The 54,312-nt window shown below is 64.7% G+C and carries 61 protein-coding genes and 1 pseudogene (2 of these 62 cut by a window edge); 45 read left to right on the top strand and 17 right to left on the bottom strand.

Annotated features, from left to right (window positions below):
• The 12 genes from E5675_RS16070 to E5675_RS16015 form a co-directional block, all read left to right on the top strand.
• Positions 1-1,269: the 3' portion of an FAD-dependent oxidoreductase gene (locus tag E5675_RS16070; protein WP_136175415.1), read on the top strand. It extends 126 nt beyond the left edge of the window; 1,269 of the gene's 1,395 nt are visible here — the last part of the coding sequence; the start codon falls outside the window, past its left edge; its stop codon occupies positions 1,267-1,269.
• 30 nt (positions 1,270-1,299) lie between these two features.
• Positions 1,300-2,766 (top strand): mannitol dehydrogenase family protein, encoded by a 1,467-nt coding sequence (locus E5675_RS16065; protein ID WP_136175414.1) that lies wholly within the window; start codon positions 1,300-1,302, stop codon positions 2,764-2,766.
• Positions 2,767-2,785: 19 nt separating this feature from the next.
• Positions 2,786-4,345, top strand: a complete 1,560-nt coding sequence (locus E5675_RS16060) for an alkaline phosphatase D family protein (protein WP_136175413.1) — start codon at positions 2,786-2,788, stop codon at positions 4,343-4,345.
• Positions 4,346-4,397: 52 nt separating this feature from the next.
• Positions 4,398-5,297 (top strand): ROK family protein, encoded by a 900-nt coding sequence (locus E5675_RS16055; RefSeq protein ID WP_136175412.1) that lies wholly within the window; start codon positions 4,398-4,400, stop codon positions 5,295-5,297.
• Positions 5,298-5,474: 177 nt separating this feature from the next.
• Complete coding sequence (locus tag E5675_RS16050) at positions 5,475-6,962, top strand: carboxylesterase family protein (RefSeq protein WP_136175411.1); 1,488 nt, start codon at positions 5,475-5,477, stop codon at positions 6,960-6,962.
• A 4-nt stretch (positions 6,963-6,966) separates the two neighbouring features.
• Positions 6,967-7,740, top strand: coding sequence for an SDR family oxidoreductase (locus tag E5675_RS16045; protein ID WP_136175410.1), 774 nt, complete (start codon positions 6,967-6,969; stop codon positions 7,738-7,740).
• Between the two features lie 163 nt (positions 7,741-7,903).
• On the top strand, positions 7,904-10,039 hold the full coding sequence (locus E5675_RS16040; RefSeq protein WP_136175409.1) for a TonB-dependent receptor: 2,136 nt from the start codon (positions 7,904-7,906) through the stop codon (positions 10,037-10,039).
• 2 nt (positions 10,040-10,041) lie between these two features.
• Positions 10,042-11,445 carry an FAD-linked oxidase C-terminal domain-containing protein gene (locus E5675_RS16035; protein WP_136175408.1) on the top strand — a complete coding sequence of 468 codons (1,404 nt, stop codon included), beginning with the start codon at positions 10,042-10,044 and terminating at the stop codon, positions 11,443-11,445.
• A complete protein-coding gene (locus tag E5675_RS16030; protein ID WP_136175407.1) occupies positions 11,445-12,752 on the top strand; it encodes an MFS transporter in 1,308 nt (435 codons plus the stop codon). The genes E5675_RS16035 and E5675_RS16030 overlap by 1 nt, the downstream gene beginning before the upstream one ends.
• Before the next feature lie 50 nt (positions 12,753-12,802).
• Positions 12,803-13,552 (top strand): AraC family transcriptional regulator, encoded by a 750-nt coding sequence (locus E5675_RS16025; protein WP_136175406.1) that lies wholly within the window; start codon positions 12,803-12,805, stop codon positions 13,550-13,552.
• Positions 13,549-14,253, top strand: coding sequence for a FadR/GntR family transcriptional regulator (locus tag E5675_RS16020; RefSeq protein ID WP_136175405.1), 705 nt, complete (start codon positions 13,549-13,551; stop codon positions 14,251-14,253). The genes E5675_RS16025 and E5675_RS16020 overlap by 4 nt, the downstream gene beginning before the upstream one ends.
• A gap of 4 nt (positions 14,254-14,257) precedes the next feature.
• Positions 14,258-15,109, top strand: a complete 852-nt coding sequence (locus tag E5675_RS16015) for an ROK family protein (RefSeq protein ID WP_136175404.1) — start codon at positions 14,258-14,260, stop codon at positions 15,107-15,109.
• Between the two features lie 242 nt (positions 15,110-15,351).
• Here the strand turns inward: E5675_RS16015 and E5675_RS16010 are convergent, their stop codons facing one another.
• Genes E5675_RS16010 through E5675_RS16000 form a run of 3 tightly spaced genes read right to left on the bottom strand, consistent with a single transcriptional unit; the run spans position 15,352 to position 19,903 of the window.
• Positions 15,352-16,329, bottom strand: a complete 978-nt coding sequence (locus E5675_RS16010) for an alpha/beta hydrolase (RefSeq protein ID WP_168707898.1) — start codon at positions 16,327-16,329, stop codon at positions 15,352-15,354.
• Between the two features lie 56 nt (positions 16,330-16,385).
• Entirely contained in the window at positions 16,386-18,080 is a 1,695-nt protein-coding gene (locus E5675_RS16005) for a serine hydrolase domain-containing protein (RefSeq protein WP_136175402.1), read from the bottom strand.
• A complete protein-coding gene (locus tag E5675_RS16000) occupies positions 18,077-19,903 on the bottom strand; it encodes a M61 family metallopeptidase (protein WP_168707897.1) in 1,827 nt (608 codons plus the stop codon). Before E5675_RS16000 ends, E5675_RS16005 begins: the two co-directional genes overlap by 4 nt.
• 165 nt (positions 19,904-20,068) lie before the next feature.
• Here E5675_RS16000 and E5675_RS21795 point away from each other — a divergent pair, with 165 nt between their 5' ends.
• The 5 genes and pseudogenes from E5675_RS21795 to E5675_RS15975 all read left to right on the top strand — a co-directional run bounded on the left by E5675_RS21795 (position 20,069) and on the right by E5675_RS15975 (position 23,474).
• Positions 20,069-20,800 (top strand): AraC family transcriptional regulator, encoded by a 732-nt coding sequence (locus E5675_RS21795; RefSeq protein WP_168707896.1) that lies wholly within the window; start codon positions 20,069-20,071, stop codon positions 20,798-20,800.
• A 182-nt stretch (positions 20,801-20,982) separates the two neighbouring features.
• Positions 20,983-21,327: a metalloregulator ArsR/SmtB family transcription factor gene (locus E5675_RS15990; RefSeq protein WP_136175400.1), complete on the top strand. Its 345-nt coding sequence runs from the start codon at positions 20,983-20,985 to the stop codon at positions 21,325-21,327.
• Positions 21,324-21,779, top strand: a complete 456-nt coding sequence (locus tag E5675_RS15985) for an ArsI/CadI family heavy metal resistance metalloenzyme (RefSeq protein ID WP_136175399.1) — start codon at positions 21,324-21,326, stop codon at positions 21,777-21,779. Before E5675_RS15990 ends, E5675_RS15985 begins: the two co-directional genes overlap by 4 nt.
• A 311-nt stretch (positions 21,780-22,090) precedes the next feature.
• Positions 22,091-22,225, top strand: a pseudogene (locus tag E5675_RS15980) (IS110 family transposase); the annotation flags it as partial.
• A gap of 376 nt (positions 22,226-22,601) precedes the next feature.
• A complete protein-coding gene (locus E5675_RS15975; protein ID WP_136175398.1) occupies positions 22,602-23,474 on the top strand; it encodes an alpha/beta hydrolase in 873 nt (290 codons plus the stop codon).
• A 117-nt stretch (positions 23,475-23,591) separates the two neighbouring features.
• On the opposite strand, the gene E5675_RS15970 is transcribed toward E5675_RS15975, so the two are convergent.
• Positions 23,592-24,287: a type 1 glutamine amidotransferase domain-containing protein gene (locus E5675_RS15970; RefSeq protein WP_136175397.1), complete on the bottom strand. Its 696-nt coding sequence runs from the start codon at positions 24,285-24,287 to the stop codon at positions 23,592-23,594.
• Between the two features lie 267 nt (positions 24,288-24,554).
• Here E5675_RS15970 and E5675_RS15965 point away from each other — a divergent pair, with 267 nt between their 5' ends.
• A complete protein-coding gene (locus E5675_RS15965; protein WP_136175396.1) occupies positions 24,555-25,448 on the top strand; it encodes a LysR substrate-binding domain-containing protein in 894 nt (297 codons plus the stop codon).
• A gap of 110 nt (positions 25,449-25,558) precedes the next feature.
• Here E5675_RS15965 and groL read toward each other — a convergent pair whose 3' ends face one another.
• Positions 25,559-27,178: a chaperonin GroEL gene (groL, locus tag E5675_RS15960; RefSeq protein WP_136175395.1), complete on the bottom strand. Its 1,620-nt coding sequence runs from the start codon at positions 27,176-27,178 to the stop codon at positions 25,559-25,561.
• 45 nt (positions 27,179-27,223) lie between these two features.
• Complete coding sequence (gene groES, locus E5675_RS15955; RefSeq protein WP_136175394.1) at positions 27,224-27,538, bottom strand: co-chaperone GroES; 315 nt, start codon at positions 27,536-27,538, stop codon at positions 27,224-27,226.
• Between the two features lie 261 nt (positions 27,539-27,799).
• Here groES and E5675_RS15950 point away from each other — a divergent pair, with 261 nt between their 5' ends.
• A complete protein-coding gene (locus E5675_RS15950; RefSeq protein ID WP_136175393.1) occupies positions 27,800-28,027 on the top strand; it encodes a hypothetical protein in 228 nt (75 codons plus the stop codon).
• Positions 28,024-28,293 carry an usg protein gene (locus E5675_RS15945; RefSeq protein ID WP_136175392.1) on the top strand — a complete coding sequence of 90 codons (270 nt, stop codon included), beginning with the start codon at positions 28,024-28,026 and terminating at the stop codon, positions 28,291-28,293. The genes E5675_RS15950 and E5675_RS15945 overlap by 4 nt, the downstream gene beginning before the upstream one ends.
• Before the next feature lie 98 nt (positions 28,294-28,391).
• Here E5675_RS15945 and E5675_RS15940 read toward each other — a convergent pair whose 3' ends face one another.
• The 3 genes from E5675_RS15940 to E5675_RS15930 form a co-directional block, all read right to left on the bottom strand.
• Positions 28,392-28,871 (bottom strand): Hsp20 family protein, encoded by a 480-nt coding sequence (locus E5675_RS15940; RefSeq protein WP_136175391.1) that lies wholly within the window; start codon positions 28,869-28,871, stop codon positions 28,392-28,394.
• 224 nt (positions 28,872-29,095) lie between these two features.
• Positions 29,096-29,281, bottom strand: coding sequence for a YdcH family protein (locus E5675_RS15935; protein ID WP_136175390.1), 186 nt, complete (start codon positions 29,279-29,281; stop codon positions 29,096-29,098).
• 378 nt (positions 29,282-29,659) lie between these two features.
• Positions 29,660-30,106, bottom strand: a complete 447-nt coding sequence (locus E5675_RS15930; RefSeq protein ID WP_136175389.1) for a carboxymuconolactone decarboxylase family protein — start codon at positions 30,104-30,106, stop codon at positions 29,660-29,662.
• Between the two features lie 907 nt (positions 30,107-31,013).
• On the opposite strand from E5675_RS15930, the gene E5675_RS15925 reads away from it, so the two are divergent.
• The 13 genes from E5675_RS15925 (at position 31,014) to E5675_RS15865 (ending at position 42,954) form a co-directional block, all read left to right on the top strand.
• Positions 31,014-33,053 (top strand): conjugal transfer protein TraG, encoded by a 2,040-nt coding sequence (locus tag E5675_RS15925; RefSeq protein ID WP_136175388.1) that lies wholly within the window; start codon positions 31,014-31,016, stop codon positions 33,051-33,053.
• Positions 33,050-33,472: a CopG family transcriptional regulator gene (locus tag E5675_RS15920; protein ID WP_136175387.1), complete on the top strand. Its 423-nt coding sequence runs from the start codon at positions 33,050-33,052 to the stop codon at positions 33,470-33,472. The genes E5675_RS15925 and E5675_RS15920 overlap by 4 nt, the downstream gene beginning before the upstream one ends.
• Positions 33,469-34,458 carry a P-type conjugative transfer ATPase TrbB gene (gene trbB / locus E5675_RS15915; RefSeq protein WP_136175386.1) on the top strand — a complete coding sequence of 330 codons (990 nt, stop codon included), beginning with the start codon at positions 33,469-33,471 and terminating at the stop codon, positions 34,456-34,458. The genes E5675_RS15920 and trbB overlap by 4 nt, the downstream gene beginning before the upstream one ends.
• Positions 34,449-34,796 carry a TrbC/VirB2 family protein gene (locus tag E5675_RS15910; RefSeq protein ID WP_136175385.1) on the top strand — a complete coding sequence of 116 codons (348 nt, stop codon included), beginning with the start codon at positions 34,449-34,451 and terminating at the stop codon, positions 34,794-34,796. The genes trbB and E5675_RS15910 overlap by 10 nt, the downstream gene beginning before the upstream one ends.
• The gene (locus E5675_RS15905) at positions 34,793-35,053 is read left to right on the top strand and encodes a VirB3 family type IV secretion system protein (protein WP_210727548.1); all 261 of its coding nucleotides are present in this window, start codon (positions 34,793-34,795) and stop codon (positions 35,051-35,053) included. Before E5675_RS15910 ends, E5675_RS15905 begins: the two co-directional genes overlap by 4 nt.
• Entirely contained in the window at positions 35,047-37,503 is a 2,457-nt protein-coding gene (gene trbE / locus E5675_RS15900) for a conjugal transfer protein TrbE (protein ID WP_136175384.1), read from the top strand. The genes E5675_RS15905 and trbE overlap by 7 nt, the downstream gene beginning before the upstream one ends.
• A 2-nt stretch (positions 37,504-37,505) precedes the next feature.
• The gene (trbJ, locus tag E5675_RS15895; RefSeq protein ID WP_168707895.1) at positions 37,506-38,222 is read left to right on the top strand and encodes a P-type conjugative transfer protein TrbJ; all 717 of its coding nucleotides are present in this window, start codon (positions 37,506-37,508) and stop codon (positions 38,220-38,222) included.
• Positions 38,223-38,336: 114 nt separating this feature from the next.
• Positions 38,337-39,659: a P-type conjugative transfer protein TrbL gene (trbL, locus tag E5675_RS15890; RefSeq protein WP_136175382.1), complete on the top strand. Its 1,323-nt coding sequence runs from the start codon at positions 38,337-38,339 to the stop codon at positions 39,657-39,659.
• Between the two features lie 3 nt (positions 39,660-39,662).
• Entirely contained in the window at positions 39,663-40,451 is a 789-nt protein-coding gene (gene trbF, locus E5675_RS15885; RefSeq protein ID WP_136175381.1) for a conjugal transfer protein TrbF, read from the top strand.
• Positions 40,448-41,272 carry a P-type conjugative transfer protein TrbG gene (gene trbG / locus E5675_RS15880; RefSeq protein ID WP_136175380.1) on the top strand — a complete coding sequence of 275 codons (825 nt, stop codon included), beginning with the start codon at positions 40,448-40,450 and terminating at the stop codon, positions 41,270-41,272. Before trbF ends, trbG begins: the two co-directional genes overlap by 4 nt.
• Positions 41,269-42,516 carry a TrbI/VirB10 family protein gene (locus E5675_RS15875; protein ID WP_247594655.1) on the top strand — a complete coding sequence of 416 codons (1,248 nt, stop codon included), beginning with the start codon at positions 41,269-41,271 and terminating at the stop codon, positions 42,514-42,516. Before trbG ends, E5675_RS15875 begins: the two co-directional genes overlap by 4 nt.
• Positions 42,516-42,725 (top strand): DUF2274 domain-containing protein, encoded by a 210-nt coding sequence (locus E5675_RS15870; protein WP_136176526.1) that lies wholly within the window; start codon positions 42,516-42,518, stop codon positions 42,723-42,725. Before E5675_RS15875 ends, E5675_RS15870 begins: the two co-directional genes overlap by 1 nt.
• Before the next feature lie 4 nt (positions 42,726-42,729).
• Positions 42,730-42,954, top strand: a complete 225-nt coding sequence (locus tag E5675_RS15865) for a helix-turn-helix domain-containing protein (RefSeq protein ID WP_136175379.1) — start codon at positions 42,730-42,732, stop codon at positions 42,952-42,954.
• Between the two features lie 133 nt (positions 42,955-43,087).
• On the opposite strand, the gene E5675_RS15860 is transcribed toward E5675_RS15865, so the two are convergent.
• Complete coding sequence (locus E5675_RS15860; protein WP_136175378.1) at positions 43,088-43,465, bottom strand: hypothetical protein; 378 nt, start codon at positions 43,463-43,465, stop codon at positions 43,088-43,090.
• 386 nt (positions 43,466-43,851) lie between these two features.
• On the opposite strand from E5675_RS15860, the gene E5675_RS15855 reads away from it, so the two are divergent.
• Complete coding sequence (locus tag E5675_RS15855; protein ID WP_168707894.1) at positions 43,852-44,085, top strand: hypothetical protein; 234 nt, start codon at positions 43,852-43,854, stop codon at positions 44,083-44,085.
• Positions 44,086-44,240: 155 nt separating this feature from the next.
• Here the strand turns inward: E5675_RS15855 and E5675_RS15850 are convergent, their stop codons facing one another.
• Positions 44,241-44,513 (bottom strand): hypothetical protein, encoded by a 273-nt coding sequence (locus E5675_RS15850; protein ID WP_136175376.1) that lies wholly within the window; start codon positions 44,511-44,513, stop codon positions 44,241-44,243.
• Between the two features lie 200 nt (positions 44,514-44,713).
• Here E5675_RS15850 and E5675_RS15845 point away from each other — a divergent pair, with 200 nt between their 5' ends.
• Complete coding sequence (locus E5675_RS15845; RefSeq protein WP_247594654.1) at positions 44,714-45,268, top strand: dienelactone hydrolase family protein; 555 nt, start codon at positions 44,714-44,716, stop codon at positions 45,266-45,268.
• A 370-nt stretch (positions 45,269-45,638) separates the two neighbouring features.
• On the top strand, positions 45,639-46,196 hold the full coding sequence (locus E5675_RS15840) for a type 1 glutamine amidotransferase domain-containing protein (RefSeq protein ID WP_136175374.1): 558 nt from the start codon (positions 45,639-45,641) through the stop codon (positions 46,194-46,196).
• A gap of 434 nt (positions 46,197-46,630) precedes the next feature.
• Here E5675_RS15840 and E5675_RS15835 read toward each other — a convergent pair whose 3' ends face one another.
• The gene (locus E5675_RS15835; RefSeq protein ID WP_136175373.1) at positions 46,631-47,509 is read right to left on the bottom strand and encodes a GNAT family N-acetyltransferase; all 879 of its coding nucleotides are present in this window, start codon (positions 47,507-47,509) and stop codon (positions 46,631-46,633) included.
• Between the two features lie 112 nt (positions 47,510-47,621).
• Here E5675_RS15835 and E5675_RS15830 point away from each other — a divergent pair, with 112 nt between their 5' ends.
• The 3 genes from E5675_RS15830 (at position 47,622) to E5675_RS15820 (ending at position 49,062) form a co-directional block, all read left to right on the top strand.
• Positions 47,622-48,047 carry a hypothetical protein gene (locus E5675_RS15830; protein ID WP_168707893.1) on the top strand — a complete coding sequence of 142 codons (426 nt, stop codon included), beginning with the start codon at positions 47,622-47,624 and terminating at the stop codon, positions 48,045-48,047.
• Between the two features lie 327 nt (positions 48,048-48,374).
• Positions 48,375-48,617 carry a hypothetical protein gene (locus E5675_RS15825; RefSeq protein ID WP_136175371.1) on the top strand — a complete coding sequence of 81 codons (243 nt, stop codon included), beginning with the start codon at positions 48,375-48,377 and terminating at the stop codon, positions 48,615-48,617.
• A gap of 136 nt (positions 48,618-48,753) precedes the next feature.
• Positions 48,754-49,062, top strand: coding sequence for a hypothetical protein (locus E5675_RS15820; protein WP_136175370.1), 309 nt, complete (start codon positions 48,754-48,756; stop codon positions 49,060-49,062).
• A gap of 84 nt (positions 49,063-49,146) precedes the next feature.
• Here E5675_RS15820 and E5675_RS15815 read toward each other — a convergent pair whose 3' ends face one another.
• Positions 49,147-49,581, bottom strand: coding sequence for a GFA family protein (locus E5675_RS15815; RefSeq protein WP_136175369.1), 435 nt, complete (start codon positions 49,579-49,581; stop codon positions 49,147-49,149).
• A 132-nt stretch (positions 49,582-49,713) separates the two neighbouring features.
• Here E5675_RS15815 and E5675_RS15810 point away from each other — a divergent pair, with 132 nt between their 5' ends.
• The 3 genes from E5675_RS15810 to E5675_RS15800 all read left to right on the top strand — a co-directional run bounded on the left by E5675_RS15810 (position 49,714) and on the right by E5675_RS15800 (position 50,803).
• A complete protein-coding gene (locus tag E5675_RS15810; RefSeq protein WP_136175368.1) occupies positions 49,714-49,893 on the top strand; it encodes a DUF3606 domain-containing protein in 180 nt (59 codons plus the stop codon).
• 3 nt (positions 49,894-49,896) lie between these two features.
• Positions 49,897-50,151 carry a hypothetical protein gene (locus tag E5675_RS15805; protein WP_136175367.1) on the top strand — a complete coding sequence of 85 codons (255 nt, stop codon included), beginning with the start codon at positions 49,897-49,899 and terminating at the stop codon, positions 50,149-50,151.
• A 256-nt stretch (positions 50,152-50,407) separates the two neighbouring features.
• A complete protein-coding gene (locus E5675_RS15800; protein ID WP_247594653.1) occupies positions 50,408-50,803 on the top strand; it encodes a nuclear transport factor 2 family protein in 396 nt (131 codons plus the stop codon).
• Positions 50,804-50,816: 13 nt separating this feature from the next.
• Here the strand turns inward: E5675_RS15800 and E5675_RS15795 are convergent, their stop codons facing one another.
• Both E5675_RS15795 and E5675_RS15790 read right to left on the bottom strand, forming a co-directional pair.
• The gene (locus tag E5675_RS15795; RefSeq protein WP_136175366.1) at positions 50,817-51,413 is read right to left on the bottom strand and encodes an alpha-ketoglutarate-dependent dioxygenase AlkB; all 597 of its coding nucleotides are present in this window, start codon (positions 51,411-51,413) and stop codon (positions 50,817-50,819) included.
• A complete protein-coding gene (locus E5675_RS15790) occupies positions 51,410-51,826 on the bottom strand; it encodes an SOS response-associated peptidase family protein (protein WP_136176524.1) in 417 nt (138 codons plus the stop codon). The genes E5675_RS15795 and E5675_RS15790 overlap by 4 nt, the downstream gene beginning before the upstream one ends.
• A 194-nt stretch (positions 51,827-52,020) precedes the next feature.
• Between E5675_RS15790 and E5675_RS15785 the strand changes: the two genes are divergently transcribed.
• Together E5675_RS15785 and E5675_RS15780 are read left to right on the top strand one after the other, a co-directional pair.
• Positions 52,021-52,596, top strand: a complete 576-nt coding sequence (locus E5675_RS15785; protein WP_247594652.1) for an SOS response-associated peptidase family protein — start codon at positions 52,021-52,023, stop codon at positions 52,594-52,596.
• Positions 52,593-53,030 carry a DUF1810 domain-containing protein gene (locus tag E5675_RS15780; RefSeq protein ID WP_168707761.1) on the top strand — a complete coding sequence of 146 codons (438 nt, stop codon included), beginning with the start codon at positions 52,593-52,595 and terminating at the stop codon, positions 53,028-53,030. The genes E5675_RS15785 and E5675_RS15780 overlap by 4 nt, the downstream gene beginning before the upstream one ends.
• 51 nt (positions 53,031-53,081) lie before the next feature.
• On the opposite strand, the gene E5675_RS21540 is transcribed toward E5675_RS15780, so the two are convergent.
• Both E5675_RS21540 and E5675_RS15775 read right to left on the bottom strand, forming a co-directional pair.
• Positions 53,082-53,258 (bottom strand): hypothetical protein, encoded by a 177-nt coding sequence (locus tag E5675_RS21540; RefSeq protein ID WP_168707892.1) that lies wholly within the window; start codon positions 53,256-53,258, stop codon positions 53,082-53,084.
• Between the two features lie 279 nt (positions 53,259-53,537).
• Positions 53,538-54,158: a TIGR02281 family clan AA aspartic protease gene (locus E5675_RS15775; RefSeq protein ID WP_136175363.1), complete on the bottom strand. Its 621-nt coding sequence runs from the start codon at positions 54,156-54,158 to the stop codon at positions 53,538-53,540.
• A gap of 128 nt (positions 54,159-54,286) precedes the next feature.
• Here E5675_RS15775 and E5675_RS15770 point away from each other — a divergent pair, with 128 nt between their 5' ends.
• Positions 54,287-54,312 carry the start of a protein ImuA gene (locus E5675_RS15770; protein WP_210727547.1) on the top strand. It continues 760 nt past the right edge of the window, so 26 of the gene's 786 nt are visible here — the first part of the coding sequence; its start codon is at positions 54,287-54,289; the stop codon falls past the right edge of the window.

Raw genomic sequence — 54,312 nt, 5'->3', positions numbered from 1 at the left:
GCCCGCAACGGCGCAAGGACGCTGCTGATCGAACGCTATGGATTCGTCGGCGGCATGTCGACGAGCGCGCTGGTAACGCCGATCAGCGAATTCCGTCATTTCGGTAAGCAGCATATTGGCGGAATTCCGTTTGAACTCCTCCAGAAAGCCGCCGAACTCGGCGGCGCAAACGTCTCGCTCGAGAGCGGTAATTTTCCCGTCAACGACGAGATACTGAAACTCGCCGCGCAGCGCCTTCTGCTCGAAAGCGGGGTGACCCTGCTCTATCATAGCTGGTTTTCGGACTGCGTCGTCGAGGGCGACCGCGTCACCCATGTCATCGTACAGAACAAGGCAGGCCGCGTCGCGTACGAGGCGGAGGCGTTCGTCGATTGTACCGGTGACGCCGATCTCGTGCGCGCGGCGGGTCTCCCGACCACGAAGGGCGACGTGCTGCAGCCGGCGACATTGTGGTTCCAGTTGGGCGGCGTCGATACCGACGCGCTCGACTATCTGTTCCGCGACGCCGTCGACGGAATGCTGCCGGTGTCCGAAACGATCCGCAACCGGCTGCTCGAACTCAACGAGGGGGGCGAGATTCCGATTTTCGGCGGCCCGTGGATCAACAAATTTTTCCATGACGGCATGGTGAGCATCAACGTGCTTCGCGAGGCGACCGACGCCAGCGATCCCGAATGGTTCACCAGAACCGAATGCAGTCTGCGCGAGAATCTCCAGCTCATCATCGAAATCCTGCGCCGCGAGTTCCCGGAATTTCGCGACTGCTGGCTGGCTAAATCGGGCATCCAGACGGGGGTGCGCGAATCCTATCACATCGTCGGCCTCTACGAGTTGCAACACGACGACATCCTGTTTCCCAAGGCCTTTCCCGACACGATCGCGAAGGGTGCGCACGTCATCGACATCCATGCGAGCGACAGCAACGATCAGAATGGCCTCGTCATCCCGCGGCAGGAATATAATGTTCCCTTCCGTTGCCTGGTGCCGCGCGGCAGCGTCAACCTCGTCACGGCGGGCCGCTGCCTGAGCGCAGACGGTCCCGGCTTCGGCTCGGTGCGCGTGATGGCGACCTGCATGGCAATGGGGCAGGGCGCGGGAACGGCCGCCGCACTGAGCGTCAAGCACGGGTACAGCATGTCAGCAATGAATTTCGAGCACTTGCGCGAAACGCTGATCGCGCAGGGTGCGGTGATCGATTTCGACAATGTCGTCGATCCGCAGGCCCCGATCGAACTGACTGTCTATCCCGCGGTCAGCGCCGCTCGGTGATCGTGGCACGGCTTCCCGGAAGAAGATGAGATGAGCGTCGCTCAGCCCCGATATGATCGCGGACGACTGACACCCGGAATCGTTCATATCGGTCTCGGCAATTTCCACCGGGCTCATATGGCGACCTATCTCGACGATTTGTTCGCGCTGGGCGAGGGTCACGACTGGGCGATCCTCGGCGCAGGCGTGCGCCCGGCCGATGCGCGGATGCGCGAGGCGCTCGAGGCGCAGGACTGGCTGTCGACAGTCATCGAGCTGGACTCTCAGGGCAAGCGCGCGCGCCGTGTCGGCGCCATGATCGGCTTCGTTGAGGTCGATCCTGCAAACGGCCCGTTGATCGAGGCGATGCGCTGGCCGGAGATCCGCATCGTCTCGCTCACCGTCACCGAGGGCGGCTATTTCATCGATCCCTCGACCGGGCGCTTCGATCCGGCGGCGCCGGAGATCGCCGCCGATGGCGCGGCGCCTGATCGCCCGGCGACCGCCTTTGGGGCGATCGTCGCGGCGCTCAGGGCCCGCCGCGATGCTGGTATCATGCCCTTTACGGTGCTGTCGTGCGACAATCTTCCCGGCAACGGCGATGTCGCGCGCGCCGCAGTAGTCGGACTGGCCCGCCTGTCCGATCCCGGTCTTGCCGACTGGATCGACACTCATGTCGCCTTTCCCAATGCCATGGTCGATCGCATCGCGCCGGCGACGGGCCCGCGTGAGCGCGCGATGGCGGCGGCGTTCGGCCTTGGCGACGATCCGGTACCGGTGACGTGTGAGCCGTTCCGGCAATGGGTGATCGAAGACAGTTTCTCGGCCGGTCGTCCCGCACTTGAAAAGGTCGGCGTGACCTTCAGCCCGCGTGTCCATGATTTCGAGACGATGAAGATCCGGATCCTCAATGGCGGCCACGCGATCATCGGCTATCCGGCGGAGCTTCTGGGGATCGAGCATGTCCAAGAAGCGATGGCCGACGCCATGATCGCAGCCTTCGTCGACAAGATCGAAACCGACGAGATCGTGCCGATCGTCGCGCCGGTGCCCGATCACGATCTGGACGATTATAAGCGCCTAGTCCTGCAGCGCTTCGCGAATCCCCAGATCGCCGACACCGCGCGCCGCCTCTGCTTCGACGGGTCGAACCGCCAGCCCAAATTCATCATCCCGTCGATCCGCGACAATATCGCCAGAGGCGCCATGCCGACGGGATTGCTCCTCGCCAGCGCCCTGTGGTGCCGCTATTGTGCGGGCACCGACGCCGAAGGTGAGGCGATCGCCCCGAACGATCCCGATTGGGACTTGCTGACGGCGACCGCCCGCGCGGCGAAGCAGGAGCCAGCAAGATGGATCGGAATGCGCGCGATCTATGGCGAGCTGGCGGGTGATCCCGCGCTCGTCGCCGCGTTCGCGGCGGCGCTGGACTGTGTCTGGAAAGAAGGGGTGCGCGGGGCCATGGCGCGCTACGTCGACGGCGCACCGATGGGAAACGCCGCCCTTCCTCCCCGATGATCAGATCGAGCTTGCCCCGATGACCGGACACCCGTTCAGCCGCCGCACCCTTCTTTCCGCCGGTGGACACGCCGCGCTGTTCGCCGCGCTGGCGCGCTCGCCGGCGCTCGCGGCGCCGAAATTCCTCGACGATCCGTTCGCGCTGGGCGTCGCCTCGGGCGACCCGCTGCCCGACGGCTTCGTCATCTGGACCCGTCTCGCGCCGAAACCGCTCGAACCCCATGGCGGCATGCTGGCCGAAGCCGTGCCGGTCGGCTGGGAGGTTGCCGAGGATGAGGCGTTTCGCCGGATCGTGCGGACCGGCACCGCGCTGGCGCGGCCCGAACTCGCGCATTCAGTTCATGTCGAGGTCGCGGGTCTTGGCAGCCATCGCCGCTACTGGTATCGCTTCGTCGCGGGCGGGATCCCCAGCGATACCGGCGCCGTCCGCACGGCGCCCGCCGCCGGAGCGGCGCCCAACCGGCTGAGGATCGCGGTCGCCGGCTGTCAGCACTACGAACGCGGGATCTTCACCGCATGGCGTCATATCAGCGAGGAAGCCGATCTCGACCTCGTCTATCATTACGGCGACTATATCTATGAAGGGAAGGCCGCGAACCCGCAGGCACCGGGCAAGGCGCCCCTCGTCCGTCCTCACAACAGCGACAAGATCTACAGCCTCGACGATTATCGGCAGCGCTATGCGCTCTACAAGGTCGATCCCGACCTGAAGGCCGCCCACGCGGCCGCGGCGTTCGTGTCGACCTTCGACGATCATGAAGTCGAGAATGACTGGGCGGGGGATCTTGATGCCGGCAGCACGCCCCGCGAAGTCTTTCTGCTCCGCCGCGCCGCCGCGATGCAAGCATGGTATGAGCATATGCCCGTGCGAAGGAGCCAGTTTCCGCACTGGGGATCGCCGCTGACGTATCGGCGGCTCGATTTCGGCCGGCTCCTCCGCCTTCACGTCCTCGACAAGCGTAGCTATCGCAGCATCCGCCTGTGCGAAAAGCCCGGCAACGGCAATTGCGTCGATTCGCGCGACACGCCGGACACGATGCTGGGCGCGGCGCAGGAACGCTGGCTGGGCGAAGGCCTGACCCCCGTTTTCGGCTGGAACCTGCTAGGCCTCGGCGGCCTCGTCATGCCCTTCGACCGGTCGGCGCAGAAGACGCCTTCGAACGGCTACGACAATTGGACGGGCTATCCCGGCGCGCGCGAGCGGCTGGTCGGGATGATCGGGGAACGCGGCAAGAACATTGTCATTACCGGAGGCGACAGCCACATGTTCTTCATCGGCAACCTCCCGTCACGCCCCGGAGACCTCGAAAGCCCGCCGGTCGCGCCCGAATTCCACGGAACCTCGGTCAGCTCGATCAGCACCAACGGACTTCCCATCGGTCCCGATCCGCGCGCGGCGACCAATCCGCATATTTCGATGATCCATGACCAGCGCGGCTATCTGTTGTTCGATGTCGAGTCCAAGATCTGGCAGGCCGATCTGCGCGTCGTCGATCAGGTGTTCACCCCCGGCGGCCGCATCAGCACGCTGGCGCGCTATGTCGTGGAGCCCGGCCGGCCCGAAGCGGTCCGGGCCTGATCGCCGCGCAGGGCGGATCGCATTTTTCCTCACCACTGGCTCGGAAGCTCCCATGACATATTCTCCATCCATCGCCGGGCTCGAACTGGGCGGCACCAAATGCGTCGCCATTCTGGGGACCGGGCCCGACGATGTTCGGGCCTGCGAAACCGTGCCCACCACCGATCCCGCGACGACGTTGGCGGCGCTCGAGAAGATACTCGACGGCTGGCGCTTCGATGCGCTTGGTATCGCCGCCTTCGGTCCGCTCGATCTCGATCCGCGCAGTCCGGATTATGGCTCCATCAGCGCGACGCCTAAGCCCGGTTGGAGCGGGACCGATCTCACGCGCCGGCTCGCCGCGCGCTACGGCGTGCCGCTGGCTATCCAGACCGACGTGGTCGGCGCTGCGCTTGCCGAACAACGCTGGGGCGCTGCACGAGGATTATCGAGCCATTGCTATATCACGGTCGGCACCGGCGTCGGCGTCGGGCTGATCTCGGCCGGCCGGCCGGTGCAGGGTGTGGCGCATGGCGAGGCGGGGCATATGCGCGTACGGCGCGCGCCCGGCGACGATTTCGCCGGCGCGTGCCCGTTCCACGGCGATTGCGTCGAGGGGCTGATCTCGGGCCCGGCGCTCGCCAGACGGTTCAGCCGACCGCCGCACGAACTTCCCGACGGGGGCGATGAATGGGATTTGTTTGTCCACGACATCGCCGGGCTGCTGCATAATCTGATCGTCACCGCAGCGCCCGAGCGGATATCGATCGGCGGCGGCGTGCTGGCCTCGCACGAACGGCTGTTTCCCAAGCTGCGCGCGGCACTCGCCACAAGTATCGCCGACTATGGGTCGCTCGCCCCTTATGCCGAGCAGCTCGACGACCGCCTTGGACCGCCTGGACTGGGGACGATGGCTGGTCCCTTGGGCGCCCTCGCGGTGGGACTCGACGCTTTGGATAAAGTGGGAGGATAAGCAGCGACCGCAAATGTCGGCTCAGGTTCCGATGACTTAGCGTCTGCTTTAGACCCGTCTCTGCTGAGATCTGCCATTCCGCCATCGGCCACTGCCAGCCTCTCAGCATATATCGCCTTCTGATCTGCACATGAAACTATCTGTGCGGCCCGGCGGCGCGGAGCTTATGGTGCAACGATGAACATCGAAGATGCATTGAGCGAAACGATCTCGATCGAAGGTGGGGATATCTGTGGACGTTACGACGGCTCGGTTCGTCGCTACCTTGGTATTCCATACGCTGCTCCCCCCGCCCGCTTCGAATTGCCGAAATCGCCTCCCTCGTGGACCGGGGTACGCGATATGGCGTGCCCCGGTCCCGCGGCGCCACACCGGATCAGACCCTTTCCGATGATCGATCCGTCGCCGCTCGTTGGCCATGGGAGCGACGGAAGCGACGGAGATTATCTCCGCCTCAATGTGTGGGCGCCGAAGGATACCAAGGTCGCGCCGGTGATGGTCTTCATCCACGGCGGCGGCTTTGTCGGTGGCTGCAAGGATGCGTCGGTCCACGACGGCAGTGCCTTTGCCGCGTCGGGCATCGTCTGCGTCGCGATCAACTATCGCATGGGGATCGACGGCTTTCTGCCCGTGCCGGGCGCCCCTACTAACCTTGGTCTCCGCGACATGCTCTTTGCGCTTGCATGGGTGCAGCGCAATATCGCGGCATTCGGTGGCGATCCGGCAAACGTCACCGTTTTCGGGGAGAGCGCCGGCGCGATGGCGATTGCCGACCTCGTGACCTCGCCGCTTGCCAAGGGCCTGTTTCGCCGCGCGATCATTCAAAGCGGTCATGGCGCCATGGTTCGCGAGATCGACGTCGCGCAGCGACTGGTAAAGAAGCTCGCGAAGATTCTGCGCGTGCGGTCCGACGCTGACGGCTTCCGCACCGTTTCGCACGCGGCGGCGATGGATGCGCTCGACAAGGTTGGAAAGCCTTGGGCGGTCGACTTGCGGGATGATGAGGGACGCGAGCCGGTGTACGGGATCAGCCGCTTCATTCCTGTCTTTGGAGACGATGTGCTGCCCGAAAAGCCGCTCGATGCGCTGCGCAAGGGCGCCGGACGCGACGTGGAAATTCTCATCGGAACCAACGCCGAGGAGATGAACCTCTATTTCGTGCCGACGGGCGTGCGCGATAAGATCGGCGGCCTCTTCGCGCGCTGGCTGCTCGGCCGTTCGCATCCGGAGGCGAAGGCCGTGCTCAAGGCCTATGGCTATCAGCAAAAGGGTGTACGCCCGGGTCAGGCGATGACCGATGCGATGAACGATCTCGTCTTTCGCTGGCCCGCGCGCCAATATGCCGAAGCGCACCAAGGCAAGACATGGATGTACGAGTTCGACTGGCGCTCGCCCGCGTGCGACGGCGAGCTTGGCGCGTGCCACGGGATCGAGATGCCGTTCGTGTTCAAAACACTAGCGAGCGTCACCGGGCCGCGGGGGCTTGCTGGGCTCGACCCGCCGCAGGCGCTCGCCGACGCGGTGCATGATTTGTGGGCGGGCTTCGCGCGAACCGGTACGATGCCCTGGCCCGAGTTCGGTGGCTACCGGATGGTCTATCAGGTGACGCGCGGCGAGGCGCTGCACGAGCCGGTGATGCCTGCGGCCGCCTTCGTACCGGAGTAACGCCATGTATCTCGACAAGCTGCGCCTCGACGGGCGCACCGCCTTCGTAACGGGCGGCGCGCAGGGTATCGGCCTCGCGACCGCGGAGGCGCTCGCCGAAGCGGGTGCGAAGGTGACGATTGCCGACAGGGATCCGGCGGCGCTCGACCGCGCGGTCGCTGACCTGTCCGCGAAGGGACATACCATCTTCGCCGCTGAACTCGACGTCACACACAGCGCGGCGGTCGGCGCCGCCGCCGATGCCATGTTGGCGCGCGAGGGCCGCATCGATATCCTGGTCAATAATGCCGGTATCGCGCGCAGCGAGACCGCGGCCGAGGATGTCGCCGACGAGCATTGGCTGAATGTCATCGACGTCAATCTCAACGGCAGCTTCTGGTGCGCGCGGGCATTCGGGCGGCATATGCTCGCGGCAGGGCAGGGAAGTATCGTCAACGTCGGGTCGATGTCGGGCTTCATCGTCAACCGGCCGCAGCCGCAAAGCTATTACAACGCATCCAAGGCCGCGGTGCATCAACTGACAAAGAGCCTCGCCGCCGAATGGGCGGGGCGTGGCGTACGGGTCAATGCGGTCGCGCCGACCTATATCGCGACGCCGCTCAACGCCTTTGCCGACAAACAGGGCGAGATGTACCGCCGCTGGGTCGACGGCACGCCACAGGCGCGGCTCGGTGAGCCCGAAGAGGTCGCGGCGGTGATCCTGTTCCTCGCGTCGGACATGGCGAGCCTGATGACGGGGAGCATCGTGCTGGCCGATGGCGGATATAGCTGCTGGTAAACGGCGCGGCCGGCGTCCACCCTAGTCGATGAACGGTCGGCGCGCCGCGCTCCCGGCAAACCCAGTCTGCGGATCGGCACAATAGGCAACCTTTCATATAGGTCCAAAAGCTGTCAGATAGGTTTCCGCGGGCGGCCAAGACCGCCGTTTTTGGGGATGCCTGATGACCAAGTTCCGATTTGCCGCCGCTTCGACGCTTGTGCTCGCCGCCGCATTGGGTGCGATGCCCGCCGTTGCGCAGGATAGCGCGGTGACGCCCGCCGCTGCCGAAGACGACGGCGCGATCGTCGTGACCGCGCGCAAGCGCGAAGAAACGCTGAACGACGTGCCGATCGCCGCCACCGCGATCACCGGTGACACGCTGATCGCGCGCGGGATCAATTCGGTGCGCGAGGCGGCGGTGCTGTCGCCCGGGCTCAACATCAATAGCGACGGCACCGGTCGCGCCTTCGTCTCGATCCGCGGTGTCGGCGTGACACTCGTGCAGAGCGTCCAGCCTGGCGTCGGCCTGTTCATCGACGGCATCTATCAGCCGAACACCGCTTATCTCAACAACCCGCTGCTCGACGTCGAGCGGATCGAAGTGCTGCGCGGGCCGCAGGGCACCTTGTACGGCAAGAATACAATGGGCGGCGCGATCAATGTTATCACCCGCCAGCCGGGGAATGATTTCGAAGTACGCGCGAACGCGAGCTATGCCGGTCCCGACGATGCCTGGATGGTATCGGGGTCGGTCTCGGGTCCGATCGTGACCGACAAGATCGCGCTTCGCGTTGCCGCGGCGCACCGTCAGCAAGACGGCTTCCTTCGCAACAGTGTGATCGGCGACAACGCCAATCCGTTCAACACCGATTCGGTCAACGCGACGCTGCGCGTAACGCCGTCCGACGATTTCACGCTGACGATCAAGGGCTATTATGACTGGGTCGACGGGGTGAATACGCCCTATTCGCGCGTCACCGGGCCAAAGGATTATTCGCGCATCGTTCAGTTCAACACGCTCAACGCCGTCTCCTACAAATATCGCGGCATCAACGTGCGCGCCGAGGGCGATCTTGGCGGCGGGTCGAAGCTGAGTGTTATCGGCGCCTATGACATGCGCAACGGCTTCACCCCCGACGGCGAGGGAGATTTCGGGCCGACCGACATCGTGCGCACGGTCTCGCGCGACAGCCTGCGCACGATGACGCTCGAATCGCGGCTCGACAGCGAATGGTCGGACCAGTTTTCGACGCTGTTCGGCCTTTTCTACAGCAACGAGATGGTGCAGGCGCAGGCGCGCGATACGATTTCGCTCGTGCTCCCTGACATCGGACCGGTCTCGATCGTCCGCAATACACGCGCGAAAAATGTAGCCGACACTTATGCCGCATTCGGCACGTTGTTCTGGAAACCGAACCTTGACTGGGAGGTCGCACTCGGGCTGCGGTACGACCATGAGGACCGCGTTGCCAATGGGTCGGTATCAGGCGTGATCGTTCCGACGGCGCGCATCAAGTCGAACGAATGGCAGCCCAAGCTGTCGGTGACGCGCAAATGGGCCCCCGACCTGATGACCTATGTGTCGGTCGCGCGCGGCTATCGCGGCGGGGGCTTCAACGCGCCGACCGCGCCGACGCGGACCTATCGCGGAGATTCGGCGTGGACCTATGAAGCGGGCGCTAAATATTCCTCGCCTGTTTTCAATCTGTCGGGCAGCGTATTTTACAGCGACTACAAGGATTATATCGGACTCAACTCGATCGCGCCGGCGGCGGGCGGCGGCCTTGTCACCGTCGATCTCAACACCGGCGACGTCGAAAGCTATGGCGTCGAACTCGAAGCGATGGTGCGCCCGGTGCGGAACTGGACGCTGCGCGGCGGGCTGACGTGGATGCATGCGCGCATCACCGACGACAGCGCCTATACCGCGACCACCGGGCGTCAGCTCTCGTCCGACCGCCTGACCTTCCAGCCCGACTGGACCGCCAGCTTCGCGAGCGATTATCGCATCGAGACCGGCGGCGACAGCGACGTGACATTGAGCGCGGGGCTGGTCGGCAAGGGCAAGCGCCTCGCCGCGACGCTCAACGAGACGACGCCAACATTCCTCGACAGCTATTGGCTGACCAACGCGTCGATCGCGTATCGCACCGGCCCGGTCGAGGTCGCGCTGTTCGCGAACAACATCTTCAACACCGAATATTTCGAAAGCTATATCGAAAAGACGACACTTGCGCTCGCGGGCCTGCCGGCGTCCGACCTCGGCATCACCGGGGACCGCCGCCGTTACGGTGTGCGCGCGAGCCTGAAATTCTGACCATGGCGGGCACGGCGCATTCGGGGGAACGCAAGCCGCTTCCCGCCAGACTGGTGGGAGCGCTGGAGGATCGGTTCGGCGACCGTTTCCAGCGGGGCGATGCGGTGCTCGGGCAGCATGGATCGAGCGAGACCCATTTCGCTCCCGTGCTGCCCGACGCCGTCGTCTTCGCGAAATCGACCGACGATGTCGTCGCGCTGGTGAAGCTCTGCTCGGACGCCGATATTCCGATCGTGCCGTTCGGCGCCGGAACGTCGATCGAGGGCAATGCGCTGGCGATCAACGGGGGCATCTCGCTCGACATGAGCCTGATGGATCGGGTGATCGCAGTGAACGCCGAAGATTTCGATTGCGTCATCCAGCCGGGCGTGCGCCGCGAGGAACTGAACGTCCATCTGCGCGATCAAGGGCTGTTCTTCCCGATCGATCCCGGCGCCAATGCGACGATCGGCGGCATGGCATCGACGCGCGCGTCGGGGACGAACGCCGTGCGCTATGGCACGATGAAGGACGCGGTGCTCAGTCTCGAGATAGTGACGCCGCAGGGCGAGGTGATCCGCACCGCGCGCCGCGCGCGCAAGTCGGCGGCGGGTTACGATCTTACCCGGCTTTACGTGGGCTCTGAAGGCACGCTCGGCATCATCACCGAAATCACCCTGCGTCTGCATCCGGTGCCCGATACGATTTCGGCGGCGGTGTGCAGCTTCGACACGCTGGGCGGCGCGGTCGATACCGTCGTCCAGTCGATCCAGTGCGCGGTGCCGCTGGCGCGCGTCGAGATTCTCGACACGAAGCAGATGATCGCCGTCAACCGCTGGTCCAAGCTCGACTATCCCGAAGCGCCGACGCTTTTCTTCGAATTCCACGGCAGCGCAGCCAATGTCGCCGAACAGGTCGAAACGGTAAAGTCGCTCGCCGAGGCCAATGGCGGCAGCGCGTTCAGCTGGTCGAACCTGCCCGAAGAGCGCACGAAGCTGTGGCGCGCGCGGCACGAGGCCTATTATGCCGCGGTCAACATGCGCGCCGGCGCGATCGGCTGGGCGACCGATGTGTGCGTGCCGATGAGCCGGCTCGCCGAATGCATCGCCGAAACGCATGTCGACCTCGACGCCGCGAGCGTTCCCGCGACGATCCTCGGCCATGTCGGTGACGGCAACTTCCATGTGATCTTCTCGATCGATCCCGAAGCGCCCGGGGAAATGGCGGAGGTCGAGGCGATCAACGCGCGGCTCGTCGAGCGCGCGCTCGCAATGGACGGGACCTGTACCGGCGAGCATGGCATCGGCATCGGCAAGCAGGACTGGCTCGTCGCCGAACTCGGCGGTGCGGTCGAACAGATGCGAATGATCAAGCGCGCGCTCGATCCGCAGAATCTGCTCAACCCCGGCAAGATTTTCGAGCTGTGATGGCCACGCAAGCCGAAACGCTCGCCGTGCCGACGCAGCGCCTGACTGCGCGCGCAACGCTCGTCCCGCTGCTGCTGCTCGCGCTGGTGACGACAATGGGTTTCACCGCGCTCGGCAGCTTCGGCACGATCCAGGAAAGCGCCAAGGCCGAACTGGTGCTCAGCGACGATGCCCTCGCGCTGATCCAGGGGCTCGGCGCCGCGGTGCCGATGGTGCTCTTCTCGATCCCGATCGGTATTCTCGTCGATCGCCGTAATCGCGTGCGGCTGACGATCGGCCTCGCGCTCCTCTGGACCATCGGCACCTTGCTCACCGCCTTCGCGCCCAGCGCGGAGTTGCTCACCGCGGCGCGGATGCTGGTCGGGATCGGCTCGACCGGCTCGCTCACCGCCGCGCTCTCGCTCTGCGCCGATTATTGCGCGCCCGAACAGCGTGGCCGCGCGATGCTGATCGTCAATCTGGGGAAAGCGCTCGGCGTCGCGCTCGGCTTCGCGCTGACGGGCTGGCTGTTCGGCCTGCTCGCCGATTTTCCCGCGCCCGGCTGGCTCGCCGGTCTCGCGCCCTGGCGCGGCGCGCATGTGCTGCTCGCGGCGATCAGCGCGCTCTGCCTGCTCCCGTTGCTGTTCCTGCGCGAACCGGTGCGACGCGAGGTCGAGGCGAGTCCCGACGCGCCCTTCCGCATCGTAGCCGCCGAACTCTGGGCGCGCCGCGCTTTTCTCAGCCCGCTCTTTGCCGGGCAGGTCGCGGTCGTGATGGCCGATGTCGCGGCGACCGTCTGGGTCGCGCCCGTGCTGTCGCGCGATTTCGGACTCCAGCCGCAGCAATTCGCGGGCTGGGTCGGCGCGCTGATGTTCGGCACCGGCGTCGCCGGCGCGGTGCTGGGCGGGCTTTCGGCCGATATGGGGCAGCGAAGCCGCCGCCGCGGCGGCATTCTTCTGGGCGCGGTCATCGCGGCGGGGGTGGGGGTTCCCGCGGCAATGTTCCCGCTGATGCCGAGCGTGGCCGGACTTGCGGCTGCACTGGGCGTCATGTCGCTCTGCGGCGCCGTTACCGGCCTCGTGGTGTCGGTCGCGCTCACCGTGCTGCTCCCCAACGAACTGCGCGGGCTGTGCATCGGCGCCTTCATCGCGATCGCCGGACTGATCGGATTCGGCCTCGCACCTTGGGTGGTGACGCGTGTCAGCGCGTTGTTGGGCGGCGAGGCGATGCTGGCGGAGGCGCTCGCTCTTGTAGGCGTCACCGTCAGCGCGCTCTCTTTCTTCGCCTTTCTGCTGGCGATGCGCCGCGCACCCCAACCTGTAAGATAGCTATTGCGAAAGCTATCATATAGGTTTAGCGCGGCGATAGAGAGAGAATCATGCCGCCCAAGCATCCTGTCATCGTGTCACCCGAAATGACGACATACGTTGGCCGCGGTTCGTGCGACCGGCTGCTGTTGCCGCCCGATGCGCTGCTGCTCGGCTTCGGCGATATCGGCGAGCCCGTCGTCCGCACGCTGACCTTCCGCGAGTTGGAAAATGAGGAGCATCTGCTCGTTTTCGCCGTCTCGCGCGGCGCGTGCCGCCGCCTGTTCGGCGATCTGCCCGATCCCGATGCGCGCTGGTATCTTCCATCGGATCTTCGCGCGCTCGGACAGTCGATCGTCGCGCCCGACAGCGACGACAGCGCCACCGACACATTGCGCCTTGGCCGCAGCATCGAACTTCTCTGTCAATTCTTCGCCGCGCTGCGCGCGGGCCGGCTCGTTCCGGTCGAGGGACAGCCAGGCTTGACTGAGAGCGACATTGCGCGGATCGCGGCCGCGAAGCGTATCGTCGATACCCGCTGGCACGAAAAGCTGACGATCGAAAATATCGCGCGCAGTTGTGGGATCAATCGCGACAAGTTGACCCGCGGTTTTCGCGAGCTCTACCATTGTAGCGTCGGCGAGGCGCTGAGCGAGCGGCGCTTGCGGCAGGCGCGGACGTTGCTGGCGGCAAGCGATCTCCCGGTGGCGAGCATCGGCTATCGCTGCGGTTATCTCAACAACGCCAGCTTTACGCGTGCCTTCTCGCGGCGATTCGGCATGGCGCCGACCGCGATGCGGCGGCTGGGGGTCGCGGCATGAGCGGGATAACCGACCTTGGTCGTGGCTCGCTGGTCGATCGCGCAGTCGAGGCGGTGCGCGACTATATCCGCGCTCACGACCTGAAAGTCGGCGACACGCTGCCGGGTGAAGGGAGCTTTGCGACGCAGCTCGGTGTCAGTCGTCCGGTGATGCGCGAGGCGTTCGGGGCGCTCACCGCGCTGCGCCTTGTCGACGTCGGAAACGGCCGCAAGCCGCGTGTCGCGGCGATCGACGGTTCGGTGATGGCGGCGTCGATGGGCCACGCGGTCAACACCGCGCAGGTATCGCTCGCGGACGTCTGGGAAGTACGGCGAACGCTCGAGCTGCGCACGGCCGAGCTGGCTGCCGTCAATCGCAGCGAGGAGCAGGCCCGTGCCATTCTGAGCGCCGCGCACGCGCTGTCTGTCGAGCATGACGAGGCGGCGCGGACGGCTGCGGATACGCGCTTCCATCAGACGATCGCGGCGGCCAGCGGCAATCCGCTGTTCCTTCAAATCGTTCGCTCGTTCGAACAGCTTATGGCGGCGGCTATCCCGCGCGCCTGGGCCGGGCGCACCACGCGGGAAGAGCGCGACGAAACGCTGGCGCTGCATCGCGAGGTGGCGGAAGCGATCGCGGCGCGCGATCCCGGGCGCGCACGCGCGGCGATGGAGAGCCATTTCAACAATTCGATCGGCGAAATGCTGAAAGATCAGTTCTGATACCATGCTGGCGGGGGTCGAACTCGGCGGCACGAAGTGCATCTGCATCCTGGGTGCCGGACCCGACGATGTGCGAGCGCAAGTCGAGGTTCCGACCACCAGTCCCCGTGCGACCCTCGCGACCATTGCCGATATTCTTGACAGGTGGAACTTTCAGACGCTCGGCATCGCCAGCTTTGGACCGCTGGATCTGGACCGCAGCTCGACGAGGTTCGGGAGCATTGTTTCGACACCCAAAGCCGGGTGGAGCGGCATCGATCTGACGGCGTTGGCCCGAGGAGGTCCGGTGACGATTGACACCGACGCCAATGGTGCCGCGCTGGCGGAAGGGCTTTGGGGCGCGGCCCAGGATCTGGAAAGCTGGGCGTATATAACGGTTGGTACCGGGATCGGCGTTGGCTCAATTGCCCGCCGGCAGATATTGCGCGGTGCAGGTCACAGCGAAGCGGGGCATCAGCGCGTACCGAAATTAGCTGGCGATATGTTCGCAGGGACCTGCGTCTATCACGGCGATTGCGTCGAGGGTTTGGCGAGCGGTCCGGCAATCAGTGCGCGGTGCGGCAAGCTGGCTCACGACATTCCATCCGATGACAAGGTTTGGGATCATGTTGCGCATGCTCTTGCCATGCTGTGCCACAATCTCGTGCTCACGACGCTACCGCAGCGCATATTCGTCGGTGGAGGTGTCGCTGCCGCTCATCCGCAATTGATCGGTTTGCTCCGTCAACACCTGCACGACAGTATGGCGGGATATGGCATGCCCGCTGACTTCGATGACTTGATCGTTCCTCCCGGCTTGGGACATGCGGCCGGCCCTCTTGGATCGCTCGCGCTTGCCTCTACAGTCGTGAAGTAGCGCTTTAGATCGCGATTAGGACGTCGTCCGTCAAACCTGTCCGCTTTCTTGATCGGTCGCCCAGAAGCGGACCGTCCGAATCCGGCCAGGGTCCGCCGTTAATTGGCTTTCGCACGTTTCTACAAATCTTGGACCGGCCTTCGCTTCCAAATCCCACGGCCCTGGGCGGGTCTCAATCGGGGCGCGAAACGCGCCTTATTGCTCCCGCGTGCCCATACTTTCGAAGAGCCGTGAAGCCGCCGCTAGTTAGGCTCGGGTTCGAATTGCGTCGCCTTCGAAGTGGGGTTGGTGAGATAACGCTCGATAATCGGCGCGATATCCGGCGATTGTCCGAAATTATAGTGCGTATAGCCGGGAACGATTGCCAGTCGGGCGCGCGAGAATTTGGGCTCGCCGTCCCAGCCAGCATCCTGAAGGCCGCCTCCGAACAAGGCGTAGAATTCCGCGATATGCTTCGCGGATATGGCGTCGTGATCCGCGAACATCAGCAATGCGGGTGTCCGCAGCGCAGCGATCTCTGCGCGCCAGTCATAGTCCTTCCGCATGAGCGCACCCATTCGATCGAGCAGGACCCCAAATTGCTCGGGGGCTGGCGAGACTTGCACGTACCTTGTGTAGAGCGGCGTCCCTTTCATCTGCTCCGCAAGTCCCGAATTAACCGCTTCCATTCCCTTCAATGTCGAGGGGTACCAGCCGTCGCGTTCCGCGGCGGTGGAAATCACGATGAGATTGCGGACCATTTCGGGATGCTGAATTGACATTCGGATCGCCGCATCGCCGCCATGCGAATAGCCCGCAACGTCTGCCTTCCGAATCTTGAGATGGCGCAGGACGGCGGCCACGTCGTCGCCGTTCCGCTCGTGCGTCATGGGCGACTTGCGAAGCGCAGTGCGGCCATGACCTTCAAGGTCGATGCCGATGACCTGACGCGTTCGTGACAGGGGGGCGATGACCTGGAGCATGGTGCTTGTGTCCATCAATCCGCCGGCCATTACGACGATCGGCTCGCCCTCACCGTAGATTTCATAATGAACCTTTAAGCCTTCGGCGGCTTCGGCGTAGCCGTTCCTCGACGGGTGGACGGCGTTCGTGTGCATTGCATTTGGCTCCGTTTTATGGGTGTTGGCCTGTTCAGCTGGCTGCGGTGAACACGCGCCAAAAAGAAAGACCGCGGTTCCGAGCGCCACGCTGCGCAGGTTCGTAAATTTACGTTTTGGCATGAAAGTCTCCCAGATGCTTCGCACGATCATGACGAAAGGGTTGGCGACTCAAGCAGCTAAGCCGGTTCGAGGATTAGATTACGCCATGTTGGAACCTCACCGCGAAAATCGACGGCTTCGCCGTCGCTGGTGAAAAACAGTCCGGGCTCGAACTCGACGACCAAACGCGTCCCGTTGATCTCTAGAAAGCCGTGGCGGCGAGCAATAACGACATCGATTGCGGGCTTGCCCCACTGCTGGATTCGATATCGGCCGACATAGCGCTGCCATCCGGGGCTGTCCGGTCCCGGAGCATCGTGAGGCCCGCCGTTGTAATCCAGACTCGCCTCTCCTTTGGAGCATTCGAGGTGCGCAGGCAACGCACCGGCTGCCGGATAGTAGCGATATGTGATTGTTTCTCCTTCGGCATTGATCGCGAAAAGCTCGTCCGGAGACGTCAACTCCAGCGTTTCGCCGGTCTTGGCTTCGTCCTTCCGGAAACGCAGTTTGCCGCCGCTCTCTTCGATCGTCCCGCTCACATTCCTGCCGATATAGTGGCCGGCGAGCGCCCGGGCGCGCTCTGGGGAAAGCCGGATGGGAGCGAGCGCGGCGACGGGAAGGCGCGGGGCGCGCGGGCCGAACCGCTGCGCGAGAGCCTTGTCGAGCAGGTCCATGCCGAAGCGATAGCCGGCAAGGGCAGGGCGGTTGAACAGGGCCGCCCAGCCGAGTTCAGCCTCGGGGCAATAGACGAAATTGCAGCCGAAGCCGAAGCCGCCGCCGCGGTGGTGCAGCAGGCGAACCGGCGTGCTGCCATAGCGACGTTCGCTCCGCATGACGCCGAGCCCATAATCGCCGCCGAGGGAGAAGCCGTGCATCTCGGTCCAAAGCTCGGGGGCGAGGAGGTGGCGGTCCCTCCATCGGCCGCGCGCAGTAAGGAAGGTGGCATAGGCCGCCATATCGTGCGCGTTTGTCCACACCCCGCCCGACACGACGAGCGGCGTGACCAGCGGCACCGCGTCATAGCCCTTGTGAGTGCCCGCCGCGCGGTTCGCATTGGCCGTGTATACCGCAGGATCGGCGGTGCTCGAGCTCATGCCGAGCGGTTCGAATATCCGCCGCCGCAACCATTCCGCATAGGGGATACCGGCGACGCGCTCGACGATATGGCCGGCAAGATCGTAGCCGAGGTTCGAATAACGATAGCGATCGCCGACGGGAAAGCGCAGCCAGGTGTCGGAGATGCTGCGAATATGCGCTGCGAAGCTCGGTGCCGCCGAATGATAATTGTTTCCGATCGGCGCCTCGTGGGTGAAACCGGCGCGGTTGGCGAGGAGCAGCCGCACCGTGATCCGTTCGTGCGGCGCCGGTTCGAACCGGCTGTTCACCTTGAACTCGGGCAGATAGCGCGTGATGGGTGCATCGAGATCGAGCAGACCGTCCTGCACCGCAAGGAGCGCCGCGACGGCGGCGAAGCTCTTCGAGGTCGACTGGATGCTGAAGAGCGTGTCGGGCCCGACCGGACGATCCCCGGATGCTCCCGCATGGCCGAAGCCTTCGACCCACACCGGCCGCTCCCGGTGGACGAGGCATATCGCCGCGGCGCCGATCCCGTCGGTCGCCATCGCCGCTCCGATCGCCCTGCGCTCGGCGTCGATGAGGGCGGCGAATTCTCCATCCACCGCCGCGCGCGCCGCCTCGCTCCTTCCCAACGCTCCCGCAGCGGGGAGGGCGGCCGCATGCGCGAGGAATGATCGGCGGTCGACAATGGTCATGAGGCCTCCTTGTGATTGTCGCCCTCGGGCTGCGCCAGGGGCGTGAATATCGACCGAAGCATGTCCTGCGTTCCGGGTATGCGGTGCAAGCTCGGGATTTGAGGGCCTCCGTCATATGCAATGTCCAGCTGTCGATCGAGCGTGCCGGTGCGCACGTCCAGCCGCAGCGGACCGGCGCCAGCCTTGGCGATAGATGCCCGCAAATCGTTGATCGACCAGGGGCGGCTATCGACTTTCCGGATCTGCGTGCCCGGCGCGATCGCGGCTGCGAAGGCGGGCGATCCCGGCGCGACGTCGCGAACCTCGCCATCTTCCGACACCCACAGGCCCAGCGAGGTGGAGAGATTATGGATGCCCGATCCTTCCTCGACATCGGCAAGGAAGGGGTTGGGCTCAGCGCCATAGACGAGCTTCCATCCGGCGGCCGTCAGTCCTTCGAGCGGTGCTTGCGGTGCCGCCTCGTCGATCCTCGCCTTGAAGAAGCTGTCCCAGTCGAAATCCTCGACCGATCGCAGCGCCCGAATGACGTCGGCACGCGAGTAGGGCGCGACCTCGGCGCCGTCTGCGGTTCGCGCAAGAAACAGGCGGCAGAAATCGTCGAGTGATCGGCGCCCGCCGCTCCGCTGGCGGATCAGCATGTCGGCTTCGAGCCAGACAAGCAGCATTTCGTTATAATAGTCGGCGGCGCGGCGCGCGGCGGTCCCATCGAATGGCGCATCGTCGAAAGCCGGAACCGTGACCGCAGTATCCGCGAGGCTTCGCCAGGCCCGGCCGGGGCGGCCGCGATCGAGCTGCGCGCCGACGAAGGCCAGATAATCGAGCGTCTGCTCGCGCGAGACCAGCCCGCTGCGCACAGGCAGGACGACGTCGCCATAATAGCGGGTCAGACCCTCATAGACCCAGAGCAGGTCGGTGGTGACGGGCTGCTGGAAATTGCGCGTCGCCATCTCTTGCGGACGGCGAAACTTTCCGTTCCAGACATGGAACAGTTCGTGGGGCAGGACGCTCCACTGATAGCGTTTGCTGGGATCGCTGAAGAAACCGGGCGCGACCCTGACGTCGGACGAGGCCAGATGTTCGATGCCGTCATGATGAAGCCGTTCGCTGACGCCGACGAGCCAGACATAATCGTCGAGCGGATCGCCGCCGATGAGGCGCTGCGTCTCGTCCACCAGGCGGCCGAGCGCCCCCGCGTCCCTTTGGGCGAGGGAGTGCTCGCCGGCGGCATCCGTGGCGATCGAAACACGCGCCGGAAAACTGCGGCCCGGAAGGGCGGTTCGGTCCAGCCGCGCCGACGCCAGCACCGGCGAGTCGACGAGTCTTGCGAGGGTGGTTTCGGGTAGTGCGAGGCGGCCATCCGAAGCCGTCGTCATCGGCAGTGCGCCATCGGCACGCCAGCCGACGGGGATCCTGATGCTTGCAGCGACGCGGACGGCGTCGGCACGCGCGTCCGCGGGATAGAGGAGAAGATGGTTGAACAATATGTAGGCGAGGCCCGGCGTCACGTTGGGAGATTTTCCAAAACCCGCGCCGAAGCGCCTCGCGGGCGACAGATAGTCCAGCCGGACATCGATCCTGTTCACGCCCCGCGGCACATCGATCCGAAACGAAAAAGCGTCTGCGGTATCGCGCCGCCAGGCGAGGGGCTCGCCGTTCGCCATGATGCGAAGCCCGATCAGCTGCGTAATCGGCCCGTTCGGACGATGCTCGCCCGGAATCCATCTGGGATAGGCGAGCGTCATCGGGCCGGGCCGTGTCGGCATAACGATATGAGTGTGCTGGATACCGCGCAGCACATCGCGAGCATCGACGTCGATCGACATCCTCACAGGATCTTCGGCGAATGCCGCCGACGCGGTGATTATCGCAAGGAAAATGATCGCGATCGCGCGCAGGAGAGGTCGAAAAAGACGGGACATAAGGGTCAAGAGGGGGTCCGTGCGGTGAGGGATCGGAATGGGCTTCTATCCCCCATGGCGTGGCCTGTCTTGAACTGGCTTGACCTTGCCCGGTGTCCGGCTGATGCTTGCGACATGACATGCGAATGCGTCGTTCATACGCGAGCCGGTCGGCTGCTGCATCCCTCCGGTCAGCATCTCGGCCGGCATCGGCACGATGCGGGATTCGCCGCTGTGGTTCTTTCGGGCAGTTACTGCGAGGCCGGTGATCGCGGGCGGATGCATGTGCAACCCGGCGACGTCATATTGCACGGCGCCTATGAATCGCACCTCGATCGGGTCGAGCGCAGCGGGGCTGAAGTTCTGGTGCTTCCTTGGCGCGGCGCAGTTAGCTCACCGCTCGGCAGTATTCGCGATCCGGATCGTCTCGCCCGGCTCGCGGAAAAGGACCTGTCCGCCGCAACATCCATGCTGGAGTCGGACATTGTTCTGCGGCAGCCAGCTGCGCCCGATTGGCCCGATCAGTTGGCGATGGATTTGCGGCGTGATCCGGCGACCGAACTGGAGCAGTGGGCGCGCAGTAACGGCCTGCGTCCGGAAACGATTAGCCGCGGGTTCAGAAAACTCTATGGTATTGCCCCCTCCGCTTATCGGGCACGAAGCCGTATTCTTCGGACCTTGCCAGATGTCGCCGCAGGAAAACCGTTTGCGGAGATCGCTGCCGATTGCGGCTTTGCAGACCAATCGCATTTTACGCGTAGTTTTGCGTCGCTGGTCAGCCTCAGCCCGAGCCGGTGGCGCTCTTTGACCGGCAATATCTGAAACCGAGACGCGCGGGCTACACAGTGATCGCCGATATCCCGAACGTCCGCGTGGCTTCGATTTTCTGCTAGAAGCCCTCTGACCGCAATCGGTCAGATACTCATTTCGAGAAATGTCAAAATGAGATTGACGATCAGTGCTTGATCTGACATTTCGACATTATTCGAAATGAGGATTCGCCGATGCAAGCAGACTCAGCTGTCGCCTCTTTAGGGGCTCTCGCGCAGGAACATCGTCTCGCACTGTTCCGCCTGTTGGTGCAGGCGGGCGAAGTGGGGCTAGCTGCCGGAGCTATCGCCGAGAAGCTCGGCGTGCCGAACAGCTCACTATCCTTTCACCTGACGCAGCTCCGCGAAGCCGGGCTGGTGCTCCAGGAGCGGCAGCATCGCTCGATCATCTATCGCGCCAACTATCCGGCGATGAACACACTGGTCGCCTACCTCATGGAAAATTGCTGCGCAGGTGCGGCCGTTTGCGGCCCGGGCGTGGATTGTGAGGCCCCCGCACAGGAAAGGAAGAGCGTATGAAGCGTCTGCATGTCCACGTCGGCGTCGAGGATCTCGGCGCTTCTATCGGTTTCTATTCCACAATGTTCGGCGCGGAGCCGACCGTCGTGAAGGACGATTATGCCAAGTGGATGCTCGAAGATCCGCGCGTCAACTTCGCGATCTCGGCGGGCAACCATGCCCGCAAGGGCATTGAGCATCTCGGCATCCAGGTCGAGAGCGCGGAAGAGCTCGGTGAGGTCTATGGCCGCCTCAGGGCTGCCGACCGACCAGTCCTCGAAGAAGGCCGGACGACCTGTTGCTACGCCAAGTCGGAGAAGAGCTGGATTGCTGACCCCGACGGCATCGTCTGGGAAGCTTTCTTCACTGATGGCGAAGCGACCACCTATGGTGACAGCCCGGCGCTCGATCAGCTCGCAGGCAATGACACGAGTTCGACCTGCTGCGTCCCCAAGTCGGTAGGTGCGGCATGACGCGGCCCTTCAATGTCCTCTTCCTCTGTACGGGCATCATTTGAGCATGTTGCGGAACCGCACACTCGACCGCGATGCCAATGAGATATCAAGAGATTTCGGATAAATTGCAGTCTCCGCTGCGTGGCCAGGTCTAGCCAAAGCGTCTGGTTCTTCTTCCTTCGCGCCAAAAGCATCCTGACTGCTAGCGGAGACGACTGCCAAGCCTGCATCAGTGCGGAACGGCCCCAAGCTCGAATCCGGTCTTGTCGTGCAGGGCGAACTTGTCGACGATGTCGGCGCTGGCAGAACGACACGGTACCAAGCGGGTCTGGCTTATCGAGCTGATGAAGAGGCGCGCCACGAAGGTCGCGGCCGTCGCGCTCGCGAACAAGACCGCGCGCATGGTCTGGGCCATGATGACGAGCGGCGAGCACTACCGCGAACCGCAGGTCGCGCACGCATAGGAGATCAGGCGCCGGGCAAGGCGTCGCCGAGGTTGGGAAGGGCAGACAGGAGCTGATGCACAAAACCGGTTGAAACCGCCGGATCAGGAAAACCCATTTTGGCCGGTGCACTCCGAGTGCGAGCAATTGGTCGGGACCCGATCCGCGCGAAAGGCATCATGGCCAGCGGCGCATGACAAGGCCGCATCACAGGCCGGACACATGGCTGCACCAACCAGCAAACTGCATCATCCAGAAACCGCTTGCCAACGGAGGGCCGTCCACACACGGCCAGAAAAGGCGATTGCGCTTATCCCGTTTGCGCGTCCAAATGCCATCGAGCTACCGTCTACTAAGCTGACGCAGCTTCGGTTGCGCAGCCGATTTGGAGAAATTGATGCGCTCTTTGCTAGCCCTGCCAATTGTTTTGATGACCGCGACCGTCGGCACTGCCGAGGGATCGGACGGTTTCTCCGTAGAGGGCCCATTCGACATAGGTGGGCGCTCTATCCAATTGAAATGCCAGGGGGCTGGTGCGCCCACCGTCGTTGTCGATGCTGGGATGGGAACGGCGCCTGCCGAAGATCCCGGCTGGCGAGGGATCGCAGCCAAGGTTGGCGAACGCACTCTTGTCTGCCTCTATGATCGGGCGGGCCTTGGCGCGAGCGGGGCTGCGCCAGAACGCATCCGAACCAGCGCTGATGCGGCGACGGATCTACGCAATGTTCTTCACAAGGTGGGAATAGCGGGGCCGTATCTCATCGTGGGCCACTCCATCGGAGGATTGCATGCGCAGGTATTCGCAAGCCTGTATCCGGAAGAAACGGCCGGGCTCGTACTCGTGTCGTCAACCCATCCCGACCAGATCGATACATGGCTCTCAATTTTACCAGCCCCAGCGCCCGATGAAGAGAAGGCTATCACCGAGGCGCGGACCTTTCTGATGTTGATGGCTAACGATCCCACGAGGAATGAAGAGAGATTAGACTTCGAGGCCAGCGCTAAGCAGGCGCGCGCGCTCCGCTCGCTCGGGTCCAAACCGCTGGTCATCGCGACCCATAGCGTAAATTTCAGAATGGTGCCGGGGTTATCGGAACCGCTCGCGGTTAAGCTCGAGGCGGCTACACAGAGCATGCAGAGCGGACTGCTTACACTGTCGTCCCGCGCGAAACAGAATATTTCCCGGACTGCCGGACACGGCCTTCCGCATGAAGATCCTTCGTTTGTTGTCGACAACATTCTCGAGGCGCTCGCGATGGCTGGAAAATAACGGGAATTGGCGCGTGTTTGCTTCGGCGTACGGTCGAGCCAAAAGCGGACCGGCCTTGAGCGGCCAGTGGCGCGGAGGGGTCAGCCTGCGGCCGACCCCGGGTGAGTAAGACGGTTCTCAGCGTAGCGCCGCCAGCACTGCGTCGGCGAGGGGCGCGCTCGAGGCGGGGTTCTGGCCTGTCAGTAGGTTCCCATCGCGCACCACATAAGCGCCCCAGTTCGGTCCCTTCTCGTACCGCGCCCCGGACTTGCGCAAGGTGTCGGCGAGCAACCAGGGCGCGTTGTCGGCAGTGCCCAGTTCGACTTCTTCCTCATCGCTGAACGAAGTCATGGCACGTCCGGCAAAGGGCCAGCTTCCATCGGATCCGCGCGTGGAGAGCAAAGCGGCCTGGCCGTGGCAGACGGGCGCAATGAGAATGCCGGCGCCGTCGGCTTCCAGAAGGATGCGAGCCATGTCGGGGTCCTTGTAGAGATCCTCGACGGGGCCATGCCCGCCGGGAATAACGATGGCGTCATAGTGGCGACCATCGACATCGGCGAGAATCAGCGGACGGGTCAGCCGCTCGGCGATGGCGTCGAGATATTTGCGGAAGTGATCGACGCTCTCCTGTCCGACAACATCGGGGTTCATGCTGTGGGGATCGATTTTCGGCGCGACGCCCCCGGGCGTTGCAATGTCGACGGTGCAACCTTCGGCAATGAATTTCTCGTCCATGACGACAAATTCCTCGGCCCAGACCCCACTTTCGTATTTCGAGCCGTCGGCGCGGGTCCAGGTGTCGGCGGCAGACAGAACAATCAGGATTTTGGTCATCGTTTTTCTCCAGCATTGGGTCGTTGCGGATGCCTCTCGCCGGCCAAGGGCAGGGAAGAGCGCAGGCGTCCGGGGCGAAGCCTCAAGCAGACGTGCGGGACTGCCCACGGACGAATAGGGTTCGAACGCGCTTATCCGGCTGCGTGATTGCGACTATCAGACCTTCCAAGCAGGTCCTTATCGTCTCGGTAAAGGTCAAATAGGCCTTCCATCCGGTAGTTACAAAGACTTTGCATCTTGGGCTATCATGCCTAGAAAGCATGGTAGATGGAGCTTCGTCACCTGCGCTATTTCGTTGCCGTTGCAGAAACGGGAAGCCTGACCGAGGCGGCGGAGAAGCGTCTCCACACGTCGCAGCCCTCGCTTAGCCGCCAACTCAGGGACCTTGAGGCCGAGATCGGCACGCCGCTTTTCGTGCGCGGCTCGCGCGGCGTCGCGCTTACCTCTGCCGGGGAAGCGTTCCTCGACCATGCCCGACTGGCGCTTGCCCAGGCCCGCGAAGCGATCGCGGCGGCGCGGCGGACGGTCAGGCCTGTCAAGGCCAGCTTTGCCGTCGGCTTCCTCACCGGGCATGAGGTTGAGTGGCTGCGCCACGTCACGAGCGTGCTGAGCGATGAGCTGCGGACAACGGATTTCCGGGTCACGAGCGACTTCTCGCCCGCGATCGGCGCCGCGGTGCAGAGGGGCGACATCGACCTTGGCTTCTCTCGAATCGAGCCCCAGCCCGATGTGACATATAAAGTGATCGCGCACGAACCGATTGTGGTGATTTTGCCGCGCGAACACGCGCTGGCCTCCCGCACCGAAATCGATCCGCGCGACATCGATCCACACAGCTTTGTCGGCTATTCCGACACGCCGCATGTTCTTCGAGGGATTGTCGAGCGTTATTTCAGCGAGCGCGGTCTGGCCATGACGCCCATACACTTCCTCGACGGCTATGCGACAGGCATCTCGCTCGTCGCCTCGACCAGGGGGGTTACGCTGCTGCCGGCCTATGTCGAGGCTTTGCTACCGGCTTCGCTGGTCAGCCGGCCGCTTGTCGGAAATGGCCCGGTCATCGAGGTCGCCGCAGGCTATCGTGCTGACAATCCATCTCCCGTGCTCGCTTCATTTCTGCGTAACATCGATCGGCTGATCTCTGCCCGAGAAGGAAGGTAGATCATCGCAGGGGCGTTTGTGTGGGAAAGCGAGATCGGCTCTCAAGGCAGAGCCGTCATCCTTCCGGATTTGCGGAGTGAGGGCGGCGGGAGACCGCCGCCCTCCGGACGTCAGAAATCCATCGCCGGCATCGGCGCGGTCTTCTCCTCCTTCGGCAGCTCGGCGACGAGCGCCTCCGTGGTGATCAACAGCGAGGCGACCGACGCCGCATCCTGCAACGCGGTACGCACGACCTTCGCCGGGTCGATCACACCCGCCTTGACGAGGTCCTGATATTCGCCGGTGGCGGCGTTGAAGCCCCAGCTATAGACGTCGCTTTCGAGCAGCTTGCCGACGATCCAGGCACCGTCCTCGCCGGCATTGTCGGCGATCTGGCGCGCCGGCGCGCGGAGCGCACGGCGGACGATGTCGATGCCCGACTGTTGGTCGTCGTTCGCGGCCTTGAGGCCTTCGAGCGCCTTCAGCGAGCGGAGCAGTGCGATACCGCCGCCGGGAAGAATGCCTTCTTCCACGGCCGCGCGGGTTGCGTGGAGTGCGTCGTCGACGCGATCCTTCTTCTCCTTGACCTCGACCTCGGTCGCGCCGCCGACACGGATCACCGCGACGCCGCCCGCGAGCTTGGCAAGCCGCTCCTGCAGCTTCTCGCGGTCATAGTCGCTGGTCGTCGTCTCGATCTGCTGGCGGATCTGCGCGATACGGCCGTCGATATCCGACTTCGCGCCGACGCCATCGACGATCGTCGTATTATCCTTGTCGATGACGACCTTCTTCGCGCGGCCGAGCATGTTGATCGTGACGCTCTCGAGCTTGATGCCGAGTTCCTCGCTGACGACATTGCCGCCGGTGAGCACCGCGATATCCTCGAGCATAGCCTTGCGGCGATCGCCAAAGCCCGGCGCCTTGACGGCGGCGACCTTGAGTCCGCCGCGCAGGCGATTGACGACGAGCGTCGCAAGCGCGTCGCCCTCGACATCCTCGGCGATGATCAGCAGCGGCCGGCCCGACTGGATGACGCTCTCGAGGAGCGGCAGCATCGCCTGCAGGTTCGACAGCTTCTTCTCGTGAATGAGGATGTACGGATCGTCGAGTTCGACCTTCAGCTTCTCGGCATTGGTAATGAAATAGGGGCTGAGGTAGCCGCGATCGAACTGCATGCCCTCGACCGTCTCGAGTTCGGTCGCGAGGCTCTTCGCTTCCTCGACGGTGATCACGCCCTCGTTGCCGACCTTCTCCATCGCCTCGGCGAGGATCTTGCCGACCTCTTCGTCGCCGTTGGCCGAGATCGTCGCGACCTGTGCGATCTCGCTGTTCGCCTCGACCGACTTGGCGTGGGCCTTGAGATCCTCGACGACGGTGGTGACGGCAAGGTCGATGCCGCGCTTGACGTCCATCGGGTTCATGCCCGCGGCGACCGCCTTCGAGCCTTCGCGGACGATCGCCTGCGCGAGCACGGTCGCGGTCGTCGTGCCGTCGCCGGCCTTGTCGTTCTGCTTCGATGCGACTTCGCGCAGCATCTGCGCGCCCATATTCTCGAACTTGTCGGCAAGCTCGATTTCCTTGGCGACGGTCACGCCGTCCTTGGTGATGCGGGGCGCGCCGAAGCTCTTGTCGATCACGACGTTGCGGCCCTTGGGGCCGAGCGTGACCTTAACTGCATTCGCAAGCGTATCCACGCCGCGCAGCATGCGATCACGCGCGTCCGACGCAAATTTCACTTCCTTGGCAGCCATTTTTACCTCCTTCTTGCTGTCCTTTCAGTTGATGATGAATGGGCCTCAAGCCGCCTGCTTGAGCGCTTCCGCCTGCTCGATGACGCCGAGGATGTCGCTCTCCTTCATGATGAGCAGTTCCTCGCCGTCGACGCGCACCTCGGTGCCCGACCATTTACCGAACAGGATGCGGTCGCCCGCCTGGACGTCGAGCGCTGTGATCGTGCCGTCCTCGGCGCGAACGCCCGGACCGACGGCGACGACTTCGCCTTCCTGCGGCTTTTCCTTGGCGGTGTCGGGGATGATGATGCCGCCCGAGGTCTTTTCCTCGGCTTCGATACGGCGGACGACCACACGGTCGTGCAAGGGACGGAAATGCATGCATAACCTCCATGTTGCATAACGATATGATAAGCCGGCGCGTCTGTCCGTGACGCGCGGCGCCGGTGAGCTAGGAAGCGGTTTTTTTCGCTTCAAGAGGTTCAACGAAAATTTTTTCGATGACCGCCTTGATGAGGAACAAATGCACTTTATCAAGGGGCTGGAACCTCTTGACTCGACTCGCTTCGTTCCCAAAATCTGTCCGCGCGGCGCCTTGCCGCACGACGAGAAAGGAATGGCGACAAGGAAGGAGGCACGATCATGTCCGAGCCATTTTCCCGTTTTCTTCACCCCTTCGACGTGGCACATCACCCAAGCCTCGAGCCAGAGGTCAAGCGCGCTCTCCTTGCATCCTGGGCGTCGGACCGCGCATCGGTCCGCAACAAGCCCGGCCTGCGAAAACCGCGCGGCGCGCGGCGCGCCGTTCCGGTTGATGATGTACTCGCGGCGCTCCGTTCGCTCGATGGTGGCGAGGCGCGTGCGCCATGACCGACCGCGCGCTGATCGCGCAGCTCGACGGCTATGGGCTGACGACCGCGGAGATTCATTATTACCGGCCCGATCATCCTTCGCTGCTCCAGCTGTACGTCTGGCAGGACTATGATCTGCCGCCAGATTTCCCGGTGCTGTTCGATTTTCTGGCCATGTGGCGGCGGCAGATTGAAGCCGCGCTTCATTCGGTGCGGATCGCGCACGACGCGTTGATCGGACCCGCCGAATGGCGCGCGGCGGATATGATCCGGGCGATCGACTAACGATCGGGAGCGTCGCCGCGTACCGGAACCTTCATCGTGTTTTGGTTCGTCTGATACAGCGAAGCGGGGCCGCCGCTGAACAACGGCCCCGCCAGACGTTAGGCGGCCTCGAGTGTCTTTTCCTTCGACGATTCAATCCGGCGCGTTTCGGTGTTGCCGCTGCCGATCTCTATCTTGCGCGGCTTCATCGCCTCGGGGATGACCCGGTTGAGTTCGATCGCAAGCAGGCCGTCGGCAAAGCTCGCGCTGCCGACCTCGATATAGTCGGCGAGCTGGAAGCGCCGTTCAAACGCGCTGCGCGCGATGCCGCGGTGAAGATAGGTGCTCTTCGCTTCGTCTTCCGCCGGCTTGCCTGTGACGGTCAGCCGGTTCTGCTGCGCGACGATCTCGATTTCGTTGGGCTTGAAGCCCGGGACCGCAAGTGTGATGCGGAACCGGTCGTCGGCTTCGCGGACGATGTCGAAGGCGGGATAGCCGTCGGTCGTCTCGCTACGCTGCCCTTTTTCGAACAGGTCGAAGAGGTGATCGAAACCGACCGTCGAGCGGCGGTAGGGGGTAAAGTCAAAGTCGGTTCTCATTTCCAAATCCTCCTGATTGAAGCAATTCGGGCATGAGATGCGCCGGGACGTAGAGCCGGCGCTCTCTATGTCCTTCGGACGGGAACGATCCGGCGTCCAGAAAAAAGCTAGGAAGCCAAATTTCCGTTTCAAGATGTCGAAAGCGCTTTGGATTGGCGAATGGGGCGGCGCTCCATAGGCGCTTTCAGGTGCGGAGCCGCGCCGCGCGCGGCTCCGCGATCGGATCAGGCGGCGCGGCTGCCGCCGGTATCGCCGCTCCATACGGCGATTTGGTCCTTGACCACCAGCTTCAGCTTCTTGAGCCGCGCCATCAGGACCTCGTCGGGTCGGCGCTGCCGCGCTTCCCGATCGATTTCGGCTTCGAGGCGGGCATGCTCGCGCCGGAGATATTCGATATGTTTGCTGGACATCTTCTTCTCCATGCCAAGTTGAGGATGTTGCAGCCGGGAGGACTGCGGCGGGAATATAGGAAAGGCCTGTCCCTGAGTTCAACAGGTCGGGATGGGCCATGCGCTCACATCGGCATGTGTACCGTCCGTCATGAGAATGACCGACTTTCGCACGGGGGTAACCGCTATCTTGAGTTGACGTTCAGAAGCAGGCGGTTCCACATCGGCCACTACGGGCGAATTGCCGAAAAAGAACGCCCGTCCGATCGAAATCGGACGGGCGTAAGATGAAGAGCCGTGTTTCCTAAAAGGAAGAGCCCTCCTGGGTCGCATGGCGCGGTTAGCCTCGCTGATCGACTTGATATTGTACCGCGACGCCAAAAGAGCAGCTCTCACGCGTCAGGGCCTGGCGGCAACCGGAAGACGGAATGGAGCGCCCAGCCGGTTGAAGGCGTTCATCGCCGCAATCGCGATCGTCAGGTCGACGAGATCTTTGGGCTCGAAGACCTCGGCTGCTGCTGCATAGGCCTCGTCGGAAGCATGGGTCTCGCTGACGCGTGTGACTTCTTCCGCCCACGCCAGTGCCGCACGATACTGGTCGGGAAACAGATGCGGGACTTCGTCCCACACGCCAAGCAGCGCGACCTTGTCGACCGGCATGGTCTTGAGAAGGTCCCGGGTATGCAGATCGATACAGTGAGCGCACCCGTTGATCTGCGAGACCCGGAGGAAGACAAGGTGAATGAGCTCTTCCGGAAGGGCGGTGCTACTCGTGATATAATGGTGCACAGCATACAGCGCCTTTGCTCCGGCGGGAGCGACTTCGGACCAATTCAACCGGTTCATCTGATCTTCCTTTCTTCCTGAGCCATATCGGCGTCAGCATGCCTGACGAGCGGGATCCCTCCGCTGTGACATCCCGAGCAAATAAAAGTGCCGGTTCACCGGATGCTGGCGAATGGGATCGGAAGAAAGGCCCGAGATTGATCTAGCCCAGTGTAGCGATCAGGCCGCGCCAAGAAACGAGGGGCCGCGGCATTGTCGTACCGCTACAGAATGTCCGTTTATCTGGAATTGGAGTTGAAAGCCGCCTGACCCCAATCGGCCAGAGGCTGCACGATCCGGTCTAACATTGCCGCGGAAGCAGAAAGGGAAGTTTTTGCCCGGCATTTGCCGCATATTACCAAATGCGGGGTAAACTATTGTAGATCAAGGCTTTACCCTGCAGCCAGTTTGCATGGAGCATGAGCGAAAGCCGCTCGTGATAGGATAAAGTGCGGGGACCGTCGCCTTCGGACGCCACATAGGCTGCGATCGCATCGCGTGCGCAACGCGACCGCGATCGTTCCTGCGCCGCAGCGACAACACGCAGGCGGCGATCGAGGGTGCGGCTCAGGCGGATCGACGGCATCGCGAAATTCTCCCGTCGGGGCGTTGCCAAGTAAGGCGCCTTGGATCGTGGGCACGGCTCGCCGTGCCGAACTGCTCTTGCTTCGGAAAGTCCCGCGCGACGGTTCGGGTGGCAAGGGGTGGCCGAGGGCGGCTCGCGCGCTATTCGGGCGGTTTGGAGGGTAGGCAAGAATGTCACGCCGGCTCGCGGCGGAAGGGCGGACGCGTAGGGGCGATCGCGGCGGCGGTCCCAAAACAGCCCCGATAATCAGCCGGTCAACTCCGACAGCCACTGTAATCTGACCGGACAGGATGGGAATTTGCGTTCTCAGCCCCGGGCATGGTGTCCGGGCGGGAGCGCGTCATGACCCCGACCAAATTGCTCATCGGACAGATATTGATCGTGTTCGCGATCGTTATCCTCGGCGTCTGGGCCGCCACCCAGTGGGCGGCGGCCATGCTCGGGTTCCAGCCCGAACTCGGAGCGCCCTGGTTCGTGATCGGCTCGCTCCCCGTCTATCGGCCCTGGGCGCTTTTTTCATGGTGGTATCATTATGAGGCCTATGCGCCGCACGTCTTCGACAAGGCGGGGGCGCTAGCGGGCGCGAGCGGTTTTCTCGGCTGCGGCGCGGCGATCGGGGGTTCGCTATGGCGCGCCCGGCAGAAGGGATTGGTCACGACCTACGGCTCGGCGCGATGGGCAAAAGAGCGGGAGGTCGATGCCGCAGGGTTGCGCGGCGATGCGGGCGTCTTTCTCGGTTCGCTCGGCGGCCGCTATTTACGCCATAGCGGCCCCGAACATGTCATGGCCTTCGCCCCGACGCGGAGCGGGAAGGGCGTCGGGCTCGTCGTCCCGACCTTGCTCAGCTGGACAGGCTCGACGGTCGTCCACGATATCAAGGGCGAGAATTGGCAGCTGACGTCGGCGTGGCGGTCTCGCTTCTCGCATTGCCTCTATTTCGATCCCACCGACGCGCGTTCGGCGCGCTATAATCCGCTGCTCGAGGTGCGGAAGGGCGTACACGAAGTCCGCGACGTCCAGAATATCGCCGATATTCTCGTCGATCCGGAAGGCGCGCTCGAACGGCGCAACCACTGGGAGAAGACGAGCCACGCTCTGCTTGCCGGTGCGATCCTCCACATCCTTTATGCCGAGGAAGAGAAGACGCTGGCGCGCGTCGCGACCTTCCTTTCCGATCCGTCGCGGAGTTTCGCTTCGACGCTCGTGGCGATGATGCGCACAAATCATCTCGGAACCAAGGATAATGTCCTCGTACACCCGGTCGTCGCGTCCGCAGCGCGCGAGCTTCTCAACAAGAGCGAGAACGAGCGCTCGGGCGTGCTCTCGACCGCCATGTCGTTCCTCGGCCTCTACCGCGACCCGACAGTCGCCGCGGTCACCGGAGCGTGCGACTGGCGGATCGCCGACCTCGTCGCCGCCGAGCGGCCGCTCTCGCTCTATCTCGTCATTCCGCCCTCGGATATCAGCCGCACCAAGCCGCTCGTCCGCCTGATCCTCAACCAGATCGGGCGGCGGCTGACCGAGAAGCTCGACGATCGCCGATCTACCGTGCGCCGCAACGAGCTGCTGCTCATGCTCGACGAGTTCCCGGCGCTCGGGAGGCTCGACTTCTTCGAGACGGCGCTCGCCTTCATGGCGGGCTATGGCATCCGGGCCTTCCTGATCGCGCAGTCGCTCAACCAGATCTCAAAGGCCTATGGCGAGAACAACGCCATCCTCGACAATTGTCATGTCCGTGTTGCCTTTGCGACCAACGACGAGCGGACGGCGAAGCGCATTTCGGACGCGCTCGGCACCGCGACCGAACAGCGGGCGATGCGCAACTATGCCGGGCATCGGCTCGCGCCCTGGCTCGCTCATGTCATGGTCAGCCGGCAGGAAACCGCGCGCGCGCTGCTGACGCCCGGCGAGGTGATGCAGCTGCCGGCAACCGACGAACTCATCCTCGTCGCGGGCTTGCCTCCGATCCGCGCGAAGAAGCTGCGCTATTTTGAGGATGCGAACTTCAAGACGCGGCTCGGGGCGCCGCCCGCGCTCGGCGACAGCGGTTACGCAGATCGACCCCCAGCGCGGGGCAACGACTGGACCGGCATAGTCGCTGACGTCGTGACGACACATGAAGCTGCTGAAACCGTGGAAGAGGGCCAGGTGGTCGAGGATGGCGGCGCGCAGCAGGCGCGCGAGCCCGAAATCGCCGATGCGGCCGCGCCGCCGCCGAAGCCAGAAAAAGCTTCCAACCCGCTCGGTATCGACGACGATGTCCATCCCGCCGCCGACAAGAAACTGATGGACCGCGCGCGGCCGCTTGCGCCGGTGCTCATCGGCCATACCCTCGATGAAGCCGTCTCGCACAAGGGCGAGCAACTGGGGCTCGGGCTATGAACGCGCGCAGCAGCATCTCGCGCGGCGGTCAGGTCCGGCACCAGCTTTACATGAGCGCCGAGCTCAGCGAGCGGCTTGCCGCGCTCGCGAAGAAACCCGGCGTCACCATGTCGTCGATTCTCGCCGAGGCACTTGGCGCCTGGCTCGACCGCAAGGGCGTCAGCGAATTGCAGGAGCGCTTCGGCGTTCGGCTCGACAATCTCAGCCGTGCTGTCGCGCGCATCGAGCGCAACAGCCAGATCGAGATCGAAATACTTGCTTTGCTCGCGCGCTACTTGCTCACATCGATCCCGCCGGTTGCCGAGGGCGACGACGTCGGCCGCGCGCAGGGGCGCGAGCGTTTCGAATGGTTCACGATGAAGGTCGCCGAAGCCTTCCGCGACGGCCGCGGCAGTTTCGGTGTCGAGATGGGCCAATGAGCGCGGGCGAAGCCACCGAACGCCGACGCACGATGCTGTGCACCGCGATGGGTCCGGCGATCGAGGCGGCGCTGTCCAACGCGCATGTTCTCGAGGTGATGGTGAACCCGGACGGCGCGCTCCGTGTCGATGTTCTCGGAGAGGGGCGCGTCGACACGGGGGTCCGCATGGCGCCCGAACAGGTCGAGCGGATCATCCGCCTCGTCGCGTCGCACGCGCGGACCGAAGTACATGGCGCGGCGCCGATCGTCTCGGCCGAACTGCCGCCGCACGGCGAGGGCGCGGGTGAGCGGTTCGAGGGCCTGTTGCCGCCGGTCAGCCTCGCGCCCTGCTTCTCGATCCGCAAGCCCGCGGCGCGCGTCTACACGCTGCTCGATTATGTGAACGCCGGCATCGCGAGCCCCGAAGCCGCGCGGCTGCTGTCGCTCGGCGTCGTCGAGCGGCTCAACATTCTGATCGCCGGCGGCACCAGCTCGGGGAAGACGACGCTCGCCAACGCGCTGCTTGCCGAAATGGCGACGCTCGATGAGCGGGTCATCCTGATCGAGGACACGCGCGAGTTGCAATGCCCCGCGGCCGACCGGGTCGAGCTTCGGACACGCACCGGTGCGGTTTCGATGGCCGATCTCGTTCGCTCGACGCTGCGCCTCCGGCCCGACCGCATCATCGTCGGCGAGGTCCGCGGCGCCGAGGCGCTCGACATGCTCAAGGCCTGGAACACCGGCCACCCGGGGGGGATCGCGACGGTCCACGCCAATAGCGCCGCCTCGGCGCTCACCCGCATCGAACAACTCGTCCAGGAAAGCGTCGTCACCGTGCCGCGGCGGCTGATCGCCGAGGCGATCGACCTCATCGTCTTCGTCGCCGGACGCGGCGCCGCGCGGCGCATCTCGGGCGTAGCGCGCGTCGAAGGCGTGACGCCGGAGGGCGACTACGCGCTGACCGAAATCCCCATTCAACCTGAAGGAGAAGTGCCATGCCCCTGATTGCGCTTGCTTTGTCCCGCGCCGCCATTCGGTCAGCGCAGCGCCTGCTGCTTGTCGTCGGCCTCGCCTTCGGCCTTGCCGCGGGCGCGCTTGCCGCCGGTTCGGGCATGCCGTGGGAAGAGCCGCTCCAGCAGGTCCTGGAATCGGTGCAGGGGCCCGTCGCGAAGATCATCGCGGTGATCATCATCATCACGACCGGCCTGACTTTGGCCTTCGGCGAAACCTCGGGCGGCTTCCGCCGGCTGATCCAGATCGTGTTCGGGCTGTCGATCGCCTTTGCTGCGTCGAGCTTCTTCCTGTCCTTTTTCAGTTTCGGCGGCGGGGCGCTCGTCGCGTGAGCCGGATCGAGGGCTTCGAGGCGCCGATCCACCGGTCGCTCGCCGAGCCGATCCTGCTCGGCGGCGCGCCGCGCGGCCTCGCGATCGTCAACGGGACGATTGCGGCCGCGATGGGGCTCGGCCTCCAGCAATGGATCGCCGGGCTCATCCTCTGGGCCTTGGGCCACACGCTGATGGTGTTCGCCGCGAAGCGCGATCCCGATTTCGCGCCCGTGCTGGCGCGACACCTCCGCCAAAAAGGCACTTTCTCGTGCTGAATATCTCCGAATATCGCACCCGCACCGACCGGCTCGCCGATCATCTGCCATGGGCCGCGCTCGTCGCGCCGGGCATCGTCCTCAACAAGGACGGGAGTTTCCAGCGGAGCATCGCGTTTCGCGGGCCCGATCTCGACAGCGCGACCGAGGTCGAGCTCGTCGGTGCCTGCGCGCGCGCCAACAATATGCTGAAGCGGTTCGGCACGGGCTGGGCACTTTTCTTCGAGGCCGAACGCGTTGCGGCGCTCGGTTATCCGGACAGCGAATTTCCCGATGCCGCTTCATGGCTCGTCGATGCCGAACGGCGGGCATCGTTCGAGGATGTCGAGCATTCGCATTTCGAGACCCTATATCATCTGACACTCGTCTGGATGCCCGCCGCCGATCAGGCCGACAAGGCGCGGCGAATGGTGGTCGAGCGGCCTGAGGCGGAGAAGGGGGCGCGCGACTGGCGCGAGGCGCTTGCGCGCTTCGAGGCCGAGAGCCTGCGCGCGATCGATCTCATGGCGACTTTCATGCCCGAGGTCCGGGCGCTCGATGACAACGAAACGCTGACCTATCTCCACAGGGCGGTATCACCGCATCGGCACCGCATCCGTATGCCCGAGACGCCAATGTATCTCGACGGCTTTCTCGCCGACACGGTGCTGACGGGCGGGCTCGAGCCGATGCTCGGTGACCGACATTTGCGGACGCTGACGATCCTCGGCTTTCCGTCGCTGAGCCGTCCCGGAATATTTGACGCGCTGAACCGCGAGGATTTTTCCTATCGCTGGACGACGCGCTTCATCGCGCTCGACAAGAGCGATGCGACTTCTGCGCTCACGAAGATGCGGCGGCAGTGGTTCAACAAACGCAAGTCGCTCTCGGCGCTGCTCCGCGAGGTCATGTACAACCAGCCGGCGCAGCTGCTTGACAGCGACGCCGATAACAAGGTCGTCGATGCCGATGCGGCGCTGCAGGCCCTCGGCGGCGACCATGTCTCATTCGGCTATCTGACAACCACGATCACCGTGTCCGATACCGACCGGGGGCGCGTCGACGAGAAACTCCGCGCGGCAGAGCGCATCCTCCATTCGCTGGGATTCACGGCGATCCGCGAGAGCGTCAATGCTGTCGAGGCGTGGCTCTCGTCGCTGCCCGGCCATGTCTATGCCAACGTCCGGCAGCCGCTCGTCCATAGTCTCAATCTCGCGCATTTGATGCCGTTGTCGTCGGTGTGGGCAGGGCCGGTACGTAATACGCATCTCAACGGCCCGCCGCTCTTCTATGCCGAAACGAGCGGCTCGACGCCGTTCCGCCTGTCGACGCATGTCGGCGACGTCGGGCATATGATGATCGCGGGCCCGACGGGTGCGGGGAAGTCGGTGCTGCTCGCGCTCATCGCGCTCCAGTTCCGGCGCTATGCCGGCGCGCAGCTCTATATCTTCGACAAAGGCTGTTCGGCGCGCGCGGCGGTTCTCGCGATGGGCGGACGGCATCATGCGCTTGGGCGTGACGAGGCGTCGCTCGCGTTCCAGCCGCTGCGCGGCATCGACCGCGAACAAGAGCGGAGCTGGGCCGCCGACTGGGTCGCGGGGCTCGTCGCACACGAGGGCGTCGCGATTACGCCCGACGTCAAGGATGCGATCTGGTCGGCGCTGCGCAGTCTGGCGACCGCGCCGACAAGCGAACGGACGCTCACAGGCCTGTCGCTGCTGCTCCAGTCGAATGCGCTCAAAGCCGCGATCCAGCCCTTCACGCTCGAAGGTCCGCACGGGCGGCTGCTCGACGCGGCAGAGGACGGTCTCGCGCTCGGCGGACTTGAATGCTTCGAGACCGAGGCGCTGATGGGGCAGACGAGCGTCGTCGAGCCGGTGCTCTCCTATCTCTTCCATCGCCTCCAAGCCCGCTTCGACGGGCGGCCGACCCTGCTTATTCTCGACGAGGCCTGGATATTCCTCGACAATCCGCTCTTCGCCGCGCGCATCCGCGAGTGGCTGAAAGTGCTGCGCAAGAAAAACGTCGCGGTGATCTTTGCGACGCAAAGCCTCGCCGACATCGCGGGAAGCAGCATCGCGCCCGCGATCATCGAGAGCTGCCCGCAGCGTATCCTGCTTCCGAACGACCGCGCGGTCGAGCCGCAGAGCCGCGCAGCCTATGCCGCCTTCGGGCTCAACGACACGCAGGTCGGGTTGGTCGCGCGCGCGGCGCCCAAGCGCCACTATTATCTCCAATCGGCACGCGGAAACCGCCTTTTCGAGCTTGGCCTCGGGCCGATTGCGCTCGCGCTGTGCGGTGCGTCCGACCCCGCCACGCAGGTCCGGATCGACGCGATCCTAGCCGAACATGGCGACGCCAACTTCGCGGCGCACTTCTTGCGCGGAGCCGGCCTCGATTGGGCTTCCGAGCTGCTCCCCGACTTTCCCGGCTCTCCCACCTCCGACCTCTTGCCCCCCGAAGGAGAATGAATGTGAAGACGATCATGATTGCCCTGGCTGCGGCCGCCCTCGCTCCCGCGACGATCGTGGCGGTCATCCCCGCGCAGGCCATGCCGGTATTCGACCAGGCGAATTATTCGCAGAATTTGCTGACCGCGGCGCGGACGCTCCGGCAGATCGACCAGCAGATTCGCCAACTCCAGAACGAAGCGCAGATGCTGGCGAATATGAACAAGCATCTGAAGCGCGTCGACTTCCCCGAGCTTCAAAAGCTCAAGGACAATCTCGCGCGCGTCGACGCGCTGATGGAAAAGGCCGAAGGCATCGACTTCGGTGTCGACCAGCTCGACGCGCGCATGTCTGCGCTCTTCCCGAAAAACTTTTCCGGCTCAACCCGGACCACGAGGGTCGCGCAGGCGAAGGTGCGGCTCGAGGCGGCGATGGCGTCGTACCGCCGCACGCTCGCCGTCCAGTCCAGGATCGCCGCCGACGTCAAGGAGGATGCCGCGTTGCTCGCCGAGGTCGCAGCGCGGAGTTCTGCGGCCGAGGGCAGTCTGCAGGCGCAACAGGCGACCAATCAGCTCCTCGCGCTCGCCGCCAAGCAGCAGATGCAGCTCCAGCAGATGATGGCGGCCGCCTATGAGGCCGACATGCTCGACCGCGCCCGCGCCGCGCAGAGCGAGCAGGAAGCGCGCGAGCGCATGGGCCGCTTCCTTGGGGACGGCAAGGCCTACACCCCGATCCGCTGACCAGCGAGACGAGCGGGGCAAGTCTGCCCCTCTCTTGGCCCGCCGTTCGCCGCGGGGTCTCGATTGCTCCGCCCGAGACCCCGCGGACCTTTCATCCCTTCGAAAGCCCGACCGATGGACGATCTCAATGTCATCGACCGCTTCATGGAAGCCTTCATCCGCTACATCGACAGCGGTTTCGGGCTGCTCGGCGGCGATGTCGCGTTCCTTACCAGCATATTAATCGGGATCGACATCACGCTCGCAGGGCTTTTCTGGGCGATGGGCGGCGAGAATGACGTCATCGCAAAGCTGCTGAAAAAGATCCTTTATGTCGGCGTCTTCGCTTTCATCATCGGCAACTTTGGGGCGCTTTCCGATATCATCTTCCGTTCCTTCGCGGGGCTGGGCATCACCGCCGGCGGTGGCTCGATCTCGGCGGACGACCTTCTTAAGCCCGGACGGCTTGCCGGCGCGGGGTTCGAGGCGGCGCATCCGCTGATCGACCAAATCAAGGAGCTGCTCGGGCCGATCGATTTCTTCACCAACTTCCTCGAGATCGTAGTGCTGCTGATCGCCTGGATCCTCACGATCCTCGCCTTCTTCATTCTCGCGATCCAGCTTTTCATCACGCTGATCGAATTCAAGCTCACGAGCCTCGCGGGCTTCGCGCTGATGCCCTTTGCCCTCTGGAACCGGACCGCGTTTCTTGCCGAGCGCGTGCTCGGCAGCATCATCTCGTCGGGCGTCAAGGTGATGGTGCTCGGGGTGATCGTCGGGATCGGCTCGGGTTTCTTTCCCGATTTTCTGACCGCGATGGCGGGCTCCGAGCCCGATGTCGAGGAAGCCATGTCGCTTGCGCTCGGTGCTCTCGCCCTGCTCGGGCTCGGCATCTACGGGCCTGGCATTGCATCGGGCCTCGTCGCCGGTGCGCCGCAGCTCGGCGCGGGCGCTGCGGTCGGAACTGTCGCGGCGGCTGCGGGCACGATGATCGTCGCTGGCGGCGCGGGCATGGCGGCCGCACGCGCCAGCGGAGGTGCTGCGCTCGGCGCCGTCCGCGCCGGGACGTCGATGGGCGCCGCGGCATCGACGTCCTACAGGCTCGGGCAGGAAACATCGGGATCGCAGACGGTGGGCGCCGGTCTCTCGGGCGTCGCGACCGCGACCAAGGGCGCGGCCGCCCATGCCGCGCGCCGCGGGGCGAACTCGCTCGGGATCGGCGAAGCTGCGGCGGCCGGGCGAGATGCCGTCTGGAATGCCGGCAATCAGAGCAAGGGCCCGGCTTCGCAGACATCGAACGCGGCGGCCGCAGGTCCGGCGGCCGCCCCCGCGTGGGCGACCGATCTCAAGGCCGACCAGCGCCGCCGTTCGGCGCGGCAGGCGGCCGCCCATGTGATTTCCGACGGGAGCCGCGGCGGCAGCGGCGCGAGCCCCGATATCGCCGAGAAGGAGGATTGAGAAATGCAATTCAAACGAGCAGTGCAGCGCTACGGGCGGACGCCCGAGCCGGTCACACCCTATCAGCGCGCTGCGCAGGCGTGGGACGAGCGGATCGGCGCCGCGCGCGTCCAAGCCCGGAACTGGCGCATCATGGCCTTCGGTGGGTTGCTCCTGTCCTGCGGGCTCGCCTCGGGCCTTGTCTGGCAGTCGGTGCAGAGCCGCGTCACACCCTATGTCGTCGAGGTCGACCGGCTCGGCGAGGCGCGCAGCGTAGCGCCCGCGACGGAGAATTATGATCCGACCGACCCGCAGATTGCGTGGGCGCTCGGGCGTTTCATCGCCAATGTGCGAGGCATCTCCCTCGACCCGGTGCTGATGCGCGCGAACTGGCTCGCCGCCTATGATTTCGCGGGGGAACGCGGCGCACTGTTCCTCAACGAGTTTGCGCGCAGCTCCGATCCCTTTGCGCAGGTCGGGGCGCGCTCGATCTCGGTCGAAATCACCAGCGTCGTGCGCGCTTCGCCGCGGTCCTGGCAGGTGAAATGGAAGGAACGCGCCTATGAGCGCGGTAGCCTCGCCGCCTCCTCGCGCTGGACCGCGATGCTGACCGTCAAAGTTAAGCGGCCGCGTTCGGCCGATGTCCTGCGCAAGAACCCGCTCGGCCTCTATGTCGAGGCGATCGACTGGAGTCGCGAATATGAGCGCGAGGAGCGATCGCGCGACTCTGCGATTACACCGCTGCAGCCGCCGGACGAGCCGGTCCCCGGCATCGCTTCCGTTCCCGCAATTTCCGAAGGAGCCCAGCCATGAGATGCGCCTGCTTGATCCTTGCCGCTGCCGGTGCCGCGGTCCTGACCACATCCGCGAACGCCGGTCCGGGCCCGGTCGAGCGTGTCCGCGCGGCAGCGGCTGCCGCGGTCAAGGAGCCGCGCACACAGGATTATCGCGGTGCGATCCAGAACTATGCCTATGTCGAGGGCGCGGTCTATCGTCTCGTCACCGCGCCCGAGTATGTCACCGACATCGCGCTCGAGCCGGGTGAGACGCTTGTCGCGGTCGCAGCCGGCGACACCGCGCGCTGGACCGTGGGCGACACGACGAGCGGGGCGGGGGAGGCGCGGCGCGTCCACATCATGATCAAGCCGCTCGCGCCCGGCCTCGCAACGAACCTGATCGTCACCACCGACCGGCGCGTTTATCATATGGCGCTCGCGAGTACCCAGCGAGCGGCGATGGCAGCGGTCTCCTGGACCTATCCGAACGACAGCCTGCTTGCGATCGAGCGCGCCGCGAGCACGACACGCGTGGCGGTAGAGGCGCGTCCGGCAATCGACCCGGTCGGCCTCGACTTTGGTTACAAGATCCGCGGCGACAAGCCCGCCTGGCGACCCTTGCGCGCGTTCGACGACGGGCGGCAGGTCTATATCGAGTTCCCGGCGACACTCGGGCAGGGCGAGGCGCCGCCATTGTTTGTGACCGGCGAAGACAATGGTCCGGAACTCGTCAACTACCGCGTCAGGGGGCGCTTCTATGTCGTCGACCGGCTTTTCGACCGTGCCGAGCTCCGCCAGGGGACGAAGCGCCAGACGGTCGTGCGGATTGTCCGTACCTCTTCGGGAGCCGGTCGGTGAGCGCGCCCGACGTGCCGAAGCAGGATAGCGGCGAAGAGGCGGCGCCTGAGGGCGCCGCCGCGCCGCCCGATCCCGCCGCGCTTCCGCCTGCGCCGGTGCCGCCCAAGGTCGATCCACAAAGCCTGGTCCTGCGGGGGAGCCCACGCCGCGTTGTGCGTTTCCGCCGCGAGTTGATCATCGGCATCGCCGGCGCCGGCGCGCTCGCGATCGCTGCCACCGCCTGGTTCGCGCTGGGGCCCGCATCGTTCGAGCTTGCCGCGAGCGGCGATGAGATGTTCGAAGCGAAAGGGGCCCGTTCGCCCGAGGTGCTTGCAGCGGCCCCGGGCAGCTATGACGCGATCCCGAAGCTTGGGCCGCCGCTTCCCGGCGATCTCGGACGCCCGATCCTCGAGCATCAGCGCAAGCTGGCGGGCGAGGGCGACCTTCCGCCGGTCGATCCCGCCGTCGATGCGGCGGCCGTTGCGCGCGAGCGGGCGTTGGCCGACCAGGCCGCGGCCCGCCAGTCGGCGGTGCTGATGCTCGGCGGTCGGGGCGGCGCGGCCGACCGAGCCGGACCCGGCGCTGCGCCCTCGGAGGAAAAGCCGGGCGAGGCGGGTCCGGGCTCCCCCGGCAGCGCTCCGGCGACCAGCCATGCCGTCGCCGCCGATGAAGTCAGCGCGCACCGCATCCGGCCGCCGGCATCGCCGTGGATCGTCAGCAGCGGGAGCATTATCGCGGCGAACCTGGTGACCGGGCTCGACAGCGACCTGCCCGGCATCGTCGTCGCGCAGGTGAGCGAGAATGTCTATGACAGCATCACCGGGCGCACGCTCCTTATCCCGCAGGGCGCGCGGATTCTCGGGCGCTACGAAAGCAATGTCGCTTTCGGCCAGCGCCGCGCGTTCGTCGCGTGGCAGCGCATCATCTGGCCCGACGGATCGTCGCTGACGCTCGACAACGCGCCCGCGAGCGACGCGGCGGGATATGCGGGGCTCGCCGATAGGGTCGATTTCCACAGCTGGGCTTTGCTCAAGGGCGTCGGGCTCGCGACGCTGCTCGGCGTCGGCACCGAACTCGGCTTCGGCGGCGGCGAGAGCGAACTCGTCTGGGCGCTGCGCGAGTCCGCGCAGACGGGCGGTGCCCGCGCCGGCGACCGGATCGCCCAGCGGAACCTCGACATCCCGCCGACGATCCGCGTCCGACCCGGTTGGCCGCTCCGCGTGATCGTTCACCGCGATCTCGTCCTTGTACCATGGAGGCCATGATGCCCGATCTTAAGTTGCCGAAAATCCCCGATCGCACCCCGATCAAGATGACGATCCAGCTTCTTCCCGAACTCGCTGAAGCGCTCGGCGCCTATGCCGCCGCCTATGAGCAGGCCTATGGGAAGGCCGAACCGGTCGGCGAACTCATCCCGTTCATGCTGGCGGCCTTCCTCGAGAGCGACCGTGCCTTTGCGCGGGCGCAGCGGTAGCGGCGTGGCCGGCACGGAAAATGGCCTGCCGGTCGGCGGCGACCGGTTCATCACCGTCGAGGATTTTGCGCGCATCGCGCGCGTGTCGCGGCGCACGATCGATCGTTATCGGCGCGACCGGGCGGCCGGTTTTCCGAAGGAATATGACATGAGCCGCGGCAAGATACCGCGGCCCCGGTTCAAGCTCGCCGATGTCCTTGCATGGATGGACACGCGCGCGCTCTGGTGAGGGCGTGAGAATTTTTGTGACCTGTCGGGATGAGACTGCGAACGATGATGGGGCGGAGTGCGGTTTTGCGGGTCTTTCGGCGCCTGAATTTTGCGACACGCGGATTCGCCGTCGCAGTCGAGATTGAGCTGCATCAGGGTTTCCAGCGCGCGGGTTCGAGCATGACCGCGACCGGCGGATCGACCGGCTCCCAGCCATGGTCGGCGATCACGTCGTTGCTTTCCTTGGCCTTGCGCCGCTCGGCCAGCGACCAGGTGAGGTGAAAATGGCTACCGTCGCCGCGCTCGCTTCTGCCGCCGATCGCCACGACGAGCGCCTGCACACCCGCGCCGTCGTCCGCCTCGCCGATGACGACCCCGGCATGCTCGGCCGGGAGCTCGGTCCCGGAATCGGTGCCGTAACGGAGCGTCACATGATCGGCGACGACCTTTTCATAGCGGGGAGGGAAGCGCATCAGCAGCGCCTGACGATCGGCTTCCGGTAGCTGCCAGCCGGCAATGCTGCGGCTCATGCTCTAATCCTTTTCACGCGTGAGGCGTTCACGCTCGCGGCGCATATCGCTTCGAGCAAAGCCGTACGCGACATTGCCGATTGCTGCCGAAGAGTTCGTTCAAGAAACCCGGCGCTGCAGAGAAGGATGCGAGCTGCCCTACCGAGGCGGCGAATAGGAGGGTGGGAACCGCCTTTGGAGCCTCGCGAACGCAAATTTCGCCAGATTTCGAGAAAGGGCGAGGGAATCCGGCGGCGCTGTGCTATAGTCGTCGACTGACTGCGGCCCCACCCTAGATCGGCTTCTCGTGGTTCCGGCATTATCCGCAGTCCCGTTGTTACGGTTGGCCGATCGAATAAATGCCGTGAGTCTGGTAGCGCTTGCTCTCGACACCAGAGGAGCACCTCGTGCATCCCTATCATCTTATCCTGAAGAACGTCGACTCGTCCGAGGCGCGGCGCGTCGACTTTCGGGCGTCGAGCCCGGACCATGCGTTCCAGATCGCCCGCAACGAGCAAAGCGGCGTCTTTGTCGAGCTCTGGAACGGCGCCAGCCTGCTCGCGCGTATGACGAAGGCAGCCGAAAATATGTGGCAGCTCCTCCCTGTCGAAGGCGGGCGACCTGCGAATGCGGTGAGCTGAAACGGGCTCGTGACGGCAGAAAAGGTAGAGCCCCGCAGCACAAAGGCGGCGGGGCTCTCCTGAAGTCCGATCCTGAGACCGGGACTTGCAAGTGGAATACGCCTGCGCGAAGGATTGGTTCCCTCAAGGTCCCGGCCATTCAAAAAATACCGGGCTTACGCGCCCGCCGGCGGAGCGCCGGAATGCCCTTCCATCGCGGCATCGATCATGGCGCGAAATATTCCGCCGACGTCTTCGCTTGGGCCTTCGCCCGCTTTGCGGGCACCCGCGCCGACCATGCCGGGATCGGGCTCGCGCAGCGCCATGATGGCCGCCCAAGCCTCGGGTAGATAATCCCACCAAAGCGGTTTGCCGTCCATCGTCGCATCGGGTGGATGGGCATCCAGTTCGCAAAGCGCACGGGCGACTCGTTCGAGGCCGGTCGTCATGAACGGAGGATAGCATAAGTCCCGGTCATCGTGTCCTTGCGGTTGCCGAGTTGACTGCTCGTGCCCAAATGGGCCGGCACAGGCATGGGAAAGAACGCGTTTTGAAGATCGTGAATGGTGCAAGTCTGCAGCCCCGGTCAGGGGCTCCCCCAAAGAAACTTGTCCTGCTGCTGCACGGCTTCGGGTCGAGCGGCGCCGACATGATTTCGTTCGCGCCGCAGTGGCAGGAAGCTCTGCCCGACACCTTGTTTCTCGCGCCCCATGCGCCGCAGCGCTGCGGCATGATGGGGGCGGGTTATCAATGGTGGGGACTTTCCGGTTTCGCGCCGTCCGCGCTCGCGGCGGGCGCGGCCTCGGCTGCTCCGGCGATCGACGCCTTCATCGATCGCAAGCTCGCGCAATATGGCCTCAGCGAGGCCGACCTCGCCATCGTCGGCTTCAGCCAGGGAACCATGATGGCGCTTCACGTCGGGCTGCGGCGACCGCGAGCCGTGGCTGCCGTCGTCGGCTATTCCGGCATGCTGGCAGGGACGCTCGGACTGAGCCACGGAGACCTCCCGAAGCCCCCCGTGCTTTTGGTGCATGGGACGGCCGATCCGGTGGTTCCGATTGCCGCGCTGCACATGTCGGAGAGCGAGCTCAAGCGCCTCGGCGTCGAAGTTACGACCCATGTTTCCTACGGCGTCGCGCACAGCGTCGACCCCGTCGGCCTTCGCCTCGGCCGGGATTTCATAGCGGACGCTTTCGCGCGATAGTCCGATTTCGGGGCCGGAATATCGTATCGACCGCGAGGGACGATGCGTCGGTCGGTCGGACGGGGTGTGGTGTCGGCGATTTCGGGAAGGCGGACCGGGGTGGAGCGCGGCGGATGAGCGTGCTCGGGCGGCGGCAGGCGCCACCCGGGGCCGCGCTAGTGTTCCCGCGCAGGCACATTTGGGCTCGCTTTCCTTGCGGAGCGATGGCCGACCCGCTGCACGCGCCCGCACGCCGCCCCGCTACGGGCTGGCGAAGAGTGCATTGTGTCCGGCCCTTCGGGCCGCGCACCGCGTTACGGCGCTTGATTGGCCGGGAAGGGGAAACAACCGGGGCGCTCGGGCATTGTTCGGATAGCAAAGGAGCATATCCATGACCGACGCCCGCCTTACCGATCGCCGAATTCTTATCATCGCCGCCGACGGATTCGAGCAATCCGAACTGGAAGTGCCGCGCGACCGGCTCGAGGCGGCCGGCGCCGAGGTCGACATCGCCTCGATCGAAACCGGCGAGATTACCGGCTGGGACGAGGACGACTGGGGCGCGGATGTCGAGGTCGATCTCAAGATCGCGCACGCGAATATCGACGAATATGACGCTGTCGTACTTCCCGGCGGCCAGATCAACCCCGACCTGCTTCGCGTCGAACCCGATGCGATCGGGCTCATTCAGGGCTTTGCCGAAGCAGGGAAGCCGGTTGCGGCCATCTGTCATGCGCCCTGGCTGCTCGTCGAAGCGGGGCTCGTCTCGGGGCGGCGCATGACCAGCTACAAGTCGATCCGAACCGATGTCGCCAATGCCGGCGCGGAGGTCGTTGACGAGGCGGTGGTCGTCGATGGCAATATCATCACGAGCCGCTGTCCCGACGATCTTCCGGCTTTCTGCGATGCGATCATCGAGGCGTTGGCCGAAGCCAACGCGCCCGCCTGACGGGGCTGTCAATCCGTCCAGATGCTTCCGCCCGTGACCGGACCTCTATGCGGATTAGGTACGCTCCGCATCGAGAGCCGGACTTCGTGGGCGCTCCGGTCTGGATGTCCCGCTCCATGCCGTCGGGATAGGCGCCGACGACGGCAAAATGGCCGCTCGCGCCGACCCGGCAATGGCCGGGGCGACCGGAAGGATGGAGGTATCTCCGGCGGCCACCTCGACCTCGTACCCGCCCGGCCGCCGAGAAGGAGCGTCGCGGTCCCGGCAAACACTCCGAGCGCTTCGTGCGTCGCCGAATGACAATTGATGATAGTCGAAGATCGTGTCGCGCCGTTGGGGCGGCCCGCCATGATCGGCGAGCAGGTTCGAACAGTTAGGCCGCGGGCTGGCCGTCGGCCTTTACCGCACTGCGGTAGAGGATCACCGGCAGCTTCTCATCGTTCGGGACGCGGCCCTTGCCGCGCAGGATGAGGCATTCTTGCATCGTCATTTTTAGGCTTCTCCTTCAGGGTGCGGGCGAAGCGATAGCTCGTCTCGTCGAAGTCGAGCTTGCGGAAGAAGCCGTGCGCGCTGCGGATCTCGATGTCGCTCATCGCCTCCATGGTCGTGCACCCGGCCTTCGCCGACAGCGCGGCCGCCTGTTCGACCAGCATTGTGCCGATGCCCTCGCGGCGATGCCGGTCGGCGACGAATAATGTCGCAATCCGGCCGGCGGGCGGACGGTGGAGCGCGGGGACGGGCAGACAGGCGATGCATCCGATGACCTCGCCGCGTTCGGCCACCACCACCCCGCCGCCCGCCTTGTGGCAGGCCGCAACACGGGAGGCCGCGACGCCTTTGTCCTTCATGCCGAGCAGTCGGTCGAGTGCCGGACCATCGCTCGGCTTGGCGAGCCGAAATCGCAGCGGCGGCACCGCCGCTTTGGCCTTGGGCTTCGGCCTCTCCTTCGCCGGCGCGGGCGAATGTGGAGACGGCGGCTTCGCAGGCGCCTTCGTACGCCGCGATCTTTCAGGTGCGGGAGATAAAGCGGGAGGTGGCGCTTTCGCAGATTTCGGCTTTTTCGATTTTTGCGCGGGCGCGGCGGCCGAGCGTTTCCAAAACTCCATCTCGCTGCGGCGCAGAAACGCCTCGATCTCCTCCGCGCTTGCGCCGAGCCCATCTTTGCCGACGCCGAGGACCGGCTTTCCCTCGGGATCTGTGAGGCCGAACTTGCCATAGTCGCCCTTGCCCGGCGTTCGCACGCGCGACGCCAGCAGCCGGAAGCCGCGGTGGGTTGCAGCTTCGCGAAGCGCGGTGACGACGGGATCGGCCATGGTCTCAAGACTCCAGGGCGGCGGCTTTCGTTCCGGTCGAGGGCTGGCGTGCAATGGGTCTTGATCGCTGTTGCCGCCCGCGGCAAAATTCGCGCTGATCGAGGGGAAGAGGATGCCGCAGAGCAGCTGTCTCAGTCCGCTTTGCGGCGAGCAAACGCCCTATATGGCCACGACCTGCCCCGTGTGCGGGCGCGCGGCCTTCGGCGATGCGGAGCTGGCGCGCCGGGGATGGCACGTCGTGCAGCTCGCCGCCATCCAGTCGCTGGTGATGGCGGCCGCGATATGGATGCTCGCGCCGAACCTTGTTGCGGCGCTCGCGGGCGCGCCGCTCCGCAATCCCGCGGCAACCGCCGGGAATGCGAGCCTCGTCATCGTCGTGCTCGGAGCGATGCTGCTGATGGGCCTGGCGGTCTTCGTCAGTGGCATCCGGATGATCCGGGGGCGCTCGAGCCTATGGAGCACCCGCGCCGCCATTCTGTTCTTCCTCGCGGCGCTGTTTGCGATCGCGGCCTTTATCCTGCGCGCCTATCTCCTGTGATGGCGGCAGCGCCCGGAAGCTGATCCAGATCAAATCTCGCCCGAAATGCGGCCGTTCTCGAACTTGTCCTCGCAACTTCGCCACCAGGGGCGCGTCTCTTCGCTAGAATGCGAGGAGATGCGTGATGGACAGACCTGATGGACGTGACGATGGGACGCAAAGCGGACCCGGCGAGCAGATCCGGCCGAAGGACCCCGCGCCGCGTGCCGACGAAAGGGGTGGCCGCGATACATCGCTGCCAGGCATTCCGGGCGATAGACGCCCGCCCGAAGACGATCTTGCCCGGCAGGATCGCGTGAAATCTTCCCCCTCTGAAGGAGGCGATAAATGACGAAGTTCCGCAAGGTGGGCGACGTCCCGACCGAAAAAACGAAGAACCCGAACATCTCCACCGAGAACCAGCCCGAGGGCGCGGCGCGGCGTCCGAGCGACACGCTCGACCGGGAACCGAAGCGCGACCCGGAAAGCGGCGGAAGCATCCCCGCCAATTACAATCCCGAAAGCGGGACGCGCGTTGGCGAGGAAGACGATACCCGGGCCGGGCGTGAGGGTGAGGGACAGCCCCGCTGACATGGCTGAGCCCTGGGGCGGGGATGTTCTTGACCTGGGTTAACTCCGTTGCGTGTTTTCGTCTGGCGGAGAACCGGCAGCGGAACAACGGGCAATCGGCGGACGTCTCTTGGTCATCCCAAGCAGGAGAGTGATCGTGGCAGACGAACGGAAAGGCGAACGGCAGGGCGGCCCAGGCGAAAACCGCGGCAGTCAGGCTCAGCAGGGTCAGCAGGTTAGCCGCCAGCAAGGCGAAACCAATGCCGGCCAGATCCAGCAGGATCGCGGACAGCAGAAGCAGGACCTCAACCCGGCCCAGCAGAATCAGGGCCAGCAAGGCGGTTCGCAGCAGGGCGGAAGCGACAACAGCAATCGCCAGCAGGAACAGCAGGAACAGCAGGACGCCGAGCACCGCAACGAAGGCGAAAGTCGCGTCAGCGATCCGGACATCGGCCAAGGCAACTGAAACCCACGGCGACTCCTTCGCCGCTTGTCGGGCCGCACGATGTGCGGCCCGGCTTTTTATTGTCGGCATCGCAGAGGCCTGAGGTCAGGCCTCGGTCTGTCCCGGCTCCAGCCCGCGCGTCGCAGGGCGCAGCGCATCGTATCGCGGCAGCCCGTCGTTAGGGAGCGCCCAAGGCGGAGCCGCCGCCGCATAAAGATGGAATTCGGGCGCGACCGCTTCCGGATCGTCGAGCGAACCCACCGCGATATCGATTTCGTCCGGCTGATGGCGGACATGGATGGTCAGAGGAGCGCCGCAATCGAAGCAACAGGTGCGCGACCCAAAAGGCGTCGAACGGAACTGACCGAAACTATCCTCGCCGCGTTCGATGTGAAAGGCGCTGAGTGGAACCGTGGTGAAAATCATGCCGCCGGTGCCGGACACCCGCTGGCAGATCCGGCAATGGCACCAGCCCGTGTCATAGGGGTCGACCTTGAGCCGATAGCGAATGGCGCCGCAGGCGCAGCCGCCTTCCAGCATATTTCTCTCCTGTGCATTTGCAACGACACAGACCCTTGGGTGTAGACGCGCCACACCCCGCCGCGTTCCTTGCGTCTGTCGGCGGCGCAACTCGCGGGAGTCGCATGCGTTGCCCCTTGAAGGAGTGACATCATGGCAGATGGCAAGAATGAGGTGGGCGCGGCCGATCGCGCGCGGATCAGCTTTCGCGAGGATTATGAAGTGCGGGATTGGACCAAGGCGCTCGGCGTGAGCGAGCAGGAGCTCCGCGAGGCCGTAGACGCGGTAGGGAATTCGGTGGACGCTGTCCGTGCTTATCTCAACAAGGGCTGACCCATGTCTGCTGGCGATGCGATCTGGGACCAGCCCGCCACGCTGACCCGCAAGCACGAAGAGCGGGAGGGCGTCGAGCTGCCGCCATTGCCCGAAGAGGAGGCCGCGCCGCGTCCGCTCAGGGAGATATTGCCGGCCTTTGTTGCGGCTTCGCCTGCGGAGCGCCAGCAGTACCGCCTCATCCTCGAAAATGGGCAGGCCTTCTCTGCCGATGATATTTCCGAACTTCTGCAGCGCCCGGACTCGCCTTTTCGATAAATGGGGTGAATGGTTTTTCGGCGGGAACTTAAACATTTGTCCGAGGTTTTTGCGGGCAGGAACGCCTGAGATGAACCATGACACTCCCTCCGATTCCCGCAAGGCGCGCCGCGTGACAGCGCCAGTTCCGCACCCGAGCTGGCGGCACGGCGAGCCGCGCTCGCGTGAGAAACGGAAGGCGCTCAGCGCCGACGAATTCTGGGAGCGGCTCGGTATCTGAAACGCGCCAGCGCGCTGGCCATGCGATAGCGTGGATATGGAAAGGCGAGACCTGCTGAATATGGATGCGATCACCGAAGCCGAAGCCGCGCTGCGTTCGGCCATGCTCGCTGGAGATGTCGCGGCGCTCGACGCGCTCCTCGAGGACACGCTCTGCTTCACCGATCAGGATGGCAAGCGCCTGTCGAAGAGCGACGATCTCGCGGCGCACCGCTCGGGCCTGCTCCGGATCGAGACGATCGAAGCGGTGGCGTCGCCCGACATACATATTCGCGGCGACAGCGCGACGGTCTGCGTGACCGTGGATCTCGCGGGCTTTTATGATGGTGCGGCCTTCTTCGGGCGCTTCGCTTATTCGCGTGTCTGGTATCGCGAAGCGGGGCGCTGGCGCGTGGTGCTTGCGCATTGCTCGGCTCTTCCGGCGACCGGCTGATTTTAGGCTTTTCTCAGCGGAGGCTACGGAAGGTGATCGACCAGCGCCGCGCACCCATCGCCGCGATGCTATGTTCCCATTCGTCGCGGATTTCGCCTGCGAGATGATAGATCGAACGCGGTGCGAGTTCGGCGCTGGCGCGCTCGAACTTGTCGCCCTTGCGCCGGCGGAAGCGCATGGTCGCGGGGGCTCCGAGCGAGACGCCCACGACATGTTCGAATACGGGGCGGTCCTTGTGCCAACCGATACCGGCGCCGACGCCATATTCGATCATCAGAACCTGCTCGAGCGCGTCCGGTGCCAGCTCGGCGAAGGCTGCGGCGCGGGCGCGGAGCGGCTCGATCCAGTCGGGGACCGGATCGCCGGGCGCGAAGCGGCCCGTCTGGAAATCATAAGTCCAGCCGAAGGAGCGCGTCAGCCTTTTGCCCTCCCATTGCTGGAACTGGAACGGCGTGAGGCCGGCGCTTTGCATGCGCGCGATCGCCTCGCGTTCCTCCTCGGCGGTGAGCACGGCCTCGCCATAAGCGAGCCCGGGAAGCGAGGGGCCGAAAAGATCGCCTTGATGGGCTGCGCGAGCGCGCGGGGGATGGGCGAGGTCCTCGATATTCATAGGGGCAGGTCGGCCTGCGCGCGCAGCGGCTCGACGAAGAAACTGTGGCGCGGCGGCTCGGTGAAGAGCTCGTCGTTGGAGCGCGTGCCATCGAGCCAGTGCATCACGTCGCGGCGGTGGACGATGACGCCATGGCGCGACTGATAGGGGATGACGTCTGCGCCCGCAGGCATGGTCAGAATGCGATAGGAGAGCGGCCAGTCGGCGAGCGGCGGATCCCAGATTGCGGCGAGGTAGAAGAAATTGCCGCTGTCGAGCGTCACTCGGTAGCGGTGGTCGCCCGTTCCCATCCGGAACTCGGATGCTGGGATCAGGCAGCGGCGGCTCGGGAAGGCGCGGCCTTCCGATCGCACAAAGCGATAGTTGATGCCGTCTGCGAAGCGCGGATCGCTTCCCCAGACCGCCTCGACCATTTCGATCTCGCTTTCATCTTCGGGATTGCGTCTTATGAGCGCTCGGCGGGCGCCATCCGGGGCATCGGGATCGAAAGGGGTTGGCGCCGTGCTCATGTGCGGAACATAATGGGAACGGATGCGAGTCGCAAGCATCAGGGGTTTTTGCGGAAATGTGCAACGATTACAGGCTTGAAGTTGATGTTGCTTCCATCATGGAAGACTTCGACGACTTGAAGATCAAGATCCGGACGCCGGAGGGCACGCCCAACGTTCCCGCGCGCGAGGACGTCCGAATCACCGACATGGCGCCGATCGTGAAGGCGGCCGATGGCGATGCGGCGGGGGAACTTGTGAACCGGCGCTGGAGCTGGCCGGGCCAGGGCGGCAGGCCGGTCTATAATGTCCGCTCGGAAGGGCGAGACCTCGCGGCGCAGCGCTGCCTCGTCCTGTGCGACGGCTTCTACGAATTTACCGATCCGACCGATAAGGCACAGAAACGCCTCGACAAGTGGCTCTTCACGATGAAGGAGCATCGCTGGTTCGCCATGGCGGGCATCTGGCGCGATGCCCATGTCGGCGAAGCCTTCGGCCTGCTGACGATGGACGCGGGTCCGGACGTGGCCCCCTATCACCATCGCCAGATCATCCCGCTGCCCCGCGACAAATGGGCCGCTTGGCTCGACCCGCGAACCCCGGCGGCCGACGTGCTCCAGTGGCTGCCGGAGGGCATGATCGAGGTCCAACAGGTTTATGGCAAGCCCCCGGCGCAGGGAGCGTTTGCGCTGTGACGAGCGGTGATGACAGTCTTGATCGCTTCGTCACCGCGCAGGAGCAAATCTACCCGCGCGCGCTCGAGGAAATCCGTCGCGGGGCCAAGCGCACGCACTGGATGTGGTTCATCTTTCCGCAGCTCGCCGGGCTTGGGCGAAGCGCGATGGCGCAGCGCTATGCGATTGCCGATATCGAGGAGGCGCGCGCCTATCTAGCCCATCCGCTACTCGGGCCCCGCTATGTCGAGTGCGCCGAGGCGCTGCAGGACCTGATCGGCAGCGACCCGGTAGCCGTGTTGGGCGAGACGGACGCAACCAAGCTCCGGTCGTCGCTCACCCTGTTCGAGGCTGCGAGCGGCCGGCCGCTGTTCGCGGCAGCGCTCGACCGTTGGTTCGGCGGGGTACGCGACGAGCTGACGTTGGCGAAGCTCGGAACGCCGAGCGCGCAATAAAGGGCCCGCCAAGGCGGGCCGAGTTTGCCACGGGAGAAGTGGCGAGGGTCTTCAGTTTTCGGTGCCGGGAGTACCCGTCTTCGGCGGCTTGCCATCTTCGATGCGGCCTTCGTTGCGAAGGTCGCGGCCTTCCTGCGCCTTGCGCTTGGCTTCGGGGCTGTCGCCGTTCTCGAAGGCTTCTTCCTTCACATAGCCGGCGGCTTCCTTGATCTTTCCTTCGATGCTCATGATCGACTCCATTGCTGTGTTCGCTGTGCCGGGAAGAAACCGACCGCGAAGGGCAAAAGTTGCCATGAATATTTTCGCGAGATCCTGAAACCATCGGCGGTTTCCCGGGTTCTCGTCGGCGGACGGGACCTGCCGGAGATCACACCTCGGTCTGCCGCGTCCATGGCTCCGGGGCCGTGCCGCCGCACCCCCGCCGAAACAGGCTTGGCCCGTTGACTGGTCTCACGGGAAGGCAAGCTTGGTTACAGGGCGACCGCAGCGTCACGGCCCGTTTCCGCTCTATTCGCTTGCGTGTGCCTGCTTTGGCAGGAGGATCAGCGTCCCCCCCTCGACCCGCCAGCTTTGCAGGTCCGACAGGAAATTCATGCCCAAGACGTCGGTAGTGCCGAGCCCCGGTGAAATGACAACCTTGAGTTTCCGGGCATCGATTCCTCCGATCGACAGTCTGTCGACGGTCGCCGCATCGGCGCGAACCGTGCCGTTTGCCGTCTGCATCAGGATGGGGACGAGCGTGGCGTCGGCAGCGACGCCGGCTGCCGCGGCCGTCGCGGGGGAGATCGCGGTCACCGTCGCGCCGCTGTCGATCAACATGCGGCGCTTCGTCCCGTTGATCTCGGCTTCGGCCCAGAAATGGCCGTCGCGGCTCATCGGTATGCGTACCTCGTCGCCAACGACGTCTTGGGCATCGAGGCCGAGGCTTTCGGTGACGCGCGACAGATTGGGATCGAAGGGCGCGTGCTGCAGGACGAGAAAGATACCGAAGGCGAGCAGCGCGAACGAAAAGAGCGCGCGGAAGACGCGGCCGACATAGGGAATCTTGAACAGGATGACGAGGATCAGTGCAGCGCCGACGGCGTATATCGCGAGCGTTTCCCAAGGAAGATCGGTTGTGATCGGCATAATTTGTTCCTGATTTACAAGGCCGAACGTGACGGGGCGCTGAATGATCCACAGTCCTTCGTCGCAGCTGTCTTGACGGATGTTCGTTGCGGGTGGAACATATAGAGAACATTTGAGTCGATACCAGCATGAGCATCCCGCCCATTTCGCTCCG

It is taken from the genome of Sphingopyxis sp. PAMC25046, assembly GCF_004795895.1.
Taxonomy (GTDB): Bacteria; Pseudomonadota; Alphaproteobacteria; order Sphingomonadales; family Sphingomonadaceae; genus Sphingopyxis.
This window is presented reverse-complemented; position numbering and strand designations above follow the sequence as displayed.

What these genes read in the sequence shown, in the direction of transcription:
- E5675_RS16065 (WP_136175414.1), top strand. Translation starts at nt 1,300, where the DNA reads ATGAGCGTCGCTCAGCCCCGATATGATCGCGGACGACTGACACCCGGA.
- E5675_RS16060 (WP_136175413.1), top strand. Translation starts at nt 2,786, where the DNA reads ATGACCGGACACCCGTTCAGCCGCCGCACCCTTCTTTCCGCCGGTGGA.
- E5675_RS16055 (WP_136175412.1), top strand. Translation starts at nt 4,398, where the DNA reads ATGACATATTCTCCATCCATCGCCGGGCTCGAACTGGGCGGCACCAAA.
- E5675_RS16050 (WP_136175411.1), top strand. Translation starts at nt 5,475, where the DNA reads ATGAACATCGAAGATGCATTGAGCGAAACGATCTCGATCGAAGGTGGG.
- E5675_RS16045 (WP_136175410.1), top strand. Translation starts at nt 6,967, where the DNA reads ATGTATCTCGACAAGCTGCGCCTCGACGGGCGCACCGCCTTCGTAACG.
- E5675_RS16040 (WP_136175409.1), top strand. Translation starts at nt 7,904, where the DNA reads ATGACCAAGTTCCGATTTGCCGCCGCTTCGACGCTTGTGCTCGCCGCC.
- E5675_RS16035 (WP_136175408.1), top strand. Translation starts at nt 10,042, where the DNA reads ATGGCGGGCACGGCGCATTCGGGGGAACGCAAGCCGCTTCCCGCCAGA.
- E5675_RS16030 (WP_136175407.1), top strand. Translation starts at nt 11,445, where the DNA reads ATGGCCACGCAAGCCGAAACGCTCGCCGTGCCGACGCAGCGCCTGACT.
- E5675_RS16025 (WP_136175406.1), top strand. Translation starts at nt 12,803, where the DNA reads ATGCCGCCCAAGCATCCTGTCATCGTGTCACCCGAAATGACGACATAC.
- E5675_RS16020 (WP_136175405.1), top strand. Translation starts at nt 13,549, where the DNA reads ATGAGCGGGATAACCGACCTTGGTCGTGGCTCGCTGGTCGATCGCGCA.
- E5675_RS16015 (WP_136175404.1), top strand. Translation starts at nt 14,258, where the DNA reads ATGCTGGCGGGGGTCGAACTCGGCGGCACGAAGTGCATCTGCATCCTG.
- E5675_RS16010 (WP_168707898.1), bottom strand. Translation starts at nt 16,329, where the DNA reads ATGCCAAAACGTAAATTTACGAACCTGCGCAGCGTGGCGCTCGGAACC.
- E5675_RS16005 (WP_136175402.1), bottom strand. Translation starts at nt 18,080, where the DNA reads ATGACCATTGTCGACCGCCGATCATTCCTCGCGCATGCGGCCGCCCTC.
- E5675_RS16000 (WP_168707897.1), bottom strand. Translation starts at nt 19,903, where the DNA reads ATGTCGATCGACGTCGATGCTCGCGATGTGCTGCGCGGTATCCAGCAC.
- E5675_RS15990 (WP_136175400.1), top strand. Translation starts at nt 20,983, where the DNA reads ATGCAAGCAGACTCAGCTGTCGCCTCTTTAGGGGCTCTCGCGCAGGAA.
- E5675_RS15985 (WP_136175399.1), top strand. Translation starts at nt 21,324, where the DNA reads ATGAAGCGTCTGCATGTCCACGTCGGCGTCGAGGATCTCGGCGCTTCT.
- E5675_RS15975 (WP_136175398.1), top strand. Translation starts at nt 22,602, where the DNA reads ATGCGCTCTTTGCTAGCCCTGCCAATTGTTTTGATGACCGCGACCGTC.
- E5675_RS15970 (WP_136175397.1), bottom strand. Translation starts at nt 24,287, where the DNA reads ATGACCAAAATCCTGATTGTTCTGTCTGCCGCCGACACCTGGACCCGC.
- E5675_RS15965 (WP_136175396.1), top strand. Translation starts at nt 24,555, where the DNA reads ATGGAGCTTCGTCACCTGCGCTATTTCGTTGCCGTTGCAGAAACGGGA.
- groL (WP_136175395.1), bottom strand. Translation starts at nt 27,178, where the DNA reads ATGGCTGCCAAGGAAGTGAAATTTGCGTCGGACGCGCGTGATCGCATG.
- groES (WP_136175394.1), bottom strand. Translation starts at nt 27,538, where the DNA reads ATGCATTTCCGTCCCTTGCACGACCGTGTGGTCGTCCGCCGTATCGAA.
- E5675_RS15950 (WP_136175393.1), top strand. Translation starts at nt 27,800, where the DNA reads ATGTCCGAGCCATTTTCCCGTTTTCTTCACCCCTTCGACGTGGCACAT.
- E5675_RS15945 (WP_136175392.1), top strand. Translation starts at nt 28,024, where the DNA reads ATGACCGACCGCGCGCTGATCGCGCAGCTCGACGGCTATGGGCTGACG.
- E5675_RS15940 (WP_136175391.1), bottom strand. Translation starts at nt 28,871, where the DNA reads ATGAGAACCGACTTTGACTTTACCCCCTACCGCCGCTCGACGGTCGGT.
- E5675_RS15935 (WP_136175390.1), bottom strand. Translation starts at nt 29,281, where the DNA reads ATGTCCAGCAAACATATCGAATATCTCCGGCGCGAGCATGCCCGCCTC.
- E5675_RS15930 (WP_136175389.1), bottom strand. Translation starts at nt 30,106, where the DNA reads ATGAACCGGTTGAATTGGTCCGAAGTCGCTCCCGCCGGAGCAAAGGCG.
- E5675_RS15925 (WP_136175388.1), top strand. Translation starts at nt 31,014, where the DNA reads ATGACCCCGACCAAATTGCTCATCGGACAGATATTGATCGTGTTCGCG.
- E5675_RS15920 (WP_136175387.1), top strand. Translation starts at nt 33,050, where the DNA reads ATGAACGCGCGCAGCAGCATCTCGCGCGGCGGTCAGGTCCGGCACCAG.
- trbB (WP_136175386.1), top strand. Translation starts at nt 33,469, where the DNA reads ATGAGCGCGGGCGAAGCCACCGAACGCCGACGCACGATGCTGTGCACC.
- E5675_RS15910 (WP_136175385.1), top strand. Translation starts at nt 34,449, where the DNA reads ATGCCCCTGATTGCGCTTGCTTTGTCCCGCGCCGCCATTCGGTCAGCG.
- trbL (WP_136175382.1), top strand. Translation starts at nt 38,337, where the DNA reads ATGGACGATCTCAATGTCATCGACCGCTTCATGGAAGCCTTCATCCGC.
- trbF (WP_136175381.1), top strand. Translation starts at nt 39,663, where the DNA reads ATGCAATTCAAACGAGCAGTGCAGCGCTACGGGCGGACGCCCGAGCCG.
- trbG (WP_136175380.1), top strand. Translation starts at nt 40,448, where the DNA reads ATGAGATGCGCCTGCTTGATCCTTGCCGCTGCCGGTGCCGCGGTCCTG.
- E5675_RS15870 (WP_136176526.1), top strand. Translation starts at nt 42,516, where the DNA reads ATGCCCGATCTTAAGTTGCCGAAAATCCCCGATCGCACCCCGATCAAG.
- E5675_RS15860 (WP_136175378.1), bottom strand. Translation starts at nt 43,465, where the DNA reads ATGAGCCGCAGCATTGCCGGCTGGCAGCTACCGGAAGCCGATCGTCAG.
- E5675_RS15850 (WP_136175376.1), bottom strand. Translation starts at nt 44,513, where the DNA reads ATGACGACCGGCCTCGAACGAGTCGCCCGTGCGCTTTGCGAACTGGAT.
- E5675_RS15845 (WP_247594654.1), top strand. Translation starts at nt 44,714, where the DNA reads ATGATTTCGTTCGCGCCGCAGTGGCAGGAAGCTCTGCCCGACACCTTG.
- E5675_RS15840 (WP_136175374.1), top strand. Translation starts at nt 45,639, where the DNA reads ATGACCGACGCCCGCCTTACCGATCGCCGAATTCTTATCATCGCCGCC.
- E5675_RS15835 (WP_136175373.1), bottom strand. Translation starts at nt 47,509, where the DNA reads ATGGCCGATCCCGTCGTCACCGCGCTTCGCGAAGCTGCAACCCACCGC.
- E5675_RS15830 (WP_168707893.1), top strand. Translation starts at nt 47,622, where the DNA reads ATGCCGCAGAGCAGCTGTCTCAGTCCGCTTTGCGGCGAGCAAACGCCC.
- E5675_RS15825 (WP_136175371.1), top strand. Translation starts at nt 48,375, where the DNA reads ATGACGAAGTTCCGCAAGGTGGGCGACGTCCCGACCGAAAAAACGAAG.
- E5675_RS15815 (WP_136175369.1), bottom strand. Translation starts at nt 49,581, where the DNA reads ATGCTGGAAGGCGGCTGCGCCTGCGGCGCCATTCGCTATCGGCTCAAG.
- E5675_RS15810 (WP_136175368.1), top strand. Translation starts at nt 49,714, where the DNA reads ATGGCAGATGGCAAGAATGAGGTGGGCGCGGCCGATCGCGCGCGGATC.
- E5675_RS15805 (WP_136175367.1), top strand. Translation starts at nt 49,897, where the DNA reads ATGTCTGCTGGCGATGCGATCTGGGACCAGCCCGCCACGCTGACCCGC.
- E5675_RS15800 (WP_247594653.1), top strand. Translation starts at nt 50,408, where the DNA reads ATGGAAAGGCGAGACCTGCTGAATATGGATGCGATCACCGAAGCCGAA.
- E5675_RS15795 (WP_136175366.1), bottom strand. Translation starts at nt 51,413, where the DNA reads ATGAATATCGAGGACCTCGCCCATCCCCCGCGCGCTCGCGCAGCCCAT.
- E5675_RS15790 (WP_136176524.1), bottom strand. Translation starts at nt 51,826, where the DNA reads ATGGTCGAGGCGGTCTGGGGAAGCGATCCGCGCTTCGCAGACGGCATC.
- E5675_RS15785 (WP_247594652.1), top strand. Translation starts at nt 52,021, where the DNA reads ATGGAAGACTTCGACGACTTGAAGATCAAGATCCGGACGCCGGAGGGC.
- E5675_RS21540 (WP_168707892.1), bottom strand. Translation starts at nt 53,258, where the DNA reads ATGAGCATCGAAGGAAAGATCAAGGAAGCCGCCGGCTATGTGAAGGAA.
- E5675_RS15775 (WP_136175363.1), bottom strand. Translation starts at nt 54,158, where the DNA reads ATGCCGATCACAACCGATCTTCCTTGGGAAACGCTCGCGATATACGCC.